Source organism: Rhizobium sp. 01N447_2 (genome assembly GCF_056399245.1).
The window spans coordinates 10001-67259 of sequence record NZ_JBFTQY010000032.1; the positions used below are offsets into that span (position 1 = coordinate 10001).

Here is a 57259-nt window from a genome sequence, read left to right on the forward strand (position 1 = left end):
GTCGGGTCTTCGATCCGACATTACGGCGAACGATCGCCGACGGCCTCTGGCCTGTATGGGAGTTTCCCAATACAGCGCGGAGCGCGTCGCCGGTCGTCCGGCGCGCTAACGCAGCGCTGCACGAAGTGCAGAACGAGCGTGAGTGAAAACCCGAATGGTTTCTAGGTATTGTGATAAGGTATCTACACCTGAATACATAGGGTGTAAGAAGCGAACGCAGGGAACTGAAACATCTAAGTACCTGCAGGAAAGGACATCAACCGAGACTCCGCAAGTAGTGGCGAGCGAACGCGGACCAGGCCAGTGGCAATTGTGATTAAAGTGGAACGCTCTGGAAAGTGCGGCCGTAGTGGGTGACAGCCCCGTACGCGTAGATATCATGATTGTCCTAGAGTAGGGCGGGACACGAGAAATCCTGTCTGAACATGGGGAGACCACTCTCCAAGCCTAAGTACTCGTGCATGACCGATAGCGAACAAGTACCGTGAGGGAAAGGTGAAAAGCACCCCGACAAGGGGAGTGAAATAGAACCTGAAACCGGATGCCTACAAACAGTCGGAGCCCGCAAGGGTGACGGCGTACCTTTTGTATAATGGGTCAACGACTTAGTGTAACAAGCAAGCTTAAGCCGGTAGGTGTAGGCGAAGCGAAAGCGAGTCTGAATAGGGCGATATAGTTTGTTGCATTAGACCCGAAACCGAGTGATCTAGCCATGAGCAGGTTGAAGGTTGGGTAACACCAACTGGAGGACCGAACCCGCATCTGTTGCAATAGATTGGGATGACTTGTGGCTAGGGGTGAAAGGCCAATCAAACTCGGAAATAGCTGGTTCTCCGCGAAATCTATTTAGGTAGAGCGTCGAGCGAATACCCCCGGGGGTAGAGCACTGGATGGGCTATGGGGACTCACCGTCTTACTGATCCTAACCAAACTCCGAATACCGGGGAGTACTACTCGGCAGACACACGGCGGGTGCTAACGTCCGTCGTGAAAAGGGCAACAACCCTAACCTCCAGCTAAGGTCCCCAAGTCATGGCTAAGTGGGAAAGGATGTGAGGATCCCAAAACAACCAGGATGTTGGCTTAGAAGCAGCCATCATTTAAAGAAAGCGTAACAGCTCACTGGTCTAAATAAGGGTCTTTGCGCCGAAAATGTAACGGGGCTGAAGCCATGCACCGAAGCTGAGGATGTGTAGCAATACACGTGGTAGCGGAGCGTTCCGTAAGCTGATGAAGGGAGACCCGTGAGGGCTCCTGGAGGTATCGGAAGTGCGAATGTTGACATGAGTAACGATAAAGAGGGTGAGAGACCCTCTCGCCGAAAGACCAAGGGTTCCTGCTTAAAGTTAATCTGAGCAGGGTTAGCCGGCCCCTAAGGCGAGGCAGAAATGCGTAGTCGATGGGAACCACGTTAATATTCGTGGGCCTGGTGGTAGTGACGGATTGCACAAGTTGTTCATTCTTATTGGATTGGATGGGCAGCGGAGCGGTTCCAGGAAATAGCTCCACCGTATAGACCGTACCCGAAACCGACACAGGTGGTCAGGTAGAGTATACCAAGGCGCTTGAGAGAACTATGTTGAAGGAACTCGGCAAATTGCACGCGTAACTTCGGAAGAAGCGTGACCCCATGCTAGGCAACTATTATGGGGTGGCACAGACCAGGGGGTAGCGACTGTTTATCAAAAACACAGGGCTCTGCGAAGTCGCAAGACGACGTATAGGGTCTGACGCCTGCCCGGTGCTGGAAGGTTAAGAGGAGAGGTGCAAGCTTTGAATCGAAGCCCCAGTAAACGGCGGCCGTAACTATAACGGTCCTAAGGTAGCGAAATTCCTTGTCGGGTAAGTTCCGACCTGCACGAATGGCGTAACGACTTCCCCGCTGTCTCCAACATAGACTCAGTGAAATTGAATTCCCCGTGAAGATGCGGGGTTCCTGCGGTCAGACGGAAAGACCCCGTGCACCTTTACTATAGCTTTACACTGGCATTCGTGTCGGCATGTGTAGGATAGGTGGTAGGCTTTGAAGCGGGGACGCCAGTTTCCGTGGAGCCATCCTTGAAATACCACCCTTATCGTCATGGATGTCTAACCGCGGCCCGTTATCCGGGTCCGGGACAGTGTATGGTGGGTAGTTTGACTGGGGCGGTCGCCTCCGAAAGAGTAACGGAGGCGCGCGATGGTGGGCTCAGACCGGTCGGAAATCGGTCGTCGAGTGCAATGGCATAAGCCCGCCTGACTGCGAGACTGACAAGTCGAGCAGAGACGAAAGTCGGTCATAGTGATCCGGTGGTCCCGCGTGGAAGGGCCATCGCTCAACGGATAAAAGGTACGCCGGGGATAACAGGCTGATGACCCCCAAGAGTCCATATCGACGGGGTTGTTTGGCACCTCGATGTCGGCTCATCGCATCCTGGGGCTGGAGCAGGTCCCAAGGGTTTGGCTGTTCGCCAATTAAAGCGGTACGTGAGCTGGGTTCAGAACGTCGTGAGACAGTTCGGTCCCTATCTGCCGTGGGTGTAGGAATATTGACAGGATCTGTCCCTAGTACGAGAGGACCGGGATGGACATATCTCTGGTGGACCTGTTGTCCTGCCAAGGGCATAGCAGGGTAGCTATATATGGACGGGATAACCGCTGAAGGCATCTAAGCGGGAAACCCACCTGAAAACGAGTATTCCCTATCAGAGCCGTGGAAGACGACCACGTTGATAGGCCGGGTGTGGAAGTGCGGCAACGCATGAAGCTTACCGGTACTAATAGCTCGATTGGCTTGATCGTTCTCATTGACTATGCTCATCTCCCGGCGACCGCGAAGCGGTCGTCCGGATCGATGATCCAGACCTTTGTCCTGACGCGCCAATGGCGCTGCGGACGGCCCGCCAAACGATTGGCGACGGCCTCTGGCCTGTATGGGTGCCACAAGCATCCGCAGCCGGAAGAGGGTCCAAAAGACGTGTTCAAAAAAGAAAACAGGCTAACGCCTGCCAGCTTCTCAAAACATATAGTTGCGCTTTGCCGACCTGGTGGTTATGGCGGGGTGGCTGCACCCGTTCCCTTTCCGAACACGGCCGTGAAACGCCCCTGCGCCCATGGTACTTCGTCTTAAGACGCGGGAGAGTAGGTCGCTGCCAGGTCTGCAAAACGCAACTTATGTAAAACAATCTTCTCATCACTAACTCTACGGCCCATGCCGAACAAAAAGGGTCGCGCAAGCGGCCCTTTCTGCTGTAAAATAATAACGCGGGGTGGAGCAGCCCGGTAGCTCGTCAGGCTCATAACCTGAAGGCCGCAGGTTCAAATCCTGCCCCCGCAACCAAAACCATAACCTGAAGGGTGAGAGGGCGATCGGACCTGCCCGAGAAAACAGTCCAGTGGACCGTTTTAAGACCCGAACAGGACAAAGCCTGCCCCCACAATCAACGATACTTGAATATTTGCCCATGCAAGTCGCTTGACAGAAAGCTCCTCCGCGTAAGCGTCGAGGAGCTTTTTGCGTTTCTGCTGGGTGTCCAGTTCCCCGGACGCCAGCTGGCCTGCCACGGAAACTTTCATCAGGCAGCGATTAGAGCCTCGGCGGTTTTTGAACCGCAAGATGGCGCGGTGCAACCGGCGGAAATGCGAAGCTTTCATCTTGCACAGCGAACCACTCGTCTCAAAACGTCCTGAGCCCGGACACATCATAACCAGCGACGACATAACTGCGACGGCATTGTATGAGGTGCGTCGCCGTTGTACCATGTAGTCTGACAAGTGCGCGCGGTGCTCATTGTATAGCCGGAGCCAAAGTCCGGTCGTGCGCTTCAACCCGATGAATAAGTAGCCGGGATCATGGAACTTATCGTCGCCCTTGGCCTGATCGTCTTGAAGGTCGCGTTCCTGATTGCGATCCTGCTGTTGCTACCCTTGCCGCTAACCTGGCTGGAACGCAAGATCGCCGGGCACATGCAGCAGCGGATGGGGCCGATGCGCGTGGGATGGCACGGGCTGTTGCAGCCGGTGGCGGACGGAATCAAGCTCCTGACCAAAGAGGATCACATCCCGGCCGAGGCCGACCGGTTCCTGTTCAAACTGGCGCCAATCCTGGCGCTCGCCCCGCCCTTTGTGGTGTTCGTCGCGATCCCCTTCGGCGAAACTGTCTCGGTCCTCGGCCGCGAGATCACGCTCTACGTCTCCAACATGAATGTGGCGCTCCTTTTCGTTTTCTCGGTGATCGGGATCGAGGTTTATGGCGTCATCTTCGGCGGCTGGGCCTCCAACAGCAAATACGCTGTTCTGGGCAGCCTCAGGACCTGCGCGCAGATGATAAGCTACGAGATCCCGATGGGGTTCGCGGTCATCGGCGTGGTCATGCTGGCGCAATCCATGAGCCTGCTCGAGATCGTGCGGGCGCAGGCCGATGTCTGGAACATCGTCTACCAACCGGTCGGATTCTTCGTGTTCTTCGTCGCCGGGCTCGCCGAAGCGCAGCGCATTCCCTTCGACCTGGCGGAGGCGGAGGGTGATCTGGGGGCCGGGTTCCATACCGAATACAGCGGTATCCGCTTTGCCTTCTTCATGGTCAGCGAATATGCCATCGTATTGCTTGTGTCGGTCCTGGTGGTGATCCTGTTCTTCGGCGGTTGGAACGGAGTTCTGATTCCCTTGCCACCGCTCCTGTGGTTTGTGCTCAAGATCGCGTTCTTCGTCTATGTGTTTATCTGGTTCCGCTTCACTTTCCCCCGCTACCGCTACGACCAACTGATGGCGATCGGATGGAAAGTCTTGCTTCCTCTTTCAATGGCGAACATAATTATAACCGGTGTACTTTTAGGGGTCGTAGCGGCTCCGTAAGCGAGGCGGCGATGTCGCGCGCGCAGGACAGAGTTGGAACATGGATTGGTTGGGCGTTCTTTGCCGATCTGGCGAGCGCCTTGGCTCTGACCTTCGGCTACATGTTCTCCAGATCCGTGACCATGCAGTATCCGGACAAGGAAAAGTGGCTGCCCTACTCCCGCTATCGCGGGCATCACTTCCTGACGCGTGATGAAGAGGGCGAGATCAAGTGCGTGGCCTGCGAACTCTGCGCGCGGATCTGTCCCTGCGACTGTATCGAAGTCGTCCCCTACGAAGACGAGAAGGGCAAGCGGCACCCGGCCAAATTCGAGATCGACACGGCCCGCTGCCTGTTCTGCGGGCTGTGCGAGGACGCCTGCCCGGCGGACGCGATCGCGCTTGGCCAACAATACGAATTCTCGAGTTTTTCCTCAGCTGACCTGGTGATCGGGCGCGATGATCTGCTCGCCAAGCCGGGTAAGGCGGCAACCGGCGGCGGCGTGGTTGCCGCGCGCCTGAATACGAAGAAGGACGTACTTGTCGAGACGAAAGAGACGCAGGGCTACAACTGGTGGCGGAATATCCGGCGAACATGAACGCGCGCCAGCTGTCAAACCGAAGCGCTCGAAAAGGAGGCTCAGATGTTTGTCGGTGAAATCATGAAAAACAAGGGTGTCGGTGTCATCGCAGTTGCTCCCGATCAGACGATGGTGGAGGTACTGCGGCTGTTTCGAGACAACAATATCGGCTTCGTCGTTGTCAGCCGATCGAACGGCAGATACCTCGGTACGCTGTCGGAGCGGGACTGCTGCAATGCGGTGGCGGAATACGGGGCCGAGGCGGCGGCAAAGCGGGTCGCGGACATCATGAACCGCAATGTGGCGACGTGTTCGACACAGGATTTGCTGCCCGTCGCGATGGGGATCATGACCCAGCGGCGTACGCGCCATGTGCTGGTCACGGATGGAGGCGACGTTGTCGGCGTGGTCAGCATCGGCGACGTGGTTAAACACAGGCTCGACGAAGCGCAGCGTACAGAGCAGGATCTGCAGGATTACATTTGCGGGACCAGGTATCACTGACGTCGCCAACTCGATGTGAAGACGCTGGGGTGGGCAGCTTGCCGCGGAGCCTTGCGGTGCCCCGACCCCAAATCTTCAGACCCCACGCCAGATCCGGCTTGGGCGGTCGACCTCAAGAGTGGCATGCGCCTTCTGGACTTCCACCGCGCATGGATATTCGCCCCGCCGCAGCAGGCTGTTGAGACGCAAGGCTCTATAGTTTTCCGGAACGAAGACGAGGCCCTTGGGAAACCGCCTGTCGACCTTGAGCTGCGCCGTCAGTTCGCCCTGGCCGGAACGCACGATTACCTGATCGCCATCCGAAAGGCCAAGCTCCGCGGTATCCTGCGCGCTCATCGCGACATAGGGATCGTTGGCGACCGTGTTCAGGATGTCCGACCGTTCGGAAAGATATCCGTTGTGGAACAGGCAGTCGCCGGTGATCAGCATGAGCCGGTCGGCTGCTGTCGGGACGGGCGGCGGCGCAGGGAGCATGCCAGCCGGTAGTGTTGGCACCGCCTTGGTGAAAGCGCCGTCGGCGCCAAGCCCGTCCTGCGTCAACCCCTGATAGGCCGGAACCAGCCGGGCAATCTCGTCGAAAATTTCGGCTTGCGTCGATGGCCGCAGCGCCTGGTTGCGTAGCGCCGCGACGAAGTCGACAATCGCCAGATTGCCTCGCGCCTCGAAAACGGGCTCACGGAATTTGCGAACATTCTGGATCCGACCCTCGTTGTTGGTGAACGTTCCGGATTCCTCGCCGTAGCCCGCCGCGGGCAAGACGACCTCGGCCATGCCCGCCGTATCCGTGAGGAACGCGTCCTGCACGATCAGGAGATCGGCGGCGCCAAGCGCCCGCGTCGCAAAGTCCCGGTCGGGATAGGCGACCAGGGGGTCGGTTCCGACGATGTAGAGCGCGCCCATCCGCCCACCGACGCAGAGCTCCAGCATGGCGTCGAGATCCGCGCCGGGTTCAGACGGGATTTCGGCGCCCCAGTTTCGTGCAAGAGTTGCGCGCGTCGCGTCATCGGCGACCGCCCGCAGCCCCGGCAGAGCCGCCGGCAGGACCCCCATGTCCCAGGCGCCCATCTGGTTGGCACGGTCGAAGAGAAACTGCATCGCCGGGCCCTTGCCTAGCAGGCGGAGAACGTGCAGCAGGTTGTTGAGCTGCTGCAGCGTCGCGCGCGCTTCGGGTGATCTCAGGAGGTCGACGCTGACAAGCACGGTGACGCTGCGGCCTTCCTTGAGCGCGGCGGCCAGGCGATCCGGCCCGTCACTGCCGGCGCCCGCCGCCGGCCTGCCGATTGCCGCGTCGATGTCCGCAAAAGCGCCGCCCGGCAAGGCCTGACCAGCTGCCGCCACGAGACCGGCCACCACCGCCGCAAGGCTTGCCGCTTCTCCGCCCGGAGGCACACGAACCACCACCCTGGCATCGGCGTCCAGACGCGATGGCCGCGCCGATAGCATGAGCAATCCGGTCTGCCGCCGCCGCGCGCCGTCCCGCAGCAGGTATTCGGTGACCGGGTTCTCCTCGGTTATATTGCCTCCAACGACGAGCACGCAGTCGTTGCCGATTACGTCGTCCAGCGGCGTGCGGCTGTAGAAAGTTGCCAATAGCGGGCCGAGCGTATCGAAGGGCGCGGCCCAGCGTGACGAACAATCAATGTTGTTGGTCCGGAACACTGTTCGCATCAGCTTCTGGAACTGATAAAGCACCTCGTTGGGCAGGCGAGGCGAGGCCAGCCCGCCGGCATCCTTGCTCTCGACGGCCAACAGTCGCCGACGCAGATAGTCCCCCGCTTCCTCCCAGGAAACCGGAACCAGGGCGCCATCCTGACGGATCATTGGCTGCTTGATCCGGTCCCGGCTTGCAACGAAATCGAGGCCGAAGCGTCCTCGCACGCAGAGAGTTTCGTGGTTGACACCTTCGTCCCACTTCGAGCGCACCCGCATGAACTCGCCCTTGCGCGTGCCCACCGTCAGCTGGCAACCGGTGCCACAATGCGGGCAGACCGTGTCGGTCTCTACGAGATCCCAGGGGCGCGCCTTGTAGCGGTAGGGGAAGCTCATCAGCGCGCCGACCGGGCAGACCTCGACGCAATTGCCGCACTGGTCGCAACTCGCCAGACTGCCCTCGAAGCCGGTGACGGCGGTATCCATGCCTTTTTCGACGGTGCCCAGCGCCACCGCACCGACGACCTCCTCACACATCCGGACGCAGCGCTGGCACTGGATGCAGCGGTTGACATTCATGATGATGACCGGGCTCAGACGAATGTCCTCGGAGTGGAACACACGTTTGTCATCGCGGAATTGGCTTTCGCGGGGCCCGTAGGCCATTACCATGTCCTGAAGCTCGCATTCGCCGCCCTTGTCGCAGATCGGGCAGTCGAGGGGGTGGTTGGCGAGCAGCATGTCGAGCATGGAAGAGCGCGTTTCCTCGATCAGAGGCGTGTTCGTCCGCACGACCATGCCATCGGTGGCCGCAGTGGCGCAGGACGGCTGCAACCGCCGCACGCCCTCGATCTCCACCAGGCACATGCGGCACGAAGCCAGCGGCGGCAGCCGCTTCAGATAGCAGAAGGTCGGGACGTCGATGCCCAAACGCTGGGCGGCCTGCAGCACTGTCGAGCCAGCCTCAACTTCCAGCGTTTGTTCGTCGATCGTGACTTTAAGCATGGTTTCCTCACAACCCTGATCCAGCACACTCCTTCAGTGAAACGGGCACCTCCGCTCCTCGACATGGGCGACGAATTCATCTCTGAAATGCGCGAGTGCTGCGCGCAATCCCATCGCTGCACCGTCACCCAAGGCACAAAACGTATTGCCGAAAATGCCCTTGCAGAGCATCTCCAGCTGCTCCAGATCGCCGGGTGCGCCATCCCCGCCTTCAACCCGGCGCAGGACCTTCACGACCCAGTTCAATCCTTCCCGGCAGGGCGTGCACTTGCCGCAGGACTCATGGTGGAAGAACTCGATGATCCTGGTGGCGACCTTGACCATGCAGGTGCTATCGTCGATCACGATAACGCCAGCCGAACCGAGCATCGAGCCGGCGGCAGCCAGCGAGTCAAAATCCATCCTCACGTCCAGCCCGTGCTCAGGGATGACCGGCGCTGAGACCCCGCCCGGGATCACCGCCTTGATCTTGCGTCCCGGCAACGCCCCGCCGGCATGTTCCTCGACCAGTTCGCGCAGTGGTATGCCCATCGGCAACTCGTAGAGGCCGGGTTTGCGCACCTGCCCACTGAGGCAGTAGAGCTTTGGGCCGGGGCTCTTGTCCGGGCCGATGCCGCGGAACCAGTCCGCGCCTCGCGCCACGATATGCGGCACGCAGGCCAGCGTCTCGACATTGTTGATCACAGTCGGGCTGGCGTAGAGCCCGGCCACGGCCGGAAACGGCGGCTTCAATCGCGGCTGCGCCCGCTTGCCCTCGAGCGACTCGAGCATCGCAGTCTCCTCGCCGCAGATATAGGCGCCTGCGCCGCAGTGGATGTGGACGGCGAAATCGAAATTCGAGCCCAGAATGCCCGTTCCCAGATAACCCTTTTCGTGTGCCTCGGCGATCGCCTGCTCCAGGCGACGGATCGCCGTGACATACTCTCCGCGGATGTAGACATAGGYGGTTTTGGCTCCGATCGCATAGGCGCTTACCGCCAGCCCCTCGATGAGTTGATGCGGATCGCGCTCCATGATGATCCGGTCCTTGAAGGTGCCTGGCTCGCCCTCATCGGCGTTGCAGCAAAGATATTTCGGCTTGTCGACCTGCTTCGGCACGAAACTCCATTTCATGCCCGTCGGGAATCCGGCACCGCCGCGACCGCGCAGGTTGGACTGTTTGACGAGGTTAACTACCTCGTCAGGCGTGTATTCGCGCAGCGCCTTCGCCAGTGCCTGGTAGCCGCCGCCAGCCTCGTAGGTCGACAGCAGGTGACTGTCCGGCACGGCGACATTCTTGAGGAGAACCGGCTCGAACATGGCGCTACTCTCCCTGCGGTCGCGCAGAGGGCTCGATGCTCGCGACCCGTTCCGTCGTAGCCCGCAGGTTGTCCAAAAGTGCATCTATCCGCGCGACATCAAGGGCACCATGGTAATCGTCGCCGACCTGCATCACCGGAGCCATCTCGCAGGCACCGAGGCACTCGACGGAGGAAAGCGTGAACAGCCCGTCCGGCGTGGTGTCGCCCTTCCTGATCGCCAGCGCCGTTTCCAGATGCTTCAGCAGGTCCTCGGCTCCGCACAGCATGCAGGAAACATTGTCACAGAGTTGCAGGTGGAACATGCCCACCGGCTCGGTATGGAAGAGCGTGTAAAAGGTCGCCAGCTCGTAGACCCAGATCCGTTCGACTCCGAGAGTGTCGGCGACTTCTTCCAGCACCTGACCAKGCAGATGGCCATGCTCCCTCTGCGCGATCAGAAGCGCGGGCATGATCGCAGAGCGCTGGTCGGGATACCGCGCCGCCGCCTCTTTTATCTTTTCGCGCATGGTCATCGCATTCAAATCCTTGCTACTTGTCCACCTCCGCCATCACCGGGTCGAGGCTGCCGAGCACGGCGATCATGTCCGCCAGATAGCGGGCGTTGGTGACCCCGAAGAGGGCCTGAAGATTGACGAAGGAGGGTGCCCGCACCTTCATGCGGAACGGTTTTGGCGACCCGTCGCTGATGATATAGAAGCCAAGCTCGCCCTTTGGCGCCTCGATCGCCGAATAGACCTCACCCTTCGGCACCTTGAAACCATAGGCCGACAAGTCGAAATGCTGGATCAGTGCTTCCATCGAGCAATGCACCTTGTCCTTGTCCACCGGGAAGGCGATTGTTGGCATGTCGATCTGGAACGGCCCCTCGGGCATCTGGTCGAGGCATTGTTCAATGATCCGGACGCTCTCGCGCATCTCATCGACGCGGCATCGCCAGCGCGCATAGCAATCGCCCTCATCGCGGGTAATGACGTTGAACGCGAGCCGGTCATAGATCTCGTAGGGTTCGTCGCGGCGGATGTCCCAATCGACGCCCGAGGCGCGCAGGTTCGGGCCGCTCAGGCCAAGATCGATGCCGTCCTCGGCGGAGATCACGCCGATCCCCTGCGTGCGCTTCAGGAACACCCGATTGTTATCGACCAGCCGTTCATAGTCGCGAATCCGGTTCGGGAAGATGTCACAAAACTCCCGGATCTTGGGAAAGAACCCGTCGGGCAGATCCTCGCGCACACCGCCGACCCGGCAGAAGGAAGTGTGCATCCTCGCGCCGCTGATCATCTCCAACAGATCCATGATCATTTCGCGCTCGCGCATGACGTAGAGCAACGCGGTCATGGCGCCCAGGTCCAGCGGCAGCGCGCCGGTGATCAGGAGATGACCGGAGATCCGTGCCAGTTCGGCCATCATCACGCGGATATACTGCGCCCGCAGCGGTGCTTCTATGCCGAGGAGTTTCTCCACTGCCAGCGCGAAAGCCAGGTTGTTCGAAGGCGGGCAGAGATAGTCGAGCCGGTCCGTCAGCGGGAAAATCTGAGTATAGGTGAAGCTCTCCGCCAGTTTTTCGGTGCCGCGGTGGAGGTAGCCGATATGCGGGTCGACGCGCTGGACGTACTCGCCGTCCAGTTCGAGGACGAGCCGAAGAACCCCATGCGTGCTGGGGTGCTGCGGGCCGAGATTGAGAAGCACTTCCTTGGTATTGAGCGCTTCATCTTCCGGCCTGCTGAGTTCGGTGACTTCGGTCATCTCAACTTTCCGGCGTAGAACGGCCTCCCTTACGGAATGTCCCTGGTGGCAAGGTCGGGCTGTGTTGGCGGCGGACCTTCGGCCCCGAAGGGGTTCAGCTTGTCCTTGTAGCCCCTTAAGGGGAAATCCTTGCGCTGGGGAAAGCCCTCGAAGCCTTCCCACATGTAGATCCGGCGCAGATCGGGATGCCCCGCGAACCTGATGCCATACATGTCCCAGGCCTCACGCTCGTGCCAGTTGGCGGTGCGCCAAACTCCGGTGACCGAGGGAATCTGCGGGGGATCGCCAAGCCGGCACTTGATGCGAACCCGCCAGCCGTTGGGCAGCGAATAGAGGTGGTACACCGCCTCGAACCGCGGTGTATCGGGATAATGATCAACCCCGCAGATGTCCGAGAGGAAGTTGAATTGCAACGCCGGATGTTCTTTCAGAAACCGGCAGAACTCGACGATCTTCTCAGGTGGAACAGCAAACGCGTGAATCCCGTGCGCGGCGCCGAGGTCCTCGACGGCTTCCCCGAAACGTTCCATGATCGGAGCGCGATTGAGGGACGGCTCCACACTCATGACGCTACAACCCGATCCAGAGGCGTCCCGGCCAGCGCGCGGGACCTCTTGATCTTCTCTTGAAGCAGGAGGAAGCCGTGCATCAGCGCCTCGGGCCGCGGCGGGCAGCCGGGCACATGCACGTCCACCGGCACGAAGGTTTCCGCCCCCTGCACCACGGCATAGGTGTTGTAGACCCCGCCCGAGATGGCGCAGGTGCCCATGGCGATGACCCAGCGGGGTTCCGGCATCTGGTCATAGAGCCGGCGCACCACGGGCGCGAACTTCCGCGTTATGGTGCCGGCAATGATCATCACGTCGGACTGACGGGGCGATGGCCGGAAGACGACGCCGAACCGGTCGAGATCGTAGCGGGCGCACCCCGCCGAGATCATCTCGATGGCGCAGCAGGCAATTCCGAAGGTCTCGGGCCACAGCGCCGACTTTCGGCTCCAGTTGATCAGGCTGTCGGCCGTGGTGAACAGCACGCTGTCGCGAATCGCGTTGTTTACGCCTCCCATTCCAGCGCTCCCTTTAGCCAAGCGTAGGCGAAGCCCACGAGAAGCAGCAATATGAAGATGAACATCTCGACATAGCCGACCAGCCCGATCTCTTTCAGGACGACGGCCCAGGGAAAGAGGAACATCGTCTCGACATCGAAGACCACCAGCAGGATCGCAAGGATAAAGAACTGCACCCTCAAGCGGCCCCCGGCGGCGTCGCCGGCGGCGTCCATGCCGCATTCATAGGGCATGTTTTTTGCGGGATACGGATTGGACGGGCGCAGGAGCGAGGAGACAAAAAGCGTCACCCCCGCCACCAGAACAACTCCGGCGACCATGAAAAGAACCGGTAAAAATTCCATTGCAGCCATATCGCACTGCACCGGTCACCCATCGGGGGCTTTCCTCACGCCGCGACCGACCCCGTTCGGGACCGGTAATGCGGTCGTCCTGGGAAGCGACCTGGGCAATCCTTTCTTGCGTTGCCAGTTTATTCCGTCGGGTTGATCATTGCAAATCCAATCGATTAGCCACCAAACACTGCATGCTGAGCAAGCCTCAGAAACCACGCCGGAAATAGGCCGATGCCGATGGTGCCGGCGGCGGTGAAGGCCAGCGTGGCGCGCACCAAGGGCGTCAGCGCGGGGTCGAACGTCCTCTCCGGCTCGCGCATGTAGATCACCATGACGATGCGGATGTAAAAGTAGGCGGCGACGACACTCAGCAGCACTGCGATCACCGCCAGCATGACGAAACCTCGCTCGACGAGTGCGACCAGCACGTAGAACTTGGCGAAGAACCCGGCCGTCGGCGGAATGCCGGCCAGCGAGAACAGATACAGCAGCATCAGAAGCGCCAGCCCGGGATGCGACTTGGCGAAACCCGCATAGTCTTCGATAATCTCGCCCGAGAAATCGCCATTCCGCATCATGATGACGGTGGCGAAAATGCCGAGATTCATGAAAGAGTAGATCAGTAGGTAAAGCATCACGCTGGCGATCCCGTCCGCACCGCCGGCGGCCACCCCGAAAATGGCGAACCCGGCATGGGCGATGCTCGAATAGGCCAAGAGACGCTTGAAATTGTCCTGCACCAGCGCCACGAAACTGCCGAGTGCCATCGTCACCACCGCAATGACGGCGAGGATGATCCAAATGTCTGAGGCTGCGACCAGAGGATTGAGGAACACCCGCAGGATCACCGCAAACCCCGCTGCCTTGGGGCCCACCGACATGAAGGCGGTGATCGTCGTCGGCGCACCTTCATAGACGTCCGGCACCCACATATGGAATGGAACCGCGCCGACCTTGAAGACTAGCCCCGCGACAATGAAGACCACCGCAAGCAGCAATCCGGGATCGAGCGGATCGCCGGTCACGGCCGCAGCCATCCCGTCCAATTGCGTTGTGCCGGTGAGCCCGTAGACCAGCGAAACGCCGTAAAGGAAAATCCCGGTCGAGACCGCGCCAAGGATTACGTATTTCAGTGCTGCTTCGTTCGACCGCCGCTCATGCCGCAGGAAGCCGGTCAGCACATAGGTGCAAATCACCATCAGTTCGAGGCTCACATAGATCGACAGGAGATCGGTCGCGGAGGCCATGATCATCATGCCCGAAAGCGCGAAGAGCAGGAGGACATAGTATTCGCTGCTCCCGATCCCTTCGATATCGGCATATTTTCGCGAAAGGAGGAACGTCAGAACGGTGGCTAAGTAGAAAACGAACTTGAAGAAGACCGCGAAGCGGTCGGCGATGAACATGCCCGTGTATGCCGGCCGCACCTCGCTCGAAAGAATGAGTGTCGCCAAGGCGGCAATCAACACGACCGCGACCGACGCCCAGACAAGGAAATGTTCCTGTCCCTTTCGCACAAACTGTCCCAGGATCAGCAGGATGCAGGCGCCGGTGATCACCACGATCTCGGGCAGGCTCGCTAGGGCCGACTGGAAAAGCGTGGCGGCGGTCATTGGCCGCTCCCCCTACTGTGCACGTCCGTCAGCAGATGCTGCACCGAGGCATCGATGACGTTGAGAAAGGGTTTCGGATAGAGCCCTACCCAGAGTACGAAGACGGCCAGCGGCAGGATCGCAACCATCTCACGGGCGTTCACGTCGCGTATCGTCAACCGGGCGCCGACGCTGGCCGGGCCGAGCGCGACTTTCCCATACATGCCAAGCAGATAGGCAGCCCCCAGCAATGCGCCCAAAACGGCGGCCGAGCCGGCGACCAAGTTGGCCGCAAACCCGCCTGACAACACCAGCAACTCGCCGACGAACGAATTCGTTCCCGGCAGCGCCATCGACGACAGGGTAAACAGTGCCAGAAACGTGGTGTAGACCGGCGCCACCTTCATCAACCCGCCATAGTCGGCGATGCTGCGGGTATGGGTCCGCTCGTAGATCAGCCCGACGAACAGGAATAGGGCGCCTGTCGTTACGCCATGATTGAACATCTGCAGGATACCGCCCTCGAGCCCGCGGAGGTTCAGCGCAAAAATCCCCAGTGTCACGAAGCCCATGTGGCTGATGCTGGAATAGGCCACCAGCTTCTTCAGATCGTCCTGCGCCAGCGCGAGCAACCCGCCATAGACGATCGCAAGCGCCGAAAGCGCCAGCATCAGCGTCGAATAATACATCGATGCCTCCGGCAGCATCGGCAGCGAGAACCGCAGGAATCCGTAGGCGCCCATCTTCAGGAGCACTCCGGCGAGGATAATGCTGCCCGCCGTCGGCGCCTGCACATGGGCGTCCGGCAGCCAGGTATGGACCGGCACCATCGGCACCTTGACCGCAAAAGCGATCAGGAAGGCGAAGAACAGCCAAGACTGGACCCGGAACGGCAAATCCTGCGCTGTGAGGGCGAGGATGTCGAAGGTCTCGCCGCCGTTGAAATAGAGCACGATGACACCGATCAGGAACAGGACGCTGCCCGCCAGCGTGTAGAGGAAGAACTTGAATGCCGCATAGACCCGGCCGTCGCCGCCCCAGACGCCGATGATCAGGTACATCGGGATCAGCATCGCCTCCCAAAAGACGTAGAACAAGAACAGGTCGAGCGCKCAGAACACCCCCAGCATCAAGGCCTGCATAGAGAGCAGACTGATCATGAACTCCTTCACCTTGCGCTCGATCGCGACCCACGATGCGAGCACGCAGATCGAGCCCAACAGCGTGGTCAGGAAAACGAAGAGCGCGCTGATTCCGTCGACGCCGAGCGCATAAGTGATCCCGAGCGTGGGCACCCACGGACGCGTCTCGGTGAACTGCATCTGGTGGGTCGTGGTGTCAAAGCTCGTCAGCATTACAATGCAGAGAGCGAGGTCGACAACGGTGACACCCAGCGCGGTCCACCGTACGGCATCGTCGCTGCGGAGAAACATCAAAACCGCTGCTCCGGCGGCCGGCGTGAATACGATGAGGCTCAGTAGCGGGAATCCCATCGCACCCCCTACCGCCACACCACGGCGAAGACGATGGTGGCCGCGACTACACCGGCGATCATCGCCAGAGCGTAATGGGTCACGACGCCGGTCTGGAGCCGCCGCAGCGTGTCGCCGCCGCGCAGGATCGAGCGGGCGACGCCGTTCACGACGGCGTCCACGCCGGTGAGATCGATCCACAGTCCCGCCCGTGCCGCCCCATGCAGGAGGGGTAGCGCTGCGGTCTCCGACACGTCACTCACCGCCTTTTCGTAGCGTGCCAACGGTTTTTCGGCGAACCACATGAAGAGCCGCGCGCCCTTGCGATAGAACCAGTCGGTGTCGAGGCTGATCGTGTTCTCGGGGTCGAGCGCCCTGAGGAACACCACGAATCCCAGGGCGGTGAACATCAGCAGGCCGAGGCTCTCCGTGATATGGGGGGCCGTGTAGGGTTCGAAGTCGACCGGATAGGGCAGAAGCGCATAAAGTGGCTGGGGAAACACCCCGATTGCAATGCAGAGCACCGCCGCCATGCCCATTGCAACCAGCATATTGCGCGGCGGCTCCCGCGCCTCCAGTTTCCGGTCCACGCCGAAAAACATGTAATACGGGAGCTTCAAGCCCGTGTGCAGGAACGTCCCCGACGACGCCATCGTCAGCGCCAGCACGACAAACGCCCGATGATCCTGTCCGGCAGCCGCAATCACCATCGATTTGGTGACGAAGCCCGAGAAGAACGGGAACGCCGAGATCGCGAAGGCGCCGACCATGTAAAGCGCCACGGTCAGCGGCATGGTCTTGTAAAGCCCGCCGAGCTCGGTGAGTTTGCGACGGCCGGTGACGTAGATGACTGCCCCGGCACCCATGAACAGAAGTGCCTTATAGAGGATATGCGCGAAGGCGTGGCCGGCAGCCCCATTCACCGCCATCTCGGTCCCGATGCCGATACCCGCGATCATATAGCCCACCTGGCTGACGATGTGATAGGCGAGCAGCCGCCGGCAGTCGTTCTCCAGCACGGCGTAGATGACGCCGTAGAGTGCCATCGCGGTGCCGAGCCAGACCAGAATCTCAGTCCCCGGAAACGCCCGCGCCAGCACATAGACGGCGGTCTTGGTGGTAAACGCGCTCATGAACACCKCCCCGGTGACGGTCGCCTCCGGATAGGCATCGGTCAGCCAGGCATTGAGCGGCGGCACGGCCGCGTTGAGGATGAAGCCGGCGAGGATCAGGTAGTCGCCGACCCCCATTCCCCCGTTGGTGAGGCCCCCCGCGATCGGGCCGAAAAGCAGTGAACCGGTGGCGAGCCCGTGGGAAATGATGCCGCCGAGCAGGACGACGCCGCCGGTGATATGGACCATGAGATAGCGGAACCCGGCCCGGATCGCCGGCCCGCCACGCTGCGCGAAGACCAGATAGGCGGAAGCGAACGCCATGCCCTCCCAGAACAGGTAGAGGGTCAGGTAGTCACCGGCAAACACCACGCCAAGCGCGCTGCCGACATAGACGAATGCCGCCACGTGCTGGCCGGCATCCGTCAGATGCAACGCGTAGACCATGCCGATCAGCGCCATGATGGTGAAAACGGTGGCGAAGACGATGCTGAGCTTGTCCACCTTTGCGATCAGGATCTCCTGCCCGATGAACCGCGCTTCGCCATAGCTGCCCGGCTCCATCGCAAGCACGACAAGGATCGCCAGCGCAGGGATCAGAAGCAGATAGGCCTTGCGGACCGACCCGCTGAGGAACGGGATCGGTAGGGCGCCAAGAATAAAGAGCAGAGCTGGATGGATGAAGTCAGTCATAATAGTCCTCGCGCCGCATCAGCCCGGCGCGATGGCCGAGAAACTTGGAAACGAAGATAAGCAGGACGCAGGAGACGAAGCCGTAGACGGCCGACCAGCCAGGCACGCTGTCCCACAGATATTCGGCGTGTTCGCGGAAGACCAGGAAGTCGGCGACGACGATCAGGACGAGCACCAGATAAAACAGCCGGCGGCGGCGTGTCGCATATGCCTCGTTGCCGAAATAATCGACGATGCTATTGATCATCTGACCACTCCTTCCGCCAAAGCCAGAAAATAGCCCGGGAAAATGCCCATCAACACCGACAGGAGGGCGGTTACGACCAGCGGGATCGTCATCATTGGAATTTCACGGACCGTCGCCGGACTTTCCTGCTCTTCCGTCCCGAAAAAGGCGGCATAGCTAACCGGCAGGAAGTAGGCGGCGTTCAGGACCGAGCTCACTAAGAGCACGATCAGGAAYGCAATTTCTCCCGCCTCCACAGAGCCCAGCGCCAGATACCATTTGCTGACGAACCCCGCGGTTGGCGGCACGCCAATCATGCTGAGCGAGGCGACGAAGAATGCCCCCATCGTCCAGGGCAGCCTGCGGCCGACACCGGCCATGTCGCTGATGTTCCTTTTGCCGGACGCGCAATAAATCGAGCCGGCGCAGAAAAAGAGTGTGATCTTTGAGAATGCGTGAGCCGCGATGTGGATGATCCCGCCGACCATCGCGACCGGCGACAACAGAACCGCGCCCAGCACGATGTAGGAGAGCTGGCTGACCGTCGAATAGGCGAGCCTGGCCTTCAGGTCGTCCCGCGTCAGGGCGTAAACCGACGCCATCAGGATCGTGAACGAAGCCAGATAGGCCGTTACGATGCCGAGGCCCAGCCCGCCCACTAGCCCCGTGCCGAAGACATGGAACACCACCCGCAGCACGCAGAACACGCCCATCTTGACCACTGCCACTGCATGCAAAAGCGCGCTGACCGGTGTCGGCGCGACCATCGCGGCGGGCAGCCAGGCGTGCATCGGCATCACAGCGGCCTTGGCGAAGCCGAAAAGATAGCAGAAATAGATGACCGTCAGCAGCGCCGCCGAGGCATCGCTCCCCGCCAGCAGCCCTCCCGCGACAAAGTCGAGCGACCCCGCAATATGGTAGGTCAGCGCCAGTGCGGCGAGCAACGCGCTTTTCGAGGCGCCCATCAGATAGACGAGGTACTTGCGGCTGCCCCTCCATCCCTCTTCGTCCTCGTGGTGGTAGACGAGCGGATAGGTAACGAGGCTGAGCACTTCGTAAAAGATCACCAGCGTAAACAGATTGGCGGCGAAGGCGCCGCCGGCGGCGGCCGCAAGACTGCTGGCGAAGCAGGCGAAGAACCGGGTCTGCGCATGCTCGTTCAAATGCCGCATGTAGCCGACCGAATAGATCGCCGCCACGATCCACAGCAGCGACGAGACGGTGGCAAACACCATGCCGAGCGCATCGACCCGGAAAGCAAAGTCAATCCCCGGCAGAATCTCGAACAGGCGCAGTTCGACCGTCCCGCCCGCGAGCACCGTGGGCGCCATCGACACGACAATCGCGAACATGGCGATCGCGGCCAACGGCGAGACCAGATCGCGAAGTCTCTCGCGCTTGTTCAAAAGGAGAACGGCAAGGGCCGCCAGACCGGCGACGGTGACGGCAAGCAACGGCCGGATCGATACAACCGGGTCCAAAGCCGCTATCCTTTCATCACCGTCACGTCGTCGACCTTGAGGGTGGATTTGTTCCTCACGAGGGCGACCAGGATTCCGAGGGCGACGGCAACCTCCGCCGCGGTGATTGCGATGACGAAGATCGCGAAGATCTGCCCGCGGAAATCGGCGTGGTAACGCCCGAAAGCGATGAAATTGATGTTGACCGAGTTGAGCAGCAGCTCCAACGACATCAGTACGACTAGAATATTGCGCCTGAGCAGCACGCCCGCCGCTCCGATCACGAACAGGACCACTCCGAGCACAATATACCACCAGAGCGGAACCATCACCCCTGCTCCTTCCGCGCCAGCATGATGGCGCCGACCAGGGCTGCCAGCAGGATTACGGAGGCGGTTTCAAACGGCAGGAGATAGTCGGCGAAAAGTGCTGTGCTAAGCTGCCGGATGTCATCGCCGCCGCGCATGGCGACGGGCTCCATGACCGAAAAGCGGTCGCTCCAGAGCAGCAGCACGAGCATCTCGACCCCGAGCAGGACGAGCAGTACCAGAGCCGGGAGGTTGCCGCCCGGCAAGAATCGCTGCAACACGGCTTCGCGCACATCGATCATCATGATCACGAACAGGAACAGGACCATGATCGCGCCGACATAGACGAAGATCTGGATGACCGCGAGCAACGGTGCCCCGAGCAAGACGAAGATTGCCGAGACCTGCAGGAAACACGCCATCAGCGCCAATGCGCTGTGAACCGGATTGCGCGCCAGGACCACCGTCAGGGCCGTGATCACGGATACCGCAGCGAACAGAAGAAAGAACCCCTGATCCATCGACGCCGACCCTCCGACGCGAACTGGTACCCGGCGCGAGACGGCCGGATTCGAGATTGCGCCGCAAATTCCGATGCGTTCACAAATTGTGCCCTAATATCGGATTTTTCACAAGATTATTGTCATTGGCGGAGCAAACCAGGCCGGTCCGGATGTGGCGAAGGTCGCTTGCGAAGTGCGCGCTTTCGATAGCGCCGTACCGATTTTATTGTTCCATAGGCAAATGGCTTGGGCCGGTCGGTACCGACGTTTTGTTACGGCGTAGTGGGAAATTTCTTCCAAATCACACCGGCTGTTCCGCCGAAGTTACAAGTCTCTGTGGCTTCAGGCCCCCGCAACCAAACTTTCCTTCCAAAAATCAAAGCGCTCCTCGTGGAGCAGCCCGCTCGGCGGGCAATCGATTCACTGGATCGATTGCTTATCCGCCTCGCCTCGTCAGGCTCATAACCTGAAGGCCGCAGGTTCAAATCCTGCCCCCCAACCAGAATTTACCAATTATCTAATTATCAACAAGAAAGCCCTCCCATCGTGGAGGGCTTTCTTGCGTTTAAGGCCTGGCACACGGCTAGCATTGGGTAAACGCCTCGGGCACGAGCGTCACCTGATTGACCAAGGTGCGGGGAAATTCGCGCTTACACTCTTCCGGTGCAAATCGAGATTGTAGTTCTCCAGAATCCGTGAGATTCTTCAAAGTCGGATGAAAATAGCGTGCGAACAACAAAGCGTCTCGACGTTTTCGGCGGGCGTCCAAACGCAGGTCGTGCCCTGATTGTCTGACGGGCTGCTTAACCCGCCAAGGGAGGACGACAATGACTGTACGGCCAGACCGGACTTTCCACGCGACTGCCAAGCTCGCAATGCAGGCGCCAGTCGAAAATTTTGCGTACACTTTGATGTTGAGTCCCGACTTCTCTCGGCCTGATGGATTAGCAATAGTTGACGTAGACCCGAAGTCAAAGGACTACGGCAAGGTCGTCCATAGCGTGATAATGCCAAACAAGGGCGACGAGTTTCACCACTTCGGCTGGAACGCGTGCTCTTCGGCCCTTTCGCCGCTGAACGGTCACCCGTTTCTCGAGCGCCGGTTTCTGATCATTCCCGGTATTCGATCTTCGCGCATCTACGTAATAGACACCAAGGGCGGACCGACCAAAGCCAAAATCCACAAGGTCATCGAGCCAGAAGAAGTGTTTGCCAAGACGGGCTATTCTAGGCCTCATACGATTCACTGCGGTCCGGAAGGTATTTATGTCTCGACGCTTGGGGGCGGTGGCCCTGAGGGCACCGACGGACCTCCCGGCATCTTTGTCATGGATTGCGAGACGTTCGATGTCATCGGGCGCTATGAGATCGATCGTGGGCCACAGGACAAGCAGTATGATTTCTGGTGGAACCTGCCACGCGACTACATGGTATCGAGCGAGTGGGCACTTCCGCCCCAGTTCGAGAAGGGCATCGTCCCGGAAGATCTCCTGTCGAACAAATACGGACACCGGGTGCATTTCTGGGATTTGCGCGAACGCAGGAACGTGCAGACCATTGATCTGGGAGTCAATCACCAGATGGCACTGGAAGTCCGCCCCGCCCATGACCCGGTAAAAGAATACGGTTTCCTTGGAGTGGTCGTTGACACGACAAACCTTGAGGGATCGATCTGGACATGGTGGCGCGAGGACGGCAAATTTCATTGCGAAAAGACGGCGACTATCCCGCCCGAGGCAGCTGCGAAAGATGACCTTCCCCCGCTTTTGCAGGGCTTCGAGGCGGTCCCGCCGCTGGTAACCGACATAGACCTATCGCTCGATGACCGCTTCCTCTACGTATCCTGCTGGGGGACCGGTGAGATGCGCCAATATGACGTCACCGATCCTATGAAGCCTAAGCTTGCAGGGTCCGTCCATATTGGCGGCATTACGCGCAAGACCAAGCATCCCGGCGGCGGCGACTACAGGGGCGGCCCGCAGATGGTCGAGATCAGCCGCGACGGCAAACGCGTTTACTGGACCAACTCTCTGTATTCGACCTGGGACGACCAGTTCTATCCCGATGGTATCCCGGCAGCCATGGTCAAGGCCAGTGTCGGCGAGAACGGTGGGATCACCCTGGACAAGGACTTTTATGTCAAGTTCCCCGAGGGGTATCGCTCGCACCAGATTCGTCTGGAAGGCGGCGATTGCTCGACGGATTCATTTTGCTATCCATCGGTGTAACCGACTGCTCGGGTCAATGAAGCGATGAGCGAGTGGACGACTGCCGGGTCTCTCTGGTTGGCCGTCATCGCCAGCGGCATTTATCACGGCGTCAACCCCGGCATGGGCTGGCCGTTGGCCGTCTCGGCCGGACTGTTGGACAGACGTGCCAGCGAATTGTTCCGGGCGCTCGGCCTTTTGGCAATGGGCCACTTTGTGGCGATGATTGGCATCCTGCTGCCCTTCGGCGCGATGCTGACGCTGATTGTCTGGGAACGACAGATCCGCATCGCGGCCGGGTTGATCGTGATCGCAGCCGGAATCTATCTCTTGATCAACCGGCGCCACCCGCGTGTTCTTGCCCGTATACCGCCGGCGCAACTGGCGTTGTGGTCCTTCGCGGCTGCCACCGCGCATGGCGCCGGGCTGATGCTGGTGCCGATTTATCTGGGCCTGTGCTTGGCCGGGGAACCGGATGTCGGACACCAAGCGGCTGCCACGCTCATGACTGGTAATCTGATCACCGCCACGGCCGTCTCCGTGGTCCACGCGGCCGCCATGATTGTAAGTGGCGGCGTTATCGCCATTGCCGTCTATCGATGGCTCGGACCCAAGTTCATCTCACAAAGCTGGTTCAATCTCGATATCGTGTGGGCCGCGAGCCTGATCCTGGTGGGGGGAATTGGGATCGCGAGTCTCGGATTCGCTCAGTAGGCCCGAGGCCCTCGATGGTAACGACAAGCGCATAGCACATGATGTTGTAAGCGCAATTGCTGAGCAACGGTCCGCGAGCGAGCCAATGGTTGCATACGGGCCCAATCATATCAGCTGGATCGCCACAGAGTTTCTGACAACTTTCGCGGGTTCTGCCGATGACCGCTTCTGCTTGGTCTTCCGGTCCGCCTGATCGCCAGTCCCGGCCAGCGCCACGACATCGCGTTGGCCGAGGATCTCATCGACGGCATCAATGCCGATGCAGCCATTGCCGACAAGGGATATGACGCAGACTATCTCGTCGACAAGATCACCGGAGCCGGAACCCAAGTCGTCATCCCGCCCAAGTGCAATAGGAAAATCCTGCGCTCTTACAACGTCGATCTTTACAAGGAGCGCAACAAGATCGAACGCATCTTCAACAAGCTTAAGCAGTTCCGACGCGTCGCAACCAGATACGACAAGCTCCTCGCCAACTTCATGGGCTTTGTAAAACTCGCCGCAATCGCCATCTGGCTCAAATAGTTAAATCGTCACTACGACCTAGTATCGATTGAAACTTTTTGCATCGGAATTACGCCGCCAATTTCGGTACATAGCGTTCGACTAATCGCAGGAATCGGGTGTTGCTAGCCCCCGCAACCAAATTCCTCTCTAAAGATCAGCACCTATCTTTTTATCGCTGGCGGAAAAGCTTCGCTTTCCCTGGCGATGTTAGCTCCTCGTTCGCAGAGCTCACCATAACCTGAAGGGTGAGAGGTCGATCGGGCCCCGCCCGATAAAACAGTCCAGTGGACTGTTTTAAGACCCGAACGGGGCAAAGCCGGCCCCCGCAACCAAACATTCCCAAATACACATACTTAAAAGCCCCGGACCGCAAAAACGGCCGGGGCTTTGCTGCTTTTGCCAAATGACGTGGCCATGCGAGATTTAACGTTGGGAACCGCTGCAGCAAACTCAGCCACGTTCCGGCAACTGTCGTGAAACATGCCCGATCGGTCCTCGGCGCCTTTCCTGGTCGGGATACTGTTTCCAGACAGCGTATCGCCACACATTGCGCTTTACAACTATATAACATAGTTGCTACGTTTCTAGCAATAGCGAGGCGGGCCTGCTGACCGGTTGTTTGGGCTGCCGTTAATGAAGGAAGCTGCGACGATGTCTGGGGCCTATGCTACTTTTTCCGACGATAGTTTTGCAGGCCGAACCGTCCTTATCACGGGCGCAGCGAGTGGAATGGGTCTTGAAACTGCAAGGGCGTTTGCCAGCAAGGGCGCGGAAGTCGTCATGGCCGACTGTGATGAGGCGGGGCTGAAGCGCTACGGTGCGGAACTGTGTAATGGCGGCGCGGTTGTTCACACGGTGACGGTGGATGTCAGCAATCAGGAAAGCATCGATAAGGCCTTCGACTATTGCGACGCCAATCTGGCGCGTCTCGATAACGTCGTGACATGTGCGGCGATCATCACAGCCAAGCGTATATTCGAGCAGGATCGGGCGCATTGGCACCGCGTGCTCGATGTCAATCTGCTCGGCACCTTCTTCGTCGTGCAGGGCGCAGTCAAGCGCATGCTCGACAACCCCGATGGCGGCAACATCGTCTGTATCGCCTCGGATGCCGGCGTGCATGGCGGCGGCGGCCTGATTGCCGATACCGCCTATGCGGCATCGAAAGCCGGGACCCTGTCGATGGTCAAGTCGGTGGCGCGCGAACTTGCGGGCAAGAAGATCCGCATCAACGCGCTGAATCCCGGGCCGACGGATTCCCCGATGCACTCGCATATCGATCAGTCGCTGAAGGACCGCATCGCCGGTAATCTGCCGATGCGGCGCATGGGGCGGCCGGAGGACATGGCGGCGGCAATCATGTTCCTGTGCTCGGATGCAGCCAGCTTTACCTACGGTGCCGCGCTCGATGTCGATGGCGGATCGATGTTCCGCTAGACGGGGAGGGGATAAACGCATGCAGCAGACAGCCCGCCGTTACGCCTATTCGGCTGATATTCCCGAACTCGATGATGTCGATGTGCTCGTCATCGGGGGCGGACCATCGGGATTATCGGCTGCGGTCGCGGCGGCACGTCTTGGCGTGCGGGTACGCCTCGTGGAGCGCTACGGCTTCCTCGGCGGCAACCTCACGGCGGGCCTCGTCGGCCCCTGCATGACCTCCTATTCGCTCGATGGCAGCCAGCAACTGATCCGCGGCATCTACGAAGAATTCGTTCAGCGGATGATGGCGCTTGGCGGCGCGCTGCATCCGAGTACGATCCCGGCAGGTTCGGCCTATTGCGGCTTCATCGTCTACGGCCACGACAAGGTGACGCCTTTCGAGCCTGAGGCGGCGAAGGTCGCGGCGCAGCGCATGTGCATCGAGGCGGGAGTGGAATTGTTGCTGCACACCATGGTCGTCGATGCGATCGTCGACGATCATGATGCGGACAATCCCCAGGTGCTCGGGGTTGTTTGCGCCGGCAAGGGCGGGCTGAGGAGCATTCGTGCCAAGGTCGTCGTCGACTGCTCGGCCGATGGCGATGTCGCCCATTATGCCGGAGTCCATACCCGCCAGGGGCGGGAAAGCGACGGCCTTTCCCAGCCGCAGACACTGTTCTTCCGCGTGCAGAACGTCGATGACCAGGTGGTGGAGGATTACATCCGCGCGCATCCGCAGGATTTTCGGCCCTTCGCCTCGATCGTCGCCAAGGCGACGGCAGAGGGCCGCTTTCCCGTGCCTCGCCGCGGCATCGGTCTCTACAAGACCATGGAACCCGGCGTCTGGCGCATCAATACCGGCCGCGTCTTGCGCCGCAATGGGGCTGACGCCCTTGAGCTCTCGCTTGCCGAGGTTGAAGGCCGCGAGCAGACCGTGGCGCTGCTCGATTTCTTCCGCAACAACCTGCCCGGCTTCGAGCAGGTGGAACCGCGGGACACGGCAACCCAGATCGGCGTGCGGGAAACGCGACGGATCGATGGCGCCTACGAACTGACACTGCAGGATCTGCATTCCGGCCGCGCCTTCGACGATGTCGTGGCGTTGTGCGGCTATCCGCTCGATATTCACGACCCCACAGGCTCGGGCGGTGGGACCGGTGGCGCGGGGCTTGATGCGGCCAATATCTACCAGATACCTTACCGGGTCATGCTGCCGCGCGCTCATGAGGGCCTGCTGGTGTCCGGCCGCGCCGTTTCGGCGACGCATGAGGCGCTCAGCGCCATTCGTGTCATGCCGCCCTGTTTTGCGCTCGGTCAGGCAGCTGGTGTTGCCGCGGCGCTTTCGGTCGGTAACAGGGCCAGCCCGCGGCATGTCGACTACGCGGATTTGCGCAGGGAACTTCTGGCCCAGGGCGCCTATCTTGGCTGACGGAAGGAGAAAGCGCGGAAGTTATTCCCGCGTTTTCTCAAATCAAGCCTTCAGATGAAGGGTCACCAGCACGGTGCATTCAGCGCCATCGGCAAAGCGGGTTGCAACGCGCAGCCAATTGCCGAAGGCGTTGAGCCGGGCCACGGCAACGCCGTCCTGTTCGCCCGGCATGGCGAATTCCGTTCCTTCTCGAACCCAGTGCATGCCGTCAGGCGAGATCTCCACCCAGCCCTTGGGTGCAGCGCCGATGGGAGGCTTCAATGCCCGAATAAAGAACACGGCTTCATGCGCCCAGCCGGCCTCATAGGGTTCGCTCGCGGCGTCACCGCTCCAGCGCTCATTGCGGGTTATCACCGCCGTGATGTTTTCGGGAAGCATCAAAAATCCCCTGAAATGCAGATGGAATCGACGTAGAGAAAGGCACGCTTGGCGACATCCGTCTCGGCGAACAGGCAGAAGTTCAGCATGCACCAGAGGTTTTTCATCGCCGGAATCCGGATCGACTCGAAGCCGGATACGTCGAAATTCCGGTCGTTGCACTGCAAGCCGGTCGCCTTCATGGAGGCGAGGTCGAAATCGAAGCGCATATAGCTCCAGTTCACCTTCGTCGGGATCTCGTTGTAGCAGAGCCGTTGTTCACCATCCGGCAAGTCCAGCCAGCCTTCGGGCGCCAGGTGATAGTGGCTTACGGTCTTGTCTTCCCGGCCGATGGCGGTGAAGGACGTGGTCTCACGTTTGTACTGCCATTTCTGCAGGTGCTTGCCGTCGAGTGCATTGAGAAAGCGCAGATGTGGCATAACTCGCTCGCCGTCTCCGTCCCGATCGCCGCATTGCAGGTCGAACAGGAAGCCGATCGATCGCACGTCGGTTTCCGATAGTTTCAGTTCCGTCGCCTCCGGCTTGAACGTGAAGAAAATCTCGAAGCGGATCGGCCCGCGCTTGCGGAAGGTATGGCGCTTGATTGCAACGTTCTGGGCACCCGGTTTTGCCTTTGTGGCGATCTTGAGCGCATAGGACGAATCCATGCCGCCGTGGGAGCCTGCATCCCAATGCCCGAGAGTTGAGAGCATGGCGCTCGAGTGCTGGGCAAAACCGGGCAGCATGACGTCGAGTGTGTCCTCGTAATTGCCGACCAACTGTGACCAGCCGCAATGCCCGCGCGAAAAATCGTCAAACGACAGGATGCGCGGCAGAGGATCGAAACGGCTGAGCGCCGGATCTGCGCGAAGCATGGCGAGCCTCATGGCTTCCATTATGTCGGCTGTGGAAGAGGGGGCTGATGTCGTCATTATGGTGTTGACCTCACTGTACGCGGAGCCGTTTGACGGCGTCCCAATCGATTTCGATGCCGAGACCCGGCCGTGTCGGCACGTCGAGCTGGCCATTCTTCTGGCGCAGGCAGCCGGGCGCCAGATCGGCCAGGTCGCGCTTGAAGGGGCTAAGATCGCATTCGCATTCCATCACCCGGAAATTCGGAAGGGCGGCGGCCAGATGCGCGCTGGCCGTCTCGCAGATAATGCCGGACATGCCGATATGCGGGGCGTAGCCCACATCATGGAGAGCGGCATAGTCGGCCATGCGCCGTGTTTCGGATATGCCGCCGGCACGGGCGACATCTGGCTGCAGGATGGAAAGGGTGCGGTTGGCGACAAGACGCTGCGCCTGATCGGCGGTAAAGTTGCTCTCTCCGGCTGCGAGCGGCACGTCGCAGCGTTTGCGAAGTTCTTCGTAGCCTTGCTCGTTTTCCGGCGCCAACGGCTCCTCGAACCAGAAGTAGCCGTTGGCCGAAAGTGCCCTGCCGACCTCGATCGCCTGGTCCAGATCATAGGCCCAGTTGGCGTCGACACAGAGTTCGATATCGTCGCCGGCGCGTTTGCGCAGCCGTTCGATGCGCCGGCAGGCTTCCCTGACGGGATTGGCCATCTTGACTTTGATGCGCGGGAATCCTTCGCCGATATAGCGCTCCAGTTCCCGATCTGCCTCAGCATCGTCGACCCAGTTTACGGCGGCGGCATAGACGTCGATCGTTTCCCGGCCGATGCCGCCAAGCAGCTTGGCGATCGGCATACCCGCGGCCTTGCCCATGATGTCCCACAGCGCAATGTCGACGCCGGCGATCGCCTCGATCAGCATGCCGCCGGCGCGGCCTGACAGCGAGCGCCGCATGGATTGCCAGAGCGCGCCGATGTTGCGTGCGTCCTGTCCGATCAGCCGTGGCTCTAAAGAGGTTTCGATCAGTTCCGCATAGGCCTTGGGCGAAAACCGGGCCAGAACCTCACCGACGCCGACGATGCCGGCATCTGTGCGCACCTCGACGAGAACCATCGAGACCTTGTGATAGGTGCCCCAGGACGTGACGGTCGGTTTGGGCAGCGTCTGGCTGAGCGGATGGGCGACGACATCTGAAATGAGGATCGCCTGTCCGGTCGAACGTTGCACGGAATCCATCGGCTCTTTCGTTCCCAATGTTTTGCTTGTTGCTCCGGGTTTTGCTCGCTGCTTTGGGGCGTGTCTGTTATTCCTAGCTAGATGTTGGCGACTTGGCAACTGATAAACCTAGTTGCTAAGTTGGAAACTGCATGTTAGCTTTGTGAATATGAGGACCGAGATGAGCGAAATTCCCGAAAGGAAACCCGTTTTCACCGCCAAGCCGCCGAACCCTTCGCGGTTGGCGGATGGGGTGTCTGATGCGATTGCCGCCGCACTCTTTGATGGGCGCATCTCGCCTGGCGAGYCGTTGCCGCCCGAAGGGGAGATCGCCAGGGAGTTCGGCGTCTCGAAGCCGATCGCCCGCGAGGCGCTTCGCCAACTGACGGCAGCCGGGCTGATCTTCACCCAACAAGGCAAGGTTGCCCGCGCCAAGGCGCTGAGCGGCGAATCGATGGACAAAATCTACGGCTACGCGGTCCGCTCCAGTCTCAAGCGGCTGCGCGAAGCCAATGAAATGCGCCGCGTCGTCGAGACGGGAATTGCCCGGCTCGCCGCCGAACGTCGTGATCCGGAAGGTCTGGATATCATGCGGCAGGGCTTGGAGGGCATGCTTGCTTCTGTGCAGGAGCCGTCCGGCTTTACCGCCGCCGACATCCTGTTTCACCTTGGCCTTGCCGTGACGACGGGTAATTACATGATCCGCGTGCACATGGAGAGCATGCGTTCCGTGCAGCGCGAAGTGTCGGAATTGTTTTCACGTCGCGCCAATCGCAGCGACGCTGACTGGCGGGCAACGATTGACCGGCATAAGGCGATCTACGACGCAATTGCGGTTGGTGATGCCGACCTCGCCGAGAAAAAAATTCGGGAGCATTTCGAAGCTGCCGACATTGCCTCGCTCGAGGTGGCCGACAAGTTGAAAGATGCCGAGCAATGAGCGCCGCGCGCTTCTCACTGAAAGGCCGACGGGTGCTGGTAACCGGCGCCAGTTCCGGCATCGGCCGGGCTGTTGCGCTTGGCCTTGCGGAGCATGGAGCGGAACTGATCCTGCATCATTTCGGTAATGAGACGGGCGCGCGTGAGGTGGCCCGGGCGACCGGCGGCACAGCGCCGGTACTGGAAGCAGACTTCACCGACGGGCGTGCGACGCAGGCTTTTGCCGATGAAGTGCTCAAAACACACGGCCCGATCGATATCCTCATTGCCAATGCCGCCATCGAACATCGGCGGCCCTGGCAGGAATTTGATGAGGCGCATGTCAGCGCCCATGTGGCATCGAATTTCTCGGCGCTGCTGATGCTGACAGCAAAGCTGGTTCCACCGATGGCCGAGCGGGGTTGGGGCAGGGTCGTCGCCACAGGCAGTATCATGGCGGTGCGGCCGCGGGCGGAAACGGTTGTTTATGCGTCGCTCAAGGCGGCGCAGTTGACCGCGATCAGGTCGATTGCGCGCGAAACCGGCCATCGCGGCGTCACGCTGAATGTGGTTTCGCCGGGTGCGATCGAGATCGAAGCCAATGCCGCGCGCTACGGCGACCCGGCGTTCCGCAAAGCGGTTGCCGCCAAGATCCCTATGGGCAGGCCGGGCCAGCCGCAGGACCTGGTGGGGGCGTTTGTTTTTTTGTGCAGCGATGCTGCCAGCTACATTACGGGTGCAAATATCCCGGTCGACGGAGGATGGTCGATCGGAGACGCGCCCGGGAGCCTTCCGCACGCTGCCGGGTGAGCGGCCTGCGGCAAGGTTTTCGAGATCATGCGGCGGAACCAACCGCCGCAGCCTACCGCCAAACTCCGGGCGAATGCCGCTTGCATTCATTCGGCGAAGGCTGCTTGCCCACGACCAAAAAGGGAGGAAACCATGAAGGCCGTATTAGCAGGTATCGCAGCATCCGCGTTGACATTGTGCATATCGACGTCTGCCGTCTTCGCGACGGATCTCCGCATGACGGTCTGGACCGGGAGCGAGGCTCATCTGAAGATGCTGAATGGCATTGCGGAGAGCTTCAAAGCCACGCATCCCGACGTGAACGTGAAGTTCGAGACCGTGCCAGTCAACGACTACACGCAGAAACTGACCTTCCAGATCGCCGGCGGCAATGCTCCCGACATAGGCTGGATGATGGAAGATGCCGCTCCGGCTTTCGAAAATGCCAATCTTCTGATTGACCTCGGCCCGACGCTCAAGGCGGCGGAAGGCTATGATTTCGACGATTTCTCGAAGCCGGCCATGGGCCTCTGGCAGAAGGACGAAACAGTCTACGGCATTCCGTTCTCCACCTCGCCTTTCATGATCTACTACAACAAGGACATGTTCGACAAAGCGGGACTCGAAGATCCGCTGACGCTCGCCGCCAAGGGCGAATGGAACATGGACAAGTTCCAGGAAGTCTCCAAGAAGCTCGCGCAAGCCAATCCCGGCAAATGGGGCTTCGAGTTCAAGGATGGCGAAGGCTATGCCTCTCGCATGACCCATGCCCTTCTGCCGCCAATCCGCGCCTATGGTGGCGATATCTGGTCGAACAAGGAATGCGGCTTCGACAAGCCCGAGGCAGTCAAGGCGGTCAAGCAGCTGCATGACATGGTCTTCAAGGACAAGTCCATCGTTCCGCCGGGCGAACAAGGAGACTATTTCTCCGGCAATTCGGCGATGACGGTCAACCAGATTTCCCGTGCTTCGAAGATGGCGGAAGCCGGCTTCAAGTGGGGCATCGCACCGTTGCCCACCGGCCCAGGCGGTGAGTCACCCGTTATCGGCCAGGCCGGTCTTGTTGTGTTCGCCCAAGGCAAGAATACGGAAATCGCCGCAGAATTCGTGGCGCATATGACCAACAAGGAAAACGTCGCCACCATGGCGCAGTTCTTCCCGCCCGCCCGCAAGAGCGTTCTGCAGGCCGATGCATTCATCAACGGCAACAAGCTCGTGCCGCCCGAGATGATGAAGAATGTGGCTGCCGCTATAGAAAAGGGCCGGGTGGTCTCGGCTAACGAAAAAGCGCCACAGATCCTTGCCGCCATGGCGCCTCGTGTCGATGCTCTGTGGAAGCCGGATGCCGATGTCGATGCCGCCATCAAGGGCATCTGCGCAGCAATCCAGCCGCTGCTTTGATCAGAACGAAGATGGCCGATACCGTTCATAACTCCGTTCGAACCGGCCAAAAGACCTGGCTGACGTTGAAGGTGAGAGAGATGACGGAGGCGTGGCTGTTCGTCAGCCCCACCTTCATCGGGTTCCTCATCTTCTTCCTCGGTCCGCTCTGCGCAGTGGTCTATTATTCAATGACCGAATGGAACCTGCTCAGCCAGCAGGCCACCTTCGTAGGCCTTGCCAATTTTCAGAATGCGCTCCTCGAAAACCCTGACTTTTGGCTTGTGGTACGCAATTCGGTTATTTTCGCGATCGGTCTCGTGCCGCTCAACATGGCGCTCGCGCTCGCCTTGGCGCTTGCCCTTTCCCGGCCGTTCTTTGGCGTCGTATTCTTTCGCACGGTGTTTTTCGCTCCCGTCATCACCTCGGCCATCGCCTGGGCGATCGTCTGGAAATTTCTGCTGCAGGGAGAAGGCGGTTTCATCAACCAGGTGCTGGCGCTGGTCGGGATCACCGGTCCAAACTGGCTGCGTGAACCGAACTGGGCCATGGCGGCGGTCATCGTCACCCGCGTCATCAAGATGGTCGGCCTCAACATGATCCTCTACATTGCGGCGCTGCAGGCGATCCCGCGGGACTATGAAGAGGCAGCGCGCCTGGAGGGTGCCTCACGCCGGCAGATCTTCAGCATGATCACCTGGCCGTTGCTGGCGCCGACCACGCTCGTCATCATGGTCATCACGACGATCGGCTCTTTCAAGGTCTTCGATCACATATATCAGATGACCGGTGGCGGTCCGGAAAACGGCACAATGGTGCTTGCCTTCTACATCTACCAGCAGGGCTTCAAGTTCTTCAATGTCGGCTATGCCTCGGCGCTCGCCATGATCATGTTCGTGATGATCATGGCGCTGACCCTGGTTCAGGTGATGCTGCGGAGAAAGGGATCGGAGTGACCCAGCGCCAAATCCAGATCCTCTACCGCGCCTGCTGGACGATCGCACTGCTGATCGCCGCCATTCCTTTTGTTTTCCCATTCGTTTGGATGGTGTCGGCCGGCTTCAAGAGCGTGACCGAGATATTCGGTGCGCCGACGCTTATTCCGCGCGTCTGGCGCTGGCAGAATTTCGTCGAAGTGTTCACATACCAGCCGTTCGCGCGGCAGTATTTCAACTCGCTTTACATCGCGATCGTCGTGACGGCGCTCACCCTCGTCATCTCGTCCCTGGCCGGCTATGCGCTGGCGCGCATGCGGTTTGCCGGTGCCGGGCTGCTGATGCTTTTTCTGATCTCGGCGCTCATGGTGCCGGAGGAAGTGACGATCATTCCGAACTTCTTCCTGATGCGTTGGTTTGGATTGGTGGATACTCACTGGCCGCTGATTCTGCTGCCCACCTTCGGCCCTCATGGGGTGATGGCAACGTTCCTAATGCGCCAGTATTTCCTGGCCCTCCCCAAGGAGTTGGAAGAAGCCGGCAAGATGGACGGGCTCTCACGCTTCGGCGTTTGGTGGAAGATAGCGCTGCCGATGGCGCGTCCGGCCCTGGCTGCGGTTTCCATCATCACCTTTCTGTTCTCGTGGAACCTGTTCCTGGAGCCGCTGATCTTTCTGAGCTCGCTCGACATGTTCACGCTGCCTTTGGCCTTGTCGAACTTCAACGACAGCTACGGCTTACCGCTGTGGAACCTGCAGCTTGCCGCTACCAGCCTTGCCGTGGTGCCGATCCTGATCGTCTATCTGATCGCCCAGCGGCAGATCATCGAAAGTTTTGCGCTATCAGGCGTGAAGGGATGAGGAATTTTCGTTCATGAGCAGTGTATCGCTTAAAGGCATCGAAAAACGTTTCGGCGCCGTCGAGGTCATCCGCGGCGTCGATCTCAGGATCGATCCGGGCGAGTTCGTCGTATTCGTCGGTCCGTCGGGCTGCGGTAAGTCCACCTTGTTGCGGCTGATTTCGGGGCTGGAATATCTCAGCGGCGGTGAACTTGCGATTGGCGGCCGGGTGGTCAACGAAGTGCCGGCTTCGAAACGCGGCGTGGCCATGGTCTTCCAATCCTATGCCCTCTATCCGCATCTGACCGTCCGCGACAATATGGGTTTCGGGCTGAAGGTCCGCAAAGTCCCGGCACAGGAGCGTCAGAAGCGCGTCGATGAAGCAAGCGCCACGCTGAAGCTCGAAGCATTGCTCGACCGCTACCCCCGCGAGCTTTCCGGCGGTCAGCGGCAGCGCGTCGCGATCGGCCGGGCCATCGTCGGAAATCCTGATGTCTTCCTGTTCGACGAACCGCTGTCGAACCTCGATGCAGAGTTGCGCGTGCACATGCGTTCTGAAATTGCCGCTCTACACAAGCGGCTCTCCACGACGATGATCTATGTAACGCACGACCAGATCGAAGCGATGACGCTCGCTGACAAGATCGTGGTTCTGCGCGACGGCCGCGTCGAGCAGGTCGGCTCCCCCCGGGACCTATACGAGCGGCCGGCAAATACCTTCGTGGCGCAGTTCATCGGAAGCCCAAAAATGAATCTGCTCCCTGCAGATATCGCGCCTTTGCTGACAGGCGCAACGGCAATGGATGCCGCCGCCGAGACCATGGGGATAAGGCCGGAGCATCTGACGGTCGTGGAACCTCGAGACGGGACGCTACGCGGAACCGTCGGGCTTTGTGAATATACCGGGGCGGTAACGCTGCTCCACGTCAAGCTGCCGGACGGGCACGATTGCCTCGTCCTGCACGACGGTCATGACGCGAAGGCGGGAATCCAAATAGGGCTCACCGCCGATGTCTCGAAGGTGCACTTTTTCAAGGGCAACGGGCAGACAACAAAGCGGACTGAACGAGGTCGGACTGCTTGAACGTACGGCCGCTCGTGGGGCGGGCGCGAACCGCAGAAGTCTCTCAAGGGCCGGATTCGTCTACTCGCCCTGTCGTAAGTTGCGAAGTCGGTCGAAAAGGACGGCGAGCACGATTGCCCCGCCGATAAAGCAACCCTGCCAGAATGCGTTGATGCCGAGCAGGCCAAGACTGTTACGAATGACCTCGATGAGTGCGGCGCCGACCAACGCTCCAAAGGCAGTGCCGACGCCGCCGGCCAGATTGGCGCCGCCGATAACCGCGGCGGCAATCACCTGAAGTTCCATCCCGGCGCCGATGTTTGTGGTGACGGCGCCGAGCCAGCCGGTTTGAATGATGCCGGCCACTCCCGCGGACAAGGCAGAAATCATATAGACGATCACCTTGATCCTCGGCACGGGAACACCCGTCAGGGTCGCGGCGTGCTCATTGCCGCCAATCGCAAAAACATAGCGGCCGAACTTGGTCCAGCGCAGCACGAAACCGGTCACGAGTGCCAGCACGACCATATAAAGCACTGGATTGGCGATGCCGAAAACCCAGGCGCCGCCACCCAGCGCCAAGAGCTTGTCGTGATCAGGCCCGAACTGGAAAACAACCGTGTTGTTTGACGCAACCATCGCAAGGCTGCGGGCAATCGACAACATGCCGAGTGTGACGACGAAAGGCGGGAAGCCGAGATAGGCAATCAATACGCCGTTGAAAGCGCCGACCAGAAGAGCCGTACCGATTGAGGCGGCGATGCCGACTTCAATACTGTATCCCGCATGCATGACGACCGCCAGCACCATGCTGCACAGGCAAAGCACGGAGCCAACGGACAAATCGATGCCGCCGGTAATGATGACCAGCGTCATGCCGAGCGCGATAATGGCGACGAAAGTGACGTTGCGGGTGATGTTGTAGATGTTCTTCGCCGTCGCAAAGGAGTCCGTTGCCGTCGATAGAAAAATGCAAGCGAGAATGACTGCAATCAGCACCCAGAATGTCTGGCCGCCCATGATCGTCGCAAGCCAGCTCCGTTGTTTCTGTCCGATCGTTTGGTCAAGTGTAATCGCCATCGTCGACCTTCTTCCTTCCTGTTGCAACGGATAGCATCGATCACACCTGTTCGATGGCGCCGGTGATCAGTCCCGTCACTTCCTCCGGCGAACTTGCCGCAATCTGCTTGTCGGCAACTTTTCTGCCTCGCCGCATCACGATCACGCGGTCGGCGACCGAAAAGACGTCGGGCATGCGGTGGCTGATCAGGACAACGACAATGCCCCGGTCCCGCAATTGGCGGATCAGGTTCAGAACCTCAGCCACCTGGCGCACGGAAATGGCTGCTGTCGGCTCGTCCATCAATACGATTTTGGCTTCAGACAGCATCGTGCGGCCGATCGCCACCGCTTGCCGCTGGCCACCTGACATTTGCTTGACGAGATCGCGCGCCCGCGTTTCGGATTTGAGCTCGCGAAATATCTCGGCGGCGCGCTTGTACATGCTCTTGTGGTCGAGGATGCGAAGAGGCCATACCCCGCGGCGCAATTCTCGGCCGAGGAACACGTTCGCTGCCGCCGTCAGATTGTTGCAAAGCGCCAAATCCTGGTGAACGATCTCAATGCCATGCAGGCGCGCTTCCTTCGGCTGATGAAGCACGAGATCGGCGCCGTCGAGCCGCATGGTTCCATGGCTCGGTCGAAAGTTGCCGGCAATCATCTTCACCAGTGTGGATTTACCAGCGCCGTTGTCGCCCATGAGGCCGACAACCTGCCCCGCTTCGAGCGAAAACGAAACATCGTTGACTGCCTGGATGGCACCGAAATGTTTGGAAATATTGCTGAGCTCAAGTACCGCCACCAGCCTCCGCGCCTCCCAAAACCTGCGGGCCATCCATCGCCCCGAACCCTGCTTGTCTTCGACGCAAGGCTTCGGCGAGTTCGCCTTTCCAATATCCTCCCAGGAAAAACGATTGGGAGCATTTACGCAAAACCCTGCGACAGCGTCAACTCATTGTCCCGGCCATTGACCTTATTGTCGCAAAAATCTGTTTTGTCAGACAAATATCATTTGACGAGAGTGGCGCCCGGATATTAGCTATCAATGGGGGAGAAAGAGCATGCTAATCCTTGTTACCGGTGCGACGGGCAAGGTCGGGCGGCGCTTCATTGCTGGGCTGCTTGACGATCCGAGATTTTCCAAAGCCCGTATTCGTGCGCTTTGTCATAATCGTTTGTACGAGGCGACCGAACGTGTCGACGTTTTCCAAGGCTCGATCGCCGATCGCGATGTCGTGGCAGCGGCGCTGGATGACGTTACCCATGTCGTGCATCTCGCCACATGCAAGGAAACGCCAAGCGACGTCATGGATGTCACGGTCAAAGGTCTCTTTTGGCTGCTCGAGGAGTTCCGTACGAGCGTCACGGCATGCCAGTTCATCCTGATCGGTGGTGATGCGGGTGTGGGACATTTCCACTATCGCCACGACGGCCCGATCACCGAGAACGCCCGCCATTGTGCCTATCCGGGAAGCTATGCGCTCTCCAAAGTCCTGGAAGAGGTCATGCTGGAGCAGTTTGGCATTCAATACGGCCTCAATGGCTGTTGTCTGCGCGCGCCCTGGATCATGGAAAAGGACGATTTCAAGTATTCGCTGTCTTTTGGAGACGATATCTTTGGCGGTCCGGACTGGAAGACGCTCGTTCCCGAAGACGCGGCGCGGCGTTATGCAGCGATGGGTACGGTGCCGCTGCTGCTCGATGCCGACGGGCGTCCGCTGAAACGCAACTTCGTGCATGTCGACGACCTTGTATCGGCAATACTGGCAGCGATCGATAACCCGCGGGCGGAGCGGCAACTCTTCAATATCTGCATGGATCGACCAGTCGACTATGCTGAAGTCGCCGCCTATCTCCTGCGCACGCGCAATCTCGGCTCCATCGACATACCAAGCCGCTTCCACTCCAATTGGATGGACAACAGCAAGGCGAAATACCTGCTGGATTGGCGGCCAAACTACGATCTCGAAATGCTTATCGACTCAGCCTGGCAATACGAGCGTTCGAAGGAGGAGCCTCGCATCGTCTGGTATCCGGGTTGATTTCGTGTGGCGGGCACGCGGTGTCCGTCTGTTTCAAGGGAGGAAACTATGAGGAAGGCATTACTACTTACAGCCGCAGTCTTAGCACTCACCGCCGGGCAGGCCTTGGCCAAGAAGCAACTCGTCATCGTCGTCAAGGGCCTCGACAATCCGTTCTTCGAAGCAATCAATCAAGGTTGCCAGAAATGGAACAAGGAGAACCCCACGGCGGAATACGAGTGCTTCTACACCGGTCCGGCATCGACATCCGATGAAGCCGGCGAAGCGCAGATCGTTCAGGATATGTTGGGCAAGGCAGACACGGCAGCAATCGCAATTTCGCCGTCAAATGCAAAGCTCATCGCCCAGACCCTGAAGACGGCCAATCCAACGGTACCGGTGATGACGCTCGACGCCGATCTTGCCGCCGAGGATGCAGCCTTGCGCAAGACCTATCTTGGCACGGACAATTATCTGATGGGCGCCCGCATCGGGGAGTACATCAAGAAGGCCAAGCCGAAGGGCGGTAAGATCTGCACGATCGAAGGCAATCCGGGCGCAGACAATATTCTACGCCGCGCACAAGGCATGCGCGACACGCTCACTGGCCAGAAGGGCTTGACCGCGCTGAAAGGCGAGGGTGGTTGGACTGAGGTTGCCGGCTGCCCGGTGTTCACCAATGACAACGGTGCCGCGGGTGTTCAGGCAATGACCGATATTCTCGCGGCCAATCCCGACATGGACGCATTCGGCATTATGGGTGGCTGGCCATTGTTCGGTGCGCCGCAACCCTATCGCGACCTGTTCAAGCCAATGGCCGAGAAGATCGCCAGCAACGATTTCGTCATTGGTGCGGCTGACACGATCGGCGACGAGGTTGCTATTGCAAAGGAAGGCCTCGTGACTGCGCTCGTCGGCCAGCGGCCATTCGAGATGGGCTACAAGGCACCGTCGGTGATGATGGATCTGATTGCCGGCAAGCCGGTCGAAGACCCGGTCTTCACCGGGCTCGATGAGTGCACAAAGGATACAGTCGACACCTGCATTCAAAAGTAGCTTCACGGTTTGGCGCACCCGGTTCAAGGGTGCGCCGACTGTCCTCACGAGACGGATCGAGAGATCCGCAGGGCTTGACGCGCCCTGAATTCCGCGCTTTGTGCCGGCGTCAATCGCAGGCGACTTCCTCGTTATTACGATTGTTTTGATCATACGTGCAGACAGTCGAAAGAATGCTGAGGCAGTAGAAATAAATGCCTGACAAAAAATCGGGAAAGCCAACGGCTGCGGTCGAGGTGGAGATGGTTGAGCGCTCGACCACCATAAGGCGCCCAAATTCTCCCCGCATGACTGGGGCGAGTGTTCATGTGTCCTTGGCAGGCGAGATCGGTCTGCGAATCGTGCGCGGCGACTATCCGCCGGGCACAATCCTGCCAAATGAGGCAAAATGGTCGGAAGTCTTTGACGTCAGCCGATCAGCGGTGCGTGAAGCGATCAAGATGTTGATGGCCAAGGGCCTGCTTTCTTCCCGCCCGAAAATCGGCAGTTGGGTCGAACCCAAGGAACGTTGGAACCTGCTGGATCGAGATGTCTTGGGCTGGTATGCCGCATCTCCTGATCGCGAATCCTTTCTGAGGGCCGTGCAAGAACTCAGGCATATGATCGAGCCGGAAGCGACTGCGCTTGCTGCGGAGCGCCGAACTGACGAGCAAATGAAYGCGATCAGTCAGGCCCTGAATGACATGGATCAGGCGACATCGCTCCAGCAGCGAACAGAATCAGATGCGCGATTTCACATCGCGATCTTGCGTGCCTCGGGAAATGATCTGTTGGTGCCGCTCGGCGTCTTGATCGAATCGGCGCTGAACCACCTCTTCGCCCATGTCACGCGGGAGGAAGACAACCTGCGATATGCGCTGAAACTTCATGAAAATATTGAGAAAAGCATTCGATTGCAGCGACCGAACATGGCGCGTAACGCAGTCCGCAAGGCGCTGGCAAATACCGACGACATCATCGCCCGGTGGTCACGATAGACGGTTGTATCCTGTCGGGCTAGTTTCCTGAGGCCAGTCTTTCCTCGAGATCGTTCCGCACCTCGGCAAGATAGTGCCGGGTCATCAGATCGAGAACTTCTTGGGGGGCCACGATGCTGGCGATGAGGCCACGCACCTGCAACGCCCCCGGCCGATGGCGGGTGTCTCGCCGATCACGCGTTTCTCGACAAGTTGGAGGACGATCGGAATGGGCATCCGTTGTGCAGCCTCTTCGTCCGTTGCGGGCTCGGAATCGGCTTGCACCATGCCGGAGACCGGCTATGGCAACATACCTGGAGGTTATTTCCTGAGCCGCAAGGTTATGGATCTTTGCTTCTGCGCTGCAGGCGACCGATCAGGGGGAGGATAGCTGCGGTCGGCAAGAATGCGACAAGAGTAAGCAACTTGGCTGAAATGCCGGGCACAACGCGGCGACGGCCGGAGTTGAAACCGCTCCAGGCCCGCTCTGCGACATATTCAGCGTCCAGCTTGGGCAATATCTTGAAGAGAGCCGCCCGGTTCGCGCCGGCCTTTTCGAGGAATTCGGTGGACACCGGTCCGGGCGCGACACATGTCACCGTAACGCCAAAGCGGCGCACTTCCTGATGGAGCGCGTCCGAAAAAGAGTGCACGAAACCCTTGCTTGCGTAGTACAACGCCATATACGGCCCGGGAAACAAACCGGCTATGGAGCCGAGATTGATCACGCCGCCGCGTCCGCGCGCAAGCATTCCGGGCAGGAAGCGAAGGGTCAAATCCGTCAGGGCGCGTATATTGAGATCGACGATTCCAAGCTGATCGTTGAGGGGGAGTAATGTTGCTGCGCCTCTGAGGCCATACCCGGCACTGTTGACCAGCACGCCACAGACCAAATCATTGGCGGTCAGAAAAGCCTCGAGACGCTCGGACGCGTCGGCTGCAAGCAGATCCAGCTCCAGCGTGAAGGCCTCACCGCCGGCCTGCTGTACGTCGGCTGCCGCAGCGGTGAGGCCTTCAGGCGAGCGTGCGATGAGCACGACGACGTTGCGGTCGCGTGCGGCAACCTTTGCGATTGCTCGTCCAATGCCGCGGGAACCGCCAACCACGACGACAGCCGAACGGAACTCGTCGTGTGGGGTCACTTCGATGTTCCTACCGACGGTATGATGGTCGTGGCTGCCCTCTGGACGAGGCTTTTTACTTCGTCGGTGACTTCGCCGTTCAAGATCCTTTCGAATCGTTCCAATGCCCGTGCCACATTCGCTCCATCCATAACCCTGTGGTCGTAGTGAATGCGGACAGTAACCGATCCATCCTCGCCGATCGGGCCGTAGTTGAAAAGTGTGGTCAGCGGACTGAGAGGGTTGAGAGACTCTGCTCCGAGACCCGAATAGACTGACAGTTGGAAGGTGCCGAAATAGCGCGCTCGCTTCCGTCCTATATTGAGTCCGAGCCACATGAGCAGCCACCTCACAGGGGCAGGTGCGCGAGCAAGCTTCAGAGAGCGCCGAAACTCCTTGATCTCCAGAACCGGAAGTGACCTCGCCGCACGGATCAGCGTCTCCAGCTCAGTGATTGAGCGTTGCTCGGGACCTTTGATGGTGCTCAGCAGAACGACCCGCTCTCCGTCATGCTCGCGCTCATGGGCAATGGAGGCCACGCTGGCCGGATATTCATAGAGCTGTGGCCACGGAAACTTGATATAAGCACGCCGCAATTCAGGAATTTCTTGAGAGAGCAGAGCGTATCCCTTCAAGAAAAGCACTGTCCAGGACGGCCGGGCATCCGCTCCGTCTCTTGCATCCAGGAGGGGCCGAAGGTTCATTTGCCGCTGGACCGTTACACGCGGCACCCCGATCGAGAATCTCATCAGATCTCCGACAAGGCGTCGCGATGCCGAGAGCTTGATCGTTCGGCCTCTCATCTTGCCACCTCTAATAAAGATAAGGGATGATGCGCTTGGTCTTCGCCATATACGCTTGATATTGAGGGCCGAAAACTTCCAGCATCATACGTTCTTCCTTGTCCACCCTTAGGAAGAATAGAACGGCGAAGCCGATCAGGCCCGCCATGCCTGCCACCCAGTTCGGCAGCAGAAACGCTTGTGAAAGCCCCATCAGAAGAAACGACGTGTACATCGGATGGCGGACAAGGGCGTACGGGCCAGCGCAYATCAATTCGTGCTGCTGGCGGATCTCCAGTGTAATCGACCAGTTTCGTCCTAATTGCTTGTGGGTTCTTCGAAAGACCCACATCGCGGCGCAGAAGAGTATTGTCCCGATCACGATGGCCCACAAATGGGCGGTATAGTCGGCTGCCTCAGGGATGCCGGTCGCGACGTAAAATCCCGGCACGATCGCAAGTCCGGCGAGGGCTGCCGCAAGCCCGACCGCCTCTGAACCGGTACGGCGGTTACTGACGACCGGCACTCGCTTTGCGCGACGCTCAAATGGGTATCGAATGATGCACCATGCAACAATTCCGAGAACCCAGATGACCTCGCCGACGACGGCTGCTGATAAGTTCAAATCAAGTCACCAGAACCTTTCCACGATCTGCCTTCTTGGATGCCCGGTAATCAACCTGTATTCATCTCCCGAAGGTTTGTAATGAACTGTTGCGGCCTTAGCCAAATGCTGGGCGCCTTATAACCCATGTGCCGTGCGATATCCGCCACAAAGGCATTGCAGTTGTATACCGATGCCTCCCAGAGACGAGAGGTTGCCTGCAGTTTGCGTATATACGCAACTGTGTCGTTATATTCATTATCACTCAGCATCACACGCCAGCTTGCTGATCTGTACTGCTCTTCCAGGTCACCGTCCGTCGCTCCGGTCGTGGCCGGAACCGGTATGAAGTGGCCTATTACATACTGCGCGGCATCGGGAGAAGCTGGGGCAAGCCCTGCAACTTCGGGATTGATCATATTTCCGTTTTTATCCGCCTGCCCAAAAACGACGTAGGTGTGGCCGTAGGTCAGCGCATAGCGTGAGCGGAATTCGATGAAATGCCTATTTGATTTGTTTTCAGCCGTATTGGTCGGAGCTACGCCTCTGCCGTTGGATGTATAATGCGGTAAAGGCCTTTTGTCTTCTGTCTGGCATGACGATGCCACGAACGCCAACATAACAACTAGCGACACACCGCCTCTTCCAAGCGCCATCACTAAGCTCCATATGCAGGCCCTGACGAATGCGAGCCCGAAGTCAGCATATAAAAATGCCACTCTTGCGCTTTGAGTTACCAAGGAGCGCAGCTTGGCGGTTTATGTAAGAAGAGGAAGGGTCTAGGGGACCCTTCCTAAGAATCAAACGCGATATGCTACTTGTAGACTGCTTCTGCCGGCGGTGGGGCCTTCCCCTTGCCTTTGCCAATCGACCCGCAAGCACTCAGATTGGCCACCGCAAACATCGCAACGATTACAATTAGAATTCTGCTCATCAGGAAGTCCTCTCCTCATCATGGCATAGCTTTTCAGGCTACACCTTAAAGTTTAGCGACAATCAGTACCCTAGATAGGGCAGACATGATGCAACATGCAACGAATCTACATTAGCAGATACATATTGCTATGGCCAACCCCGCGATTTCAAATGGTAAACACCATCAGATGACAACCACGCGCGTGCCTACGCGTGCACGGGAGTAGAGGTCGACGATGTTTGCGTTCGTCAGGCGAATACACCCATTCGAAACGGCACGGCCTATCGACCAGGGGGCATTCGTTCCGTGCAACCGGAACAGGGTATCTTGTCCGCCCTGGTAGAGGTAGAGGGCCGCTGCACCGAGAGGGTTGAGCGGTCCTCCCGGTACTCCATCGGCATACTTGGCCAGCCGGGGCTTGCGCTGAATCATGTCATTGGTGGGCTTCCACGAAGGCCACTCTGCCTTATAGCCGATGGTGGCCTCGCCCTTGAAACTCAGTCCTTCCTCACCGACGGCAACGCCATAGCGAGTCGCCAGTCCGTCTGCCTCCACGAAGTAAAGGTAGCGGCTCGCCGTATCGACGACGATAGTTCCGGGCGGTTCACTCCCCGTATACGCGACCTCCTGTCGTCGATAGCGGGGATCGGCATCCGGATCCCTCGCGAATCGGTAGCCCAGTGGCGGCCCATCGCCCGAAGTACATCCAGAAAGCATTAGAGCCAGGCTCCCCAGCACGAGCCCCCGGCGTGTAATATGCTGTTTGTCCATTTCCACCTGCCAAGTAACTCCGTCGATCCCGTTCATTCCAAATTAGCCCGTTCATTCCAAATTAGATTGCGACATCTTTTGATAAAGACACTCAACTCTGTGGAGGATGAGTTCGCAACACTGGCAACATCCGAAGCTGCGCAATACCATGCCCTTCTATTTATCCGTGAAACCCCTTGCATCAATAATCGCGCCGATCGAATATTAGCATATCAACAAGGACGGAGACGATGAAGCTTTGCCTGGAAGGAAAAATCGCGATCGTAACGGGCGCAGGTTCCGGAATTGGTGCCGCCGTTTCCCGACACCTCGCTGAGGAGGGTGCCGAGGTTGTTGTCGCCGATATCAATGCTAAGGCAGCACACACGATTGCCGCCGCAATCAGATCAGAGGGAGGCCGCGCCCGTGAATTTGTCGTCGATGTCAGTGACAGTGAAAGTGTGCAGAGACTTGTCGATTTTACCGTCGAGACATGTGGCGGCTTGGATCTGGCGGTCAATAATGCGGGAATCGACGGGGTGCGCGCAGCGGTCGCAGACTATCCGCTCGACAATTGGCACAAGGTGATGAACGTCAATCTGAACGGCGTCTTCTATTGCATGAAGTCCGAAATTGGCGCGATGCTGAAGCTGGGCGGCGGTGCAATCGTGAATATGTCTTCCACTCTCGGGACCGTTGGATTACCCACCGCGGCGGCATACACCGCGGCCAAGCACGGGGTTGTTGGACTGACGAAAGTCGCTGCGATGGAGTATGCGAGATTGGGTATCCGCATAAATGCCGTCGGCCCCGGCTGGATTGAAACGCCGCTTTTGTCAGAGCATCTTGAGGCGGCGAGTACGCGACGCATGGCATCGCTTCAACCAATGGGCAGGCGTGGAAAACCGGAAGAGGTCGCAGCTCTTGTGTGTTTCCTTTTGTCCGAGCAGGCCAGCTTCATCACTGGAGGGCACTACCTAGTGGATGGGGCCTATACTGCTCACTGAAGAAAGGGCTTGAGAAGGATGCGACGATGTCCAACCTGTCTCTATTTTGCCAGATGGCGTGGCTGACCGGGATGGCCCGTGTTTTACACGACATCGCGGTCCTCTCTGGTGATCCTGTCGGCTATCGCCATGACCGTAGCTGAGATTGGAAATAGCGCGCAGCAACCGAATCGATGTCTCGTATCAAGCGGAATACTCACGATACGCGCTGCCTTCGCGAGGTTTTCGGTCCAAGCTCCTCCATCACGCCCCCCCCCCGCTAATCTCGGTTCTTCAAAGAGAAGGCGAAGACGTAGTCGCCGACATCCTTCGAATAGGGTGCGCCACCAACCGATATCAGGACATATTGCTTGCCTGTTTTCGGTGAGACATAGGTCATGGGCGTCGCGCTCGAACCGACCGGCAGGGGATATTTCCAGAGTTCGGTACCGTTCTCGGCATCATAGCCGCGGATATAATAGTCCTGGAAGCCAGCGAAGAAGACGATTCCGCCGGCGGTCGCCGAAGTGCCGGCGTAGCTCGGCAGGCCCATCTGCATGGGCAGCTTGGTTTTGATCTTGAACGGCCCGAGTTCTTCGGCTGTGCCGGCCGGAACCTGCCATGCGATCTTGCGCGTATTCAGATCCACTGCGGTGACGGTGCCGAAGGGTGGTTGTGTGCAGGGAACGCGAAGCCTCGATGTCCACATCTCGGTGGCCATGGCGTAAGGCGTACCACGCTGGGGGGCGGAGGGGCCGTGCGCGGTTGTGGTCAGGGCAAAGTCGACGTATTCGGCGCGCGGAATGAGTGCAAAGAGACTGGGCACGCGGATATCGTTCATGAAGACCCGGTTGTTGGGCAGATCGACCGATACGCTTCCCCAATTGAGGCCGCCCAGATTTCCCGGTTGCTGGATCGCATACTGTGTGCCGATCGGGGTGAAATCGCCGTCGTAGCGCATCTTGCGGAATGCGATGCGGCATGCCAGCTGATCGAACATCGTCAGGCCCCAGGCCGTCTGCTCGGTCACGCGCTCCGCGCCGATTGTCGGCATGCCGACCGAGTAGGGCTGCGTCGGGGAGAGTTTCTCGTCCGGCGCGCCGCCTTCCTGCGGGACCGGCTTCTCCTGAACTTCGGCAAGCGGTGTGCCGGTCCGGCGGTCGAGGAGAAAAAGCTGCCCGCGTTTGGTGGTCTGCAGCAGAGCAGGCACGGTGGCGCCGTTGCCGTCAGGCAGGTCGATCAGGACCGGTTGGGCCGGCAGGTCATAGTCCCAGATATCGTGATGCACGGTCTGGAATTTCCATTTCTCGCGACCCGTCGTCACATCGAGCGCCACCAATGTCGCGTTGTACTGATCGGCGAAACCAGGGCGATTGACGCCGTAATAATCCGGCGTGGTATTGCCGAGCGGCGCATAGATGAGGCCGAGCTTGTCGTCGAATGCGGCCGTCGTCCACATGTTGGGTGTGGCCCGCGTATAGGTCTGGCCCTCCGGCGGGAGTTTGGTGATCTCAGGATTGCCGAGATCCCATGCCCATTCGAGTTCGCCGGTGACCACGTTGAACGCGCGGATGACGCCCGAGGGTTCGCCGGTCTCCTGGTTGTCTGTGACCCAGCCTCCGACGACGATCAGGTTGCGGGCAATCAGCGGCGCCGATGTCTGGAAATAATAGCCTGTCTTGACTTCGCCCATGCCCTGCGAAAGCTGGACGATGCCATTGTCTCCGAAGCTCTTGCAGAGACCGCCGGTCTTGCTGTCGATCTCCAGGAGACGGGCATCGATCGTCGTCTGCACCAAACGCTCGTTACAGAGACCATCGGGGGACGGGGTTTCCTTTGGCATCTTGTAGTAACCGAGACCGCGGCAGCGTTGCCAGTAAGGCGCCGTCGCCTTGGGATCGAAGGTCCAGCGGGGTTTGCCGGTATCGGCATCGAGCGCTGCGATTACATCTGTCGGTGTGCAGGTGTAGACCGTATCGCCGATCTGCAGAGGCGTGTTCTGATCGGCGCCATCGCTTTTCCCGGTGCGATATGTCCAGGCAAGATCAAGCTTGGACACATTGCCGCGGTTGATCTGATCGAATGGGGAGTAACGATCTCCTGCGGTGGTGCGGCCATAGGATGTCCAATCGGAGGGAGCGTTGTCGCCCTTGGCGGTCTTGTAGGCGGTGATGTCGGCGGAGGGGCGGATAACGCCGTGCGRCACGACGCTCAGGCCGAAACCGGCGACGAACAGGATCGCCGTGACCAAGGCGCCGCCATAAAAGAGCTTCCGGTTGGCGGTCGGGGAAAGTGACGGCGCAAAAAAAAGCGCAAAGCCCGCCAGCGCGATGGGGGACATCAAGCGGGCAAAAAGTGCCCAAAAATTGAGACCCGACTCCCATAACGCCCAGGGAAGGGTGAAAACGGCGACAAGCAGGACGATGAGGCTACCTGATATCTTCCGCCGCCACAGCAGAAACGCGCCAACCACATAAGCAAGCCCAACGATCGCGTAATAGGGCGAGCCGCCGAGGCGCAACAGCCAGGCGCCGCCTCCGATCAGCCCCAATCCGATAAAGGCGAGAACAAGACAAAACAGGGTGGCCAGAAAATTCATAGTCTCCTCATCCAATCCGCTGCCCGATCACCTGGATTCCAACTCCGACCGTCGCAGGGCACCTCGGGAAGCACAGGGCCATGGGTTGATGGTCAAATACGCATCTTCGCGAGAGGGGCGCTCTCGTTCAATTTTTAGCTGATGTACCTGTGGTCACTGACACACGGCCCCCATCCGGCAATGATGCGGTCGCCGCTCTGCTACGACGGCTTGCCATCCAAATCGAGTTAATACTTCTGAAAGGGGCACAGATGTTTCTCGGCGAAAAGCTTGATCAAGCGAACGGGCGACCGACAGGATTCGATTATATGCGATTACTCTTAGCCTTTTCAGTGCTTTGGATACATACAGCCCGCGTCACGTACGGCGATGACCTGTTTCTCTGGGAGTCACCCTTCCGCCCTGTTATCAAGTCAGTGCTGCCCATGTTCTTTGTCCTGAGCGGGTTCCTGGTGGCTGGCAGTCTTGAACGATCGAAGACATTGATCTCCTTTCTCGGTAACCGATTTATCCGGATCTACCCTGCTCTTGCGGTTGAGGTATTGCTGGCTGCCTTTATACTCGGAGCGATCTATACAGAGTATGACCTGCGTGACTATTTCACCGATCCTCAGTTCTTTACATATCTGATGAATGTCACAGGGCACATTCACTTCAATCTTCCCGGGGTATTCCTGGATAATCCTGATGCCGCGATGGTGAACGGACAGCTCTGGACGGTGCCCTTCGAGCTTGAGTGCTATGCGGTGATCGCCGCCCTCTTCTTGCTGGGCGTGGTCAGGCGGCGGGTGATTGCCCTTATCGCAACGCCGGCCTTGATCATAAGCTTCGGTATCGCAAGATATTGGAAACATGAAAGTGATTGGGCGAATATGCCGACGACCGCGTCGGGCAATCTGCTCATTTGTGCTTTTCTTGTGGGGGTGACCTTCTATCTCTACAAGGACAAGGTTCTTTGGGATATCCGAATTTTCCTCGCCTCGGTGGCATTCATACTGTGGGCCTATTGGTTCACCTCCTTTGGGGACTTTGTTGCCATTCCGGCCATGGGATATGTCACGGTCTTCCTTGGTCTCACCTCGCCCCGCAAGCTTGGCGTCCTGCGTGGAGCCGACTACTCCTACGGCGTCTTCCTCTATGGCTATCCGATCCAGCAGGCGTTCGTAGCGCTCGGGCCTTGGGCGCATAACTGGTGGCTGAACGGCATTGTCTGCAGCATCATTGCCACTTGCTTTGCCGCCTTCTCGTGGAGATTCATCGAAAAGCCGGCGTTGAAATTGAGGAAACAAGTCACCTGGCTGGAAAACCTCAGTCTCCAACGCGTCGCAAAACGGCAATTGGCCGGCGCGGTCTCGAAATAGGCTTGTCGACACCGGCCTCGATGCCGGCAATTCATTGCAGGTGTTCAACCGGCAAGGACATCAGCAGGGCTCGTCATAGCGGCGGGCCCTGTTTCGTTGTTGCGCGCCGATCACCTCAGATGAACAATCCGGGTCCATCGTAGGAGCCGAGTTTTGCGTAGGCTGTTGCTCAACCCTGATGCCGCCGCGCTTGCCGGACGAGCGTAAGCCCGATCGTTGCCAGCGCACATGCGCTCGAGCGTAAGCCTATGGCCAAATTCATCTTTTCAGGAACACAACCAGTGAACGTTCAGTTCGGCGAGAGAACGCCGGAGCTGCATTGCCGGCTCCTGTATAAGCCGCCGGTGCCTAAATCTTTCTGACTGCAATATCCAAGGATTTCTTGGGTTTAATCGGTAGAGCGGCCCTGCTGGGTGAATAGTCGAATATTATCCGACGTGGTTCAATCGACTTGCTGGGCGGATATTAGCAATATTTTAACCGTAATAGATAAAATACTTTGATCGGACTTCGTTTCGACTTTGGGTTTTGTCATGTCATTGAGGGCTGGCGGTGGCTTGAAGGAGGTGTGAAGAGAGGATCAGAATAATGCTGAAGAGCACGCTCGTCGTGGTTGCCGTCTCCATCGCTGCCGGAGCGACCATTCGCGCCTCGGCCTTTGCAATTTTTGCATTTCTGGTGGTCACGGCCTTGGGCGGCGTGATCCTGCTGAAAGGTACCTCCTTGACGGAGGCGGTCGTTTCCTGTGTCGAAGTGCTTGTATTGATGGAGATATGCTATCTGGTGGGTCTATTTGCCTTCTCCTTGTGGCATATTCAAAAGCGCCGGAAAAAGAACTCCATCACGGAGCGCTCCCATGTCACGGGCAAACGTCCTCATGGGTAATGACATGACCGAGGCCGCCGGATGCTCGGCCAAGCGAGGCGCGAAGCTGAAAGATTGCGACGCGCTTTAGGAATCCACCCTGGGCAGTAAGGCGTGCCGGGAAAGCAGGGCGGAGAGCGTCTTTGCCATGATCACGAAATCCAACGCCAGCGTCCATTTGGACAAATACTCGACGTCGAGGGAAACTCTATTCTGGTAGCTGACGTCATTGCGCCCGCTGGTCTGCCAATGGCCAGTCAGGCCGGGACGGACGGCCATGTAGGCGTAAGCATGTTCACCGTAATGTGGCAGCTCTTCTTTGCTAATGGCGCGGGGCCCGACGAGGCTCATTTGACCCAGCAACAGGTTGATAAATTGCGGAAGCTTGGCGAGGCTCGATCGTCTCAAAATATCGCCGACGACAGTGACCTGTGCTTTGGCCGTTGCGTCGGCTCTTGTCGTACGAAACTCGAGGCAACCAAACTCTTTTCCCTTATGACCGAGCCGACGATGGGAATTGAATACAGGCCCCCGATCACTTAGCGTTATGATGACTGCCACCGACAGAAGGAGCGGCGACAGAAGGAATAGGACACTTGCCGCAATGATGATGTCAAATGCACGCTTCAGAATTCTGCTGATCCTATGGGATTGTGACGAATTGAATGGACGCCTTTCCTGTCGAGCCCTGGCGAAATCCCGCCAAGGTTTGGTCGGGTTGACGCCCTGATTTTTTCCCGCCATCCGCGTCTCCGTTAGACAAACCCCAGAAATCACAGCCAAAGCTTGTTTTAATGCAAGTTTGATGTCTGTGACCGAGGTCATAATCTTCAATAAATTCCTTATACTCTGAAGAAATTCTTTTGACTATTTAAAATATTACCTTTGTTATTGAAATATATAACGGAGGCGCCATTCATATTTATTTTATATTCTTATATTACTCTTATAGTTGTTAACTTATTCTACAGGTAGGCAATTGTCATAAATTGTATAAAAACCGTCGCGCAGCTTCAAGGATTTTCTTGTGATAGAATTCAATATGAATTTTATTATATATAAATGTGAGGAGTCGTCATAATTATGTATAGTTTAAACACGAGATTTTTATTTTATTATTGTTTGACTTTCTAATTCAACTTATTACGAATGTCTCTCGAGATAGTAAGTCAATTAGTCTGCGTGGAGTTGCACTTATGGATGGGGCGATTAGCATCAGAGACGACAGGACTAGAGGAAGCGCGGCGCGAATTGGCGAAGCGATTACTTTCGGGACTGTAGGTATTGTTTACGGCGACCGGGGGGATTTGGATCACGAGTTCCCGTTTTGCCGCTCGAGTGTTCGAAAGTTTCGTCGCGGTGAGCTTATTGCCAGCGCCGGTGTTCTCATCGACATGTTCGCCCGCGTGCAGCGCGGAATGGTGAGTGCAAGCACCCCGCTTGCCGATGGACGAGAGTTCATCGTCGAAATCATTCCTAAAGGTGGCTTGATCGGCGAATTGGAGGTGCTGCGCAAGCAGTCTCTCAGTTTGGAATATCGGGCCTCCTCGGACTGCGAACTCCATTACTTCGACGGTCGGTTACTGCGCGACTTGTGTGCGAACGATCCGCAATTTCAGGTGAAGATCCTGTCAAAGGCGCTGGCGCGTGTTTCCGAACTCGAACTGCGGATCATTGCCAATGCCGGATCGAGTCTAAGGCAGAGAGTGGCCCGGACGCTGCTGCGTCTTTCTGCCCTGTACAGAATGGATGCGGAGAATAGCGGCGATGAGCTGATCATCTCCCAACATGACCTAGCCGCAACGCTGCCGGCGTCGCGTGAGAAGGTCAACCAGTGCCTGCGGCGTTTGCGCGAGAGCAAAGTGGTCGACGGGACACAGGGCAAAATCCGCATTCTCAACCGGAAGGCGCTAGAAGCTTACGCCGAGGGTGTGACGTCTCTCGTTTGAGGCGGCGCTTCGATAAAATAAACGGAACGGCAGAAGCCTCAACAGAACCCGCCGCCGGCGGGTTTTGTGTTTGATGGGGATTTGATAGTCAGACGATGCAGGCTGAAAGCTCGGGTTGACGTGTTGGCTCTTGTCTTCATGCGCGTCGTCCCAAAACCGCTGCGCATTTTTGGGCGACTTGCCTTAGACTTCGGTCTCGGAAGCATTCCTCCAGTATTTCCAGCCTTCACCCTGTATGAGCCCGTGATCGGACAGGTCCTTCCAGCTTCGGTAGGTCCCCGTATCGTCATGGACGAAGTCATCCATGTCCTTGCCTGAGGAGTATACGGTGTATTCTTCCGTATGTTGGGACCGGTGTGCCGCATCGGCAACCTTGTGCACGAAGGTCGACAGAAACTTGAAATGCAGAAGGGCGCCGGATACGCCGAGCGCTCCGCGCATGTCGCCCAAATTCAGCGAGAGCGGCCAGACCTGGTGCGATGATTTGAGAAACAGACGTTCACCCGCCACATAGACGAGAGGTATCTTGTTGAGCGCGGGGCCGTCCCACAGCCGGTCGTGGAAGTAGACCCGCCCGCGAACGCCACCCTTGATCCATATTGTTCGGTCGCKTTTGTCGAAATGCGCGACGTAGCCGGATCGGTCGAAGAGATTGCAGACCTCGAGCGGGTTGCGACCGGGCTCGCAGATGTTCTCGAGAACGGGATGCGGGCTATACATGTCGATCATGACCGAGCGGAGCGAGTGGCCGCCCATGGATTCGATATAGGCGGTCAATTGATCGATCGGCCGGGTGTCGCAATGGGGATAAACCAGAAATTCATCTGCATCAACGTACAGGACCCACTTCTCCCGGCAGTGCCGGTTGATGACTTCGTTGATCCAGTCGTTTCCGAATCTCGCCGCCTTGTAGGACCCATGAGCTGAAAGAAGGGAGACGTCGTCGAAGCTGGACAGCAACTCGGCCGTGCCGTCGTTCGAGCCGTTGTCGATGCAGATGAAGTGCTCGAAGCCGAGATCACGATAATACTGCAGGAAGAAGGCCAGGCGGTGCCCTTCGTCGCGGATGACGCAGATGACGACGTGACGCGCCTGCTTGAGCCCGCTGCGCAGCAGGTCATAGCGAACCTGCCGAGCCTTGAGCGACCGGCGCAGGCGGGCTTTCACATAATGCGAGATACTGGCGGCGGAAGCCCTATAACTCATATTCTGTCCTGAACATTATCCATTCCTGGAATGAATGGATGAATACTTGCGCTTCCGTCTGCAAATCCACGGCTCGACCGGCGACGCTAAGTTCAGTTTCGCGAACATTCAGGTCGGACCAGCAATACATCATCATACGGCATAATCGCCAACCAGCAGGCTCTGAACCCGAAGATTGGATTCGTTTTTCTCAATCGCGTGTTCGATGCGCGCCCGTATMGATCGATATTTATACAGCATCTTACGGTCGAAGCTTATTCCGCGATACAGCGAGTTGTAAATCGGATGTGCTTTGCGCAGGTCGACGTACACTTGGCTTTCTTTATCGGTCCATGGAAAGAAGGTTCCGTGCCATGGCTTCGGATGCGCCATATAATGGACGATCGACAAGGAGGACATGGTCACCAGATGAAGGAACTGTTTGGGGAAGTTCCACCGGTTCGATACGAGGATGAGCGATGAACCGCAGACATAATTCAAAGCGCCCTGATCATGTTTGCCCTCGCAGGCCTCGGGATTTCTAGCAAAAAGCTCAAGCGCCTCCTGTCCGATCCAGCCGTGGCGATGGAATTTCAGGACCCCTGCATTGAAATAGTGGCTGTCCTTTCCTGTGTCGAGGAAGTCATGGATCGCCGTGTAATCGCGCGCCGCGAAAAACCTGCCTTCGGGCACAGTTGTACTTTCGAAAGCACCCAGATCGCTGACGATCTGGGTATCCCCATCGAGGTAGATGATCTGGGTATAATGGGCAGGCAGGATCTCGCAAAGGACCAGCTTGGCCATCGTGCTGACGCTGATGCGCCCTTGGAAATGCGAACTGTCGAGCTTGCCGAGCGAGTCCTGCAGCGCCTCAGTCGCATCGATCAATATGACCCCGTTCGTTGCGAGCAGGCCTTTCAGCTCCTCGAAATTGTCGAGATGTTCCGACATGAGGACGCAGACATCGGTCGCGGGGCTTGCGAATTTGCGAGCCTGAAGCGCCGAGAGAATGGTCGGAAATGAATACTCGACATCCGTGACGTAGACGACGCACTGATTGTTCATGTCATCACCCTTCCGATTGTGCGCAATACGATTGAATCGGCATTGTCTTTGCGAGGCGAGGGAACAGTTGTGAATTGAGCCGACAGCTCTGTCATATGAAGGCCCTGTTCAGTATATATTGCCGACATCCAGTCCAACTGGTGCTGAATCGGTGTCTCGCTGACGGCGGCTTTTGTGTGTTTCATTGTTGAGGTATTCATTGTGAAGAATGCCTTGTCTGTCATAAGGCTGTGTTTCGACATATCGTTTCGCGGTACGACGATTGATGCCGGGACGTTTGGTGAATGCGGAGGGGAGGGGGATTGTCATGTTGATCACCATACTTGTGGCAGCCGTCATTTCGATCGCTGCCGGGGCTTCCATCCGCGCCTGGGCTTTCGCAATTTTTGCATTTCTCGTGGCAATCGGCTTCGGCAGTGTGGCTTTCGCCGACGGGTCTTCGGTGATTGCGGCAATCCTCTTTGGTGTCGCCATTCTCTCGCTTATGGAAATCGGCTATCTGGCGGGCGTGTTCCTCTCGGGGTTTTTGCGACGCAGTGCCAGGCTGCGGGAAAACAATTCCGCTGCAGATAGCGTCGCGACCACCCGTGAGCGCCCGCAAGGCTAATATCGACATAGAATCCGCCGCATAGCCCTCTGCGGATGGCCTTGCGGGACGGCGTTCGTTGGCCAGGTTGTTTTTACAGGCGATTCTTGAAAGATGCGGTGTGGCCGGCCGGCTTCGGCCCCGTGCCGGCGCGCCAACGGCTTGATGRGATTGCCATGCTACGCCATGGCGGAGCTCCACAGCGGGCGTCATCGTGTTGAGAACATCGGCGCTCTCATCAGAGATGTCGATGTCTCCAGTGGAGTCCGGTTGGCAAGCGATCGGGTCGCGCGGCATGGCGAGGTATTGGTTGCCGCCAGGCAGCCGGCCGCCAGACCGGCCGTGGTGCTGAACAGCAAACCGAGATCGGTGCCGCTTCCCGATATCGCCGCCGAGGCGACCTGGGCGATGGATGCCATCACCGCCGCGTTTCCGATCGCGTGCATCTCCCGATCGCCTGACCTATGCCGGCCGGAGGCTCTGACGAGGCTGTACAGGAATGCGGCGAAGAGAAGAGTGCCGGTCAATCCGACATTGGAAAGCAATGCAGCGATGAAGCTCGAGGCTCGAACCGTGCCGAGTCCGGCGCCGAAGGTGGCAGTATCGACGAATGCGATCAATGCCAGCGTGTTCCAGGCAGTGCGCTCTTCGCCGGATTGCGATTGAAGCTTGTCCGACAAGGTGGTGTTCACCAGGCCGGCGATGGAATCCCACGCATCGGGGACAAGGCTGAGCGCGACGATGGCGCAGGGAATCAAGAACAGCGTGATCACCAGGAGTGTCACGTGCGGGGTGGTGGCCGGGCCGCCGATCAGTCGCTTCAAGCAATACAGCACGAACATGCAGACAATGAAGATGCCGGCGATATAGGCGGTTGTCGATGTGCAAAGGACGATCGTCGGGCCGATGAAAAGCGTTGCAAGTCCCGCCATGCGGCTTTGGACGCGCTCCAGCCAAAGCATGAGCGTGAAGGAAAAATAGGCCAATGCGACCGCGCCATAAGTGCTTGCTTCGGGGAACGAACCGACGATGCGTTTGAAGCCACTGATCGTCTCGGCCGTATGCATCGTATAATTCGCATTTCTGATGACATCGAGCAGGTAGGACTGGTCAGTCAGGAACGTTCCGATATCGATCAACGCCAGGGCAAAACATGCGATCGAGGCGACGATCAACTGCAGTGCGATAAAACGGGCATAGCCGAGCCTGGCAAGCCCCGAGATGACGGCAAAGCAGGCGAGGTCGCCGAGCAGGTAGACGGACTGGCTGAGATTAGACGAACCCGGCGACAAGGGAGCGGCCACCGTCGACATCATGCCCGTGGCGTCTCGTGCAGAGGAGTAGACCAGGGTCGCGCCTGCAAAAATGCGGGGCAAAAAGAAAGACGATGCCACAGAAAACAGGATGTAGGCGGCAAACCAGAAACCGGGACCCGGATAGGCGAGGCTGGTCAGCATGGCCTGTGTTTGAGCCGGGCGCAGCAGGGCGGCGGCCACGAGAAAAAGCACCAGAAGATGGCTCGGCTGGATGCTGCTGCCGCCGAGCGCGGGCAATTGGAGAGCCGCTGCGGCCCCCAGCAGCGTCGACAGGCAAAGGGCCGCGACCGCAAAACGCGCGCCGTTGACCATGCCGAGCAGGCCGAGCAGCAGAACGATGAAACCGATCGGTTCTATCGACATGCTTCAGATCCCGATCCGGACGGCGAGCGGCGGAGGCATCGGTTTTGCCGAAGACCGGCATCCGCCTTTCGGCGCGATGCTTGAGGCGGAAGCCGCCAGCTGTCGTCGATGCTCACAACCGCCCCCTAATTCGATCCCGTCTGGGATATCCAGCCGGCAGCCGCTTGATTATCGCCTGCCACATTCGACAGCGGGACGGTCGAGCTTTGCTGCGGTGCGGACTGCAGCTGCAGCGGAGGCGACGGCGTCTGAAGGTCGGTGTCGACGCCGATTTCGACGACATCATGCGGCCGCAAGGTGGTTGTCTCGTCCGCCTCGATGTTGCGATAAGTCCCGTCTTCGTTGCGACGCACGATCCTGTAGTTCTTCTGCGCTCTGCCAAGGCCCGGCGTTTCCGTATTCATCTGGGCGAGCTGCGCGCTGTAGCCAGCCTGCTCGCCCAGAAGCTGGGCCACCTGGATATCGATCGCCGCCCTGCCGATCGCCAGATTGACCTGGTTCAGCAGTTCCTGGTTTTCGCTGTTCTGCCGGTTGACGATATTGATCTTCGAGCGGTCGGCTTCGCTGAGCCCCTGGCGAGCCGTGGTCAGGGCGACTTCGAGATCGATCAGGGTGCCTTGCGCATCCGCGACCCCGCGGTCGACCGAGACCTGACGGGAATTGCTGACCAAGCCCTTGCTCACCAGGCTGTTGACATTGTCTAGTTCCTTCTGCGCCAGGTCGATCT

General features: G+C 58.8%; 53 protein-coding genes, 1 tRNA gene, 2 rRNA genes and 1 pseudogene (2 of these 57 cut by a window edge). 25 read left to right on the forward strand and 32 right to left on the reverse strand.

All coding sequences use genetic code 11. The features are described 5' to 3' along the window. The 6 genes from AC1ECN_RS21185 to AC1ECN_RS21210 form a co-directional block, all read left to right on the forward strand. Nucleotides 1-2781, forward strand: a 23S ribosomal RNA gene (locus AC1ECN_RS21185) (it extends 160 nt beyond the left edge of the window). 241 nt (nt 2782-3022) lie between these two features. Further along, nucleotides 3023-3137, forward strand: a 5S ribosomal RNA gene (gene rrf / locus AC1ECN_RS21190). 105 nt (nt 3138-3242) lie between these two features. Then, a tRNA-Met gene (locus tag AC1ECN_RS21195) sits at nt 3243-3319 on the forward strand. Nucleotides 3320-3831: 512 nt separating this feature from the next. Further along, entirely contained in the window at nt 3832-4833 is a 1002-nt protein-coding gene (nuoH, locus tag AC1ECN_RS21200) for an NADH-quinone oxidoreductase subunit NuoH (RefSeq protein ID WP_130665034.1), read from the forward strand. An 11-nt stretch (nt 4834-4844) separates the two neighbouring features. Continuing rightward, complete coding sequence (locus tag AC1ECN_RS21205) at nt 4845-5411, forward strand: NADH-quinone oxidoreductase subunit I (RefSeq protein ID WP_017961924.1); 567 nt, start codon at nt 4845-4847, stop codon at nt 5409-5411. Between the two features lie 45 nt (nt 5412-5456). Beyond that, nucleotides 5457-5897 (forward strand): CBS domain-containing protein, encoded by a 441-nt coding sequence (locus AC1ECN_RS21210; protein ID WP_018073594.1) that lies wholly within the window; start codon nt 5457-5459, stop codon nt 5895-5897. 75 nt (nt 5898-5972) lie between these two features. Here AC1ECN_RS21210 and nuoG read toward each other — a convergent pair whose 3' ends face one another. From nuoG to AC1ECN_RS21280, 14 genes are all read right to left on the reverse strand, one after another. Next, complete coding sequence (gene nuoG, locus AC1ECN_RS21215) at nt 5973-8552, reverse strand: NADH-quinone oxidoreductase subunit NuoG (RefSeq protein ID WP_130673555.1); 2580 nt, start codon at nt 8550-8552, stop codon at nt 5973-5975. Nucleotides 8553-8585: 33 nt separating this feature from the next. Next, nucleotides 8586-9851 (reverse strand): NADH-quinone oxidoreductase subunit NuoF, encoded by a 1266-nt coding sequence (gene nuoF / locus AC1ECN_RS21220; RefSeq protein WP_477954015.1) that lies wholly within the window; start codon nt 9849-9851, stop codon nt 8586-8588. Between the two features lie 4 nt (nt 9852-9855). Further along, entirely contained in the window at nt 9856-10365 is a 510-nt protein-coding gene (nuoE, locus tag AC1ECN_RS21225) for an NADH-quinone oxidoreductase subunit NuoE (protein WP_477954017.1), read from the reverse strand. A 16-nt stretch (nt 10366-10381) separates the two neighbouring features. Then, nucleotides 10382-11596 carry an NADH dehydrogenase (quinone) subunit D gene (gene nuoD / locus AC1ECN_RS21230; RefSeq protein WP_018483159.1) on the reverse strand — a complete coding sequence of 405 codons (1215 nt, stop codon included), beginning with the start codon at nt 11594-11596 and terminating at the stop codon, nt 10382-10384. 29 nt (nt 11597-11625) lie between these two features. Further along, nucleotides 11626-12162, reverse strand: coding sequence for an NADH-quinone oxidoreductase subunit C (locus AC1ECN_RS21235; protein WP_130673052.1), 537 nt, complete (start codon nt 12160-12162; stop codon nt 11626-11628). Further along, a complete protein-coding gene (locus AC1ECN_RS21240) occupies nt 12159-12662 on the reverse strand; it encodes a NuoB/complex I 20 kDa subunit family protein (protein ID WP_018073600.1) in 504 nt (167 codons plus the stop codon). The genes AC1ECN_RS21235 and AC1ECN_RS21240 overlap by 4 nt, the downstream gene beginning before the upstream one ends. Then, entirely contained in the window at nt 12650-13015 is a 366-nt protein-coding gene (locus tag AC1ECN_RS21245; protein WP_018483156.1) for an NADH-quinone oxidoreductase subunit A, read from the reverse strand. Before AC1ECN_RS21245 ends, AC1ECN_RS21240 begins: the two co-directional genes overlap by 13 nt. A gap of 155 nt (nt 13016-13170) precedes the next feature. Then, the gene (locus AC1ECN_RS21250; protein ID WP_130673051.1) at nt 13171-14610 is read right to left on the reverse strand and encodes an NADH-quinone oxidoreductase subunit N; all 1440 of its coding nucleotides are present in this window, start codon (nt 14608-14610) and stop codon (nt 13171-13173) included. Then, on the reverse strand, nt 14607-16082 hold the full coding sequence (locus AC1ECN_RS21255; protein ID WP_477954021.1) for an NADH-quinone oxidoreductase subunit M: 1476 nt from the start codon (nt 16080-16082) through the stop codon (nt 14607-14609). The genes AC1ECN_RS21250 and AC1ECN_RS21255 overlap by 4 nt, the downstream gene beginning before the upstream one ends. Before the next feature lie 8 nt (nt 16083-16090). Next, entirely contained in the window at nt 16091-17866 is a 1776-nt protein-coding gene (locus AC1ECN_RS21260) for a Na(+)/H(+) antiporter subunit D (protein WP_477954023.1), read from the reverse strand. Beyond that, nucleotides 17859-18113 carry a hypothetical protein gene (locus AC1ECN_RS21265; RefSeq protein ID WP_075225432.1) on the reverse strand — a complete coding sequence of 85 codons (255 nt, stop codon included), beginning with the start codon at nt 18111-18113 and terminating at the stop codon, nt 17859-17861. The genes AC1ECN_RS21260 and AC1ECN_RS21265 overlap by 8 nt, the downstream gene beginning before the upstream one ends. Further along, a complete protein-coding gene (locus AC1ECN_RS21270) occupies nt 18110-19573 on the reverse strand; it encodes a monovalent cation/H+ antiporter subunit D family protein (protein ID WP_024319314.1) in 1464 nt (487 codons plus the stop codon). The genes AC1ECN_RS21265 and AC1ECN_RS21270 overlap by 4 nt, the downstream gene beginning before the upstream one ends. A 5-nt stretch (nt 19574-19578) precedes the next feature. Next, on the reverse strand, nt 19579-19881 hold the full coding sequence (nuoK, locus tag AC1ECN_RS21275) for an NADH-quinone oxidoreductase subunit NuoK (RefSeq protein WP_007819572.1): 303 nt from the start codon (nt 19879-19881) through the stop codon (nt 19579-19581). Further along, nucleotides 19881-20381 (reverse strand): NADH-quinone oxidoreductase subunit J, encoded by a 501-nt coding sequence (locus AC1ECN_RS21280; protein ID WP_024319315.1) that lies wholly within the window; start codon nt 20379-20381, stop codon nt 19881-19883. Before AC1ECN_RS21280 ends, nuoK begins: the two co-directional genes overlap by 1 nt. Before the next feature lie 809 nt (nt 20382-21190). Between AC1ECN_RS21280 and AC1ECN_RS21285 the strand changes: the two genes are divergently transcribed. From AC1ECN_RS21285 to AC1ECN_RS21305, 5 genes and pseudogenes are all read left to right on the forward strand, one after another. Next, nucleotides 21191-22591 (forward strand): selenium-binding protein SBP56-related protein, encoded by a 1401-nt coding sequence (locus tag AC1ECN_RS21285; protein ID WP_018073608.1) that lies wholly within the window; start codon nt 21191-21193, stop codon nt 22589-22591. Nucleotides 22592-22615: 24 nt separating this feature from the next. After that, entirely contained in the window at nt 22616-23284 is a 669-nt protein-coding gene (locus AC1ECN_RS21290; RefSeq protein WP_018073609.1) for a hypothetical protein, read from the forward strand. Nucleotides 23285-23455: 171 nt separating this feature from the next. Beyond that, a pseudogene (locus AC1ECN_RS21295) lies at nt 23456-23809 on the forward strand (IS5 family transposase); the annotation flags it as partial. Nucleotides 23810-24424: 615 nt separating this feature from the next. Continuing rightward, nucleotides 24425-25228: an SDR family NAD(P)-dependent oxidoreductase gene (locus tag AC1ECN_RS21300; protein ID WP_130673048.1), complete on the forward strand. Its 804-nt coding sequence runs from the start codon at nt 24425-24427 to the stop codon at nt 25226-25228. A 19-nt stretch (nt 25229-25247) separates the two neighbouring features. Continuing rightward, a complete protein-coding gene (locus tag AC1ECN_RS21305) occupies nt 25248-26642 on the forward strand; it encodes an FAD-dependent oxidoreductase (protein WP_130673047.1) in 1395 nt (464 codons plus the stop codon). Nucleotides 26643-26684: 42 nt separating this feature from the next. On the opposite strand, the gene AC1ECN_RS21310 is transcribed toward AC1ECN_RS21305, so the two are convergent. The 3 genes from AC1ECN_RS21310 to AC1ECN_RS21320 are packed head-to-tail and all read right to left on the reverse strand — an operon-like array spanning nt 26685 to nt 29090. After that, on the reverse strand, nt 26685-27020 hold the full coding sequence (locus AC1ECN_RS21310) for a hypothetical protein (RefSeq protein WP_130673046.1): 336 nt from the start codon (nt 27018-27020) through the stop codon (nt 26685-26687). Then, nucleotides 27020-27886 (reverse strand): DUF6772 family protein, encoded by an 867-nt coding sequence (locus AC1ECN_RS21315; protein WP_025395786.1) that lies wholly within the window; start codon nt 27884-27886, stop codon nt 27020-27022. Before AC1ECN_RS21315 ends, AC1ECN_RS21310 begins: the two co-directional genes overlap by 1 nt. Before the next feature lie 58 nt (nt 27887-27944). Beyond that, nucleotides 27945-29090 (reverse strand): mandelate racemase/muconate lactonizing enzyme family protein, encoded by a 1146-nt coding sequence (locus AC1ECN_RS21320; RefSeq protein ID WP_130673045.1) that lies wholly within the window; start codon nt 29088-29090, stop codon nt 27945-27947. Between the two features lie 160 nt (nt 29091-29250). On the opposite strand from AC1ECN_RS21320, the gene AC1ECN_RS21325 reads away from it, so the two are divergent. From AC1ECN_RS21325 to AC1ECN_RS21350, 6 genes are all read left to right on the forward strand, one after another. Further along, nucleotides 29251-30009 (forward strand): FadR/GntR family transcriptional regulator, encoded by a 759-nt coding sequence (locus AC1ECN_RS21325; RefSeq protein ID WP_477954029.1) that lies wholly within the window; start codon nt 29251-29253, stop codon nt 30007-30009. Beyond that, the gene (locus AC1ECN_RS21330) at nt 30006-30797 is read left to right on the forward strand and encodes an SDR family NAD(P)-dependent oxidoreductase (RefSeq protein WP_130662131.1); all 792 of its coding nucleotides are present in this window, start codon (nt 30006-30008) and stop codon (nt 30795-30797) included. Before AC1ECN_RS21325 ends, AC1ECN_RS21330 begins: the two co-directional genes overlap by 4 nt. Nucleotides 30798-30929: 132 nt before the next feature. Next, nucleotides 30930-32177 carry an ABC transporter substrate-binding protein gene (locus AC1ECN_RS21335; protein ID WP_024319321.1) on the forward strand — a complete coding sequence of 416 codons (1248 nt, stop codon included), beginning with the start codon at nt 30930-30932 and terminating at the stop codon, nt 32175-32177. A gap of 11 nt (nt 32178-32188) precedes the next feature. After that, on the forward strand, nt 32189-33112 hold the full coding sequence (locus AC1ECN_RS21340; protein WP_130662130.1) for a carbohydrate ABC transporter permease: 924 nt from the start codon (nt 32189-32191) through the stop codon (nt 33110-33112). Next, nucleotides 33109-33951, forward strand: coding sequence for a carbohydrate ABC transporter permease (locus tag AC1ECN_RS21345; protein ID WP_011653282.1), 843 nt, complete (start codon nt 33109-33111; stop codon nt 33949-33951). Before AC1ECN_RS21340 ends, AC1ECN_RS21345 begins: the two co-directional genes overlap by 4 nt. A gap of 13 nt (nt 33952-33964) precedes the next feature. Then, on the forward strand, nt 33965-35014 hold the full coding sequence (locus AC1ECN_RS21350; protein ID WP_130673044.1) for an ABC transporter ATP-binding protein: 1050 nt from the start codon (nt 33965-33967) through the stop codon (nt 35012-35014). 60 nt (nt 35015-35074) lie between these two features. Here the strand turns inward: AC1ECN_RS21350 and AC1ECN_RS21355 are convergent, their stop codons facing one another. Continuing rightward, a complete protein-coding gene (locus tag AC1ECN_RS21355) occupies nt 35075-36073 on the reverse strand; it encodes an ABC transporter permease (protein WP_018486235.1) in 999 nt (332 codons plus the stop codon). Nucleotides 36074-36113: 40 nt separating this feature from the next. Continuing rightward, on the reverse strand, nt 36114-36854 hold the full coding sequence (locus AC1ECN_RS21360) for an ATP-binding cassette domain-containing protein (RefSeq protein ID WP_024319323.1): 741 nt from the start codon (nt 36852-36854) through the stop codon (nt 36114-36116). 259 nt (nt 36855-37113) lie between these two features. Here AC1ECN_RS21360 and AC1ECN_RS21365 point away from each other — a divergent pair, with 259 nt between their 5' ends. From AC1ECN_RS21365 to AC1ECN_RS21375, 3 genes are all read left to right on the forward strand, one after another. Then, entirely contained in the window at nt 37114-38094 is a 981-nt protein-coding gene (locus tag AC1ECN_RS21365; RefSeq protein ID WP_130662128.1) for an NAD-dependent epimerase/dehydratase family protein, read from the forward strand. A gap of 48 nt (nt 38095-38142) precedes the next feature. After that, complete coding sequence (locus tag AC1ECN_RS21370; RefSeq protein WP_130662127.1) at nt 38143-39129, forward strand: substrate-binding domain-containing protein; 987 nt, start codon at nt 38143-38145, stop codon at nt 39127-39129. A 194-nt stretch (nt 39130-39323) separates the two neighbouring features. Beyond that, on the forward strand, nt 39324-40106 hold the full coding sequence (locus AC1ECN_RS21375; RefSeq protein WP_130662126.1) for a FadR/GntR family transcriptional regulator: 783 nt from the start codon (nt 39324-39326) through the stop codon (nt 40104-40106). A 320-nt stretch (nt 40107-40426) separates the two neighbouring features. Here AC1ECN_RS21375 and AC1ECN_RS21380 read toward each other — a convergent pair whose 3' ends face one another. The 6 genes from AC1ECN_RS21380 to AC1ECN_RS21405 form a co-directional block, all read right to left on the reverse strand. Then, entirely contained in the window at nt 40427-41227 is an 801-nt protein-coding gene (locus AC1ECN_RS21380; RefSeq protein WP_018485524.1) for an SDR family NAD(P)-dependent oxidoreductase, read from the reverse strand. Then, the gene (locus tag AC1ECN_RS21385; RefSeq protein WP_130662125.1) at nt 41224-42009 is read right to left on the reverse strand and encodes a hypothetical protein; all 786 of its coding nucleotides are present in this window, start codon (nt 42007-42009) and stop codon (nt 41224-41226) included. Before AC1ECN_RS21385 ends, AC1ECN_RS21380 begins: the two co-directional genes overlap by 4 nt. Nucleotides 42010-42019: 10 nt before the next feature. After that, nucleotides 42020-42613 (reverse strand): protein-S-isoprenylcysteine O-methyltransferase, encoded by a 594-nt coding sequence (locus AC1ECN_RS21390; protein WP_477954035.1) that lies wholly within the window; start codon nt 42611-42613, stop codon nt 42020-42022. A 50-nt stretch (nt 42614-42663) separates the two neighbouring features. Continuing rightward, the gene (locus AC1ECN_RS21395) at nt 42664-43248 is read right to left on the reverse strand and encodes a hypothetical protein (protein WP_064246030.1); all 585 of its coding nucleotides are present in this window, start codon (nt 43246-43248) and stop codon (nt 42664-42666) included. Between the two features lie 158 nt (nt 43249-43406). Then, nucleotides 43407-43526, reverse strand: coding sequence for a hypothetical protein (locus AC1ECN_RS21400; RefSeq protein WP_018243378.1), 120 nt, complete (start codon nt 43524-43526; stop codon nt 43407-43409). Between the two features lie 165 nt (nt 43527-43691). Then, nucleotides 43692-44279, reverse strand: coding sequence for a L,D-transpeptidase (locus AC1ECN_RS21405; protein ID WP_164902005.1), 588 nt, complete (start codon nt 44277-44279; stop codon nt 43692-43694). Nucleotides 44280-44509: 230 nt separating this feature from the next. On the opposite strand from AC1ECN_RS21405, the gene AC1ECN_RS21410 reads away from it, so the two are divergent. Further along, a complete protein-coding gene (locus AC1ECN_RS21410) occupies nt 44510-45265 on the forward strand; it encodes an SDR family NAD(P)-dependent oxidoreductase (protein WP_477954037.1) in 756 nt (251 codons plus the stop codon). Nucleotides 45266-45524: 259 nt separating this feature from the next. Here AC1ECN_RS21410 and AC1ECN_RS21415 read toward each other — a convergent pair whose 3' ends face one another. Next, nucleotides 45525-47843 carry a membrane-bound PQQ-dependent dehydrogenase, glucose/quinate/shikimate family gene (locus AC1ECN_RS21415; protein WP_477954039.1) on the reverse strand — a complete coding sequence of 773 codons (2319 nt, stop codon included), beginning with the start codon at nt 47841-47843 and terminating at the stop codon, nt 45525-45527. Nucleotides 47844-48094: 251 nt separating this feature from the next. Here AC1ECN_RS21415 and AC1ECN_RS21420 point away from each other — a divergent pair, with 251 nt between their 5' ends. Both AC1ECN_RS21420 and AC1ECN_RS21425 read left to right on the forward strand, forming a co-directional pair. Then, nucleotides 48095-49204 carry an acyltransferase family protein gene (locus tag AC1ECN_RS21420; protein WP_018073635.1) on the forward strand — a complete coding sequence of 370 codons (1110 nt, stop codon included), beginning with the start codon at nt 48095-48097 and terminating at the stop codon, nt 49202-49204. Nucleotides 49205-49792: 588 nt separating this feature from the next. Further along, complete coding sequence (locus AC1ECN_RS21425) at nt 49793-50089, forward strand: hypothetical protein (protein WP_018073636.1); 297 nt, start codon at nt 49793-49795, stop codon at nt 50087-50089. 66 nt (nt 50090-50155) lie between these two features. On the opposite strand, the gene AC1ECN_RS21430 is transcribed toward AC1ECN_RS21425, so the two are convergent. After that, on the reverse strand, nt 50156-50812 hold the full coding sequence (locus AC1ECN_RS21430; RefSeq protein ID WP_024319330.1) for a sugar transferase: 657 nt from the start codon (nt 50810-50812) through the stop codon (nt 50156-50158). 452 nt (nt 50813-51264) lie between these two features. On the opposite strand from AC1ECN_RS21430, the gene AC1ECN_RS21435 reads away from it, so the two are divergent. Further along, nucleotides 51265-52017, forward strand: a complete 753-nt coding sequence (locus tag AC1ECN_RS21435) for a Crp/Fnr family transcriptional regulator (RefSeq protein ID WP_024319331.1) — start codon at nt 51265-51267, stop codon at nt 52015-52017. Nucleotides 52018-52200: 183 nt separating this feature from the next. On the opposite strand, the gene AC1ECN_RS21440 is transcribed toward AC1ECN_RS21435, so the two are convergent. The 3 genes from AC1ECN_RS21440 to AC1ECN_RS21450 all read right to left on the reverse strand — a co-directional run bounded on the left by AC1ECN_RS21440 (nt 52201) and on the right by AC1ECN_RS21450 (nt 54576). Next, nucleotides 52201-53223, reverse strand: a complete 1023-nt coding sequence (locus AC1ECN_RS21440) for a glycosyltransferase family 2 protein (RefSeq protein ID WP_477954042.1) — start codon at nt 53221-53223, stop codon at nt 52201-52203. A 132-nt stretch (nt 53224-53355) separates the two neighbouring features. Next, a complete protein-coding gene (locus AC1ECN_RS21445; RefSeq protein WP_477954044.1) occupies nt 53356-54267 on the reverse strand; it encodes a glycosyltransferase family 8 protein in 912 nt (303 codons plus the stop codon). A 108-nt stretch (nt 54268-54375) separates the two neighbouring features. Further along, nucleotides 54376-54576 (reverse strand): hypothetical protein, encoded by a 201-nt coding sequence (locus AC1ECN_RS21450; protein WP_130673040.1) that lies wholly within the window; start codon nt 54574-54576, stop codon nt 54376-54378. Here AC1ECN_RS21450 and AC1ECN_RS21455 point away from each other — a divergent pair. Beyond that, entirely contained in the window at nt 54575-54874 is a 300-nt protein-coding gene (locus tag AC1ECN_RS21455; RefSeq protein WP_024319334.1) for a hypothetical protein, read from the forward strand. The genes AC1ECN_RS21450 and AC1ECN_RS21455 overlap by 2 nt on opposite strands. A 188-nt stretch (nt 54875-55062) precedes the next feature. On the opposite strand, the gene AC1ECN_RS21460 is transcribed toward AC1ECN_RS21455, so the two are convergent. Together AC1ECN_RS21460 and AC1ECN_RS21465 are read right to left on the reverse strand one after the other, a co-directional pair. Then, complete coding sequence (locus tag AC1ECN_RS21460; RefSeq protein ID WP_130673039.1) at nt 55063-56532, reverse strand: hypothetical protein; 1470 nt, start codon at nt 56530-56532, stop codon at nt 55063-55065. A gap of 125 nt (nt 56533-56657) precedes the next feature. Then, nucleotides 56658-57259, reverse strand: the final stretch of a protein-coding gene (locus AC1ECN_RS21465; protein WP_130673038.1) for a polysaccharide biosynthesis/export family protein. It continues 781 nt past the right edge of the window; 602 of the gene's 1383 nt are visible here — the last part of the coding sequence; its start codon lies beyond the right edge, outside the window — the gene reads right to left on this strand; its stop codon occupies nt 56658-56660.

What these genes read in the sequence shown, in the direction of transcription:
- AC1ECN_RS21310 (WP_130673046.1), bottom strand. Translation starts at nt 27,020, where the DNA reads ATGCTTCCCGAAAACATCACGGCGGTGATAACCCGCAATGAGCGCTGG.
- AC1ECN_RS21300 (WP_130673048.1), top strand. Translation starts at nt 24,425, where the DNA reads ATGAAGGAAGCTGCGACGATGTCTGGGGCCTATGCTACTTTTTCCGAC.
- AC1ECN_RS21435 (WP_024319331.1), top strand. Translation starts at nt 51,265, where the DNA reads ATGGATGGGGCGATTAGCATCAGAGACGACAGGACTAGAGGAAGCGCG.
- AC1ECN_RS21355 (WP_018486235.1), bottom strand. Translation starts at nt 36,073, where the DNA reads ATGGCGATTACACTTGACCAAACGATCGGACAGAAACAACGGAGCTGG.
- AC1ECN_RS21405 (WP_164902005.1), bottom strand. Translation starts at nt 44,279, where the DNA reads ATGGACAAACAGCATATTACACGCCGGGGGCTCGTGCTGGGGAGCCTG.
- AC1ECN_RS21370 (WP_130662127.1), top strand. Translation starts at nt 38,143, where the DNA reads ATGAGGAAGGCATTACTACTTACAGCCGCAGTCTTAGCACTCACCGCC.
- AC1ECN_RS21430 (WP_024319330.1), bottom strand. Translation starts at nt 50,812, where the DNA reads ATGGCGGGAAAAAATCAGGGCGTCAACCCGACCAAACCTTGGCGGGAT.
- AC1ECN_RS21250 (WP_130673051.1), bottom strand. Translation starts at nt 14,610, where the DNA reads ATGACCGCCGCCACGCTTTTCCAGTCGGCCCTAGCGAGCCTGCCCGAG.
- AC1ECN_RS21385 (WP_130662125.1), bottom strand. Translation starts at nt 42,009, where the DNA reads ATGAGAGGCCGAACGATCAAGCTCTCGGCATCGCGACGCCTTGTCGGA.
- AC1ECN_RS21265 (WP_075225432.1), bottom strand. Translation starts at nt 18,113, where the DNA reads ATGATCAATAGCATCGTCGATTATTTCGGCAACGAGGCATATGCGACA.
- AC1ECN_RS21235 (WP_130673052.1), bottom strand. Translation starts at nt 12,162, where the DNA reads ATGAGTGTGGAGCCGTCCCTCAATCGCGCTCCGATCATGGAACGTTTC.
- AC1ECN_RS21320 (WP_130673045.1), bottom strand. Translation starts at nt 29,090, where the DNA reads ATGGATTCCGTGCAACGTTCGACCGGACAGGCGATCCTCATTTCAGAT.
- AC1ECN_RS21280 (WP_024319315.1), bottom strand. Translation starts at nt 20,381, where the DNA reads ATGGATCAGGGGTTCTTTCTTCTGTTCGCTGCGGTATCCGTGATCACG.
- AC1ECN_RS21240 (WP_018073600.1), bottom strand. Translation starts at nt 12,662, where the DNA reads ATGGGAGGCGTAAACAACGCGATTCGCGACAGCGTGCTGTTCACCACG.
- AC1ECN_RS21455 (WP_024319334.1), top strand. Translation starts at nt 54,575, where the DNA reads ATGTTGATCACCATACTTGTGGCAGCCGTCATTTCGATCGCTGCCGGG.
- AC1ECN_RS21350 (WP_130673044.1), top strand. Translation starts at nt 33,965, where the DNA reads ATGAGCAGTGTATCGCTTAAAGGCATCGAAAAACGTTTCGGCGCCGTC.
- AC1ECN_RS21425 (WP_018073636.1), top strand. Translation starts at nt 49,793, where the DNA reads ATGCTGAAGAGCACGCTCGTCGTGGTTGCCGTCTCCATCGCTGCCGGA.
- AC1ECN_RS21305 (WP_130673047.1), top strand. Translation starts at nt 25,248, where the DNA reads ATGCAGCAGACAGCCCGCCGTTACGCCTATTCGGCTGATATTCCCGAA.
- AC1ECN_RS21410 (WP_477954037.1), top strand. Translation starts at nt 44,510, where the DNA reads ATGAAGCTTTGCCTGGAAGGAAAAATCGCGATCGTAACGGGCGCAGGT.
- AC1ECN_RS21450 (WP_130673040.1), bottom strand. Translation starts at nt 54,576, where the DNA reads ATGACAATCCCCCTCCCCTCCGCATTCACCAAACGTCCCGGCATCAAT.
- AC1ECN_RS21400 (WP_018243378.1), bottom strand. Translation starts at nt 43,526, where the DNA reads ATGAGCAGAATTCTAATTGTAATCGTTGCGATGTTTGCGGTGGCCAAT.
- nuoK (WP_007819572.1), bottom strand. Translation starts at nt 19,881, where the DNA reads ATGGTTCCGCTCTGGTGGTATATTGTGCTCGGAGTGGTCCTGTTCGTG.
- AC1ECN_RS21245 (WP_018483156.1), bottom strand. Translation starts at nt 13,015, where the DNA reads ATGGCTGCAATGGAATTTTTACCGGTTCTTTTCATGGTCGCCGGAGTT.
- AC1ECN_RS21285 (WP_018073608.1), top strand. Translation starts at nt 21,191, where the DNA reads ATGACTGTACGGCCAGACCGGACTTTCCACGCGACTGCCAAGCTCGCA.
- AC1ECN_RS21365 (WP_130662128.1), top strand. Translation starts at nt 37,114, where the DNA reads ATGCTAATCCTTGTTACCGGTGCGACGGGCAAGGTCGGGCGGCGCTTC.
- AC1ECN_RS21210 (WP_018073594.1), top strand. Translation starts at nt 5,457, where the DNA reads ATGTTTGTCGGTGAAATCATGAAAAACAAGGGTGTCGGTGTCATCGCA.
- AC1ECN_RS21460 (WP_130673039.1), bottom strand. Translation starts at nt 56,532, where the DNA reads ATGTCGATAGAACCGATCGGTTTCATCGTTCTGCTGCTCGGCCTGCTC.
- AC1ECN_RS21290 (WP_018073609.1), top strand. Translation starts at nt 22,616, where the DNA reads ATGAGCGAGTGGACGACTGCCGGGTCTCTCTGGTTGGCCGTCATCGCC.
- nuoD (WP_018483159.1), bottom strand. Translation starts at nt 11,596, where the DNA reads ATGACCGAAGTCACCGAACTCAGCAGGCCGGAAGATGAAGCGCTCAAT.
- AC1ECN_RS21315 (WP_025395786.1), bottom strand. Translation starts at nt 27,886, where the DNA reads ATGAGGCTCGCCATGCTTCGCGCAGATCCGGCGCTCAGCCGTTTCGAT.
- AC1ECN_RS21340 (WP_130662130.1), top strand. Translation starts at nt 32,189, where the DNA reads ATGGCCGATACCGTTCATAACTCCGTTCGAACCGGCCAAAAGACCTGG.
- AC1ECN_RS21335 (WP_024319321.1), top strand. Translation starts at nt 30,930, where the DNA reads ATGAAGGCCGTATTAGCAGGTATCGCAGCATCCGCGTTGACATTGTGC.
- AC1ECN_RS21395 (WP_064246030.1), bottom strand. Translation starts at nt 43,248, where the DNA reads ATGGCGCTTGGAAGAGGCGGTGTGTCGCTAGTTGTTATGTTGGCGTTC.
- nuoG (WP_130673555.1), bottom strand. Translation starts at nt 8,552, where the DNA reads ATGCTTAAAGTCACGATCGACGAACAAACGCTGGAAGTTGAGGCTGGC.
- AC1ECN_RS21205 (WP_017961924.1), top strand. Translation starts at nt 4,845, where the DNA reads ATGTCGCGCGCGCAGGACAGAGTTGGAACATGGATTGGTTGGGCGTTC.
- AC1ECN_RS21330 (WP_130662131.1), top strand. Translation starts at nt 30,006, where the DNA reads ATGAGCGCCGCGCGCTTCTCACTGAAAGGCCGACGGGTGCTGGTAACC.
- nuoH (WP_130665034.1), top strand. Translation starts at nt 3,832, where the DNA reads ATGGAACTTATCGTCGCCCTTGGCCTGATCGTCTTGAAGGTCGCGTTC.
- AC1ECN_RS21420 (WP_018073635.1), top strand. Translation starts at nt 48,095, where the DNA reads ATGTTTCTCGGCGAAAAGCTTGATCAAGCGAACGGGCGACCGACAGGA.